The sequence below is a fragment of the Alloalcanivorax marinus genome, from assembly GCF_016906305.1.
Taxonomy (GTDB): Bacteria; Pseudomonadota; Gammaproteobacteria; order Pseudomonadales; family Alcanivoracaceae; genus Alloalcanivorax; species Alloalcanivorax marinus.
The window spans coordinates 1-57,134 of the sequence record NZ_JADDOL010000005.1; the positions used below are offsets into that span (position 1 = coordinate 1).

The window sequence follows — 57,134 nt, forward strand, 5'->3', positions numbered from 1 at the left end:
TTGACTTGTTCAAAGCCGATGTCTATTGAGACATCCAACTCCGAACAGGTCCCACACGTTTGCTTGCCTGATTGTTAAAGAGCCGCGGGGCTGAGCGTTTCGTCGTTGCCCCGTCGAGGAGTGCGCATTCTACGGATCGGGCCGGACCTGTCAAACCTTTTTTCGAGCTTTTCTCGAAATTCTTTGCAAGCGGTCAGAATTCGTCCGACCCGGACCGCCCGCCAGACGCCCGAAAGCCCCTGAAAGCCCCGGTTTACTTGATGGTCACCCGGGCGATCTTCTTTTTGCCCGCCTGGATCACCGCGCTTTCGCCGCGGGCGAAACTGCGCTCCTCAGTGAGCTGGGCGCCATCCACGTACACCGCGCCCCGCCCGAACACATCCTTGGCGGCCTTGCCGTTCTGAGCCAGGCCGGCGAGGCGCAGCAGCGGCACCACGTGAATCTCGTCGCCCTCCTCGAGGACCACTTCCACTTCCGGCACGTTGTCCGGGATTTCGCCCAGAGCGGTCAGGTTACCCGCTGAGCGGGGCGCCACAATTGCCGCCTGCGCGTCATGGAAGCGAGCCACTAATTCCCCAGCCAAAAGCTTCTTCGCATCTTGAACAGAGGATATCAGCCCAGCTTCCTCACTCAACACCTCTTTGATGTCCAAATTTTTGGCGCCTGAATCTCGGCAGTCATACAGCCGAGAACAAAAACGATCGTAATCAAATTCATGCACCCATTCGACCCCATCAACCACCCCTTTCGCACAACGCTCTTTAAGCATCAGCAAGTCCTTAGTGCCTATGAGGCTAAGCAATTCGAAATACCTCCAGGTTAGGACGTCCGGAATCGACAGCAGCTTGCGGTACATGTCGCCGGGGGCATCGTTGACGCCCACATAGTTCTTCAGCGACTTGGACATCTTCTGTACCCCGTCCAAGCCCTCCAGGATCGGCATGGTCAGGCAGATCTGCGGCCGCTGGCCGTGGGCTTTCTGCAGGGTGCGCCCCATCAGCAGGTTGAACTTCTGATCGGTGCCGCCCAGCTCCACGTCCGCTTCCATGGCCACCGAGTCGTAGCCCTGCACCAGCGGGTAGAGGAATTCGTGCACCGCGATCGGCTGGTTGGCCCGGTAGCGCTTGTCGAAGTCGTCGCGCTCCAGCATGCGCGCCACCGTGTACTGGCTGGCCAGCTTGATCATGCCGGCGGCGCCCAGCTTGTTCATCCAGCTGGAGTTGAACACCACCTCGGTCTTGTCCGGATCCAGGATCTTGAACACCTGCTCCTTATAGGTTTCCGCGTTGCGCTCGATTTCCTCCGGCGTGAGCGGCGGCCGGGTGGCGCTCTTGCCGGTGGGGTCACCGATCAGGCCGGTGAAATCGCCGATCAGGAACATGACGTGGTGGCCCAGCTCCTGGAACTGGCGCAGCTTGTTGATCAGCACCGTGTGGCCCAGATGCAGATCCGGGGCGGTGGGATCGAACCCGGCCTTGACCCGCAGCGGCTTGCCACTGGCGATCCGTTCGCGCAGTTCGTCTTCCTGAATGATTTCATCGGCGCCCCGCGACAGCAGCGCCATTTGCTCTTCGACCTTGACCATGAACTACCTCAAATACTTCGGACCACCCCGGCGGCGGGTCCGGACTGACGGGGAACCCGACCGGCCCGCGACGGTCAGAAAGGCCGATCGCCGGGGCTTCCGGACCCGGAAAAGCGGGCTATTGTAGCACTTGAAGGCGCCGGTAGAAGGCGGGTATCTTTGCTGCAATTCAAGGATCCTCCCCCGCGTACCCGAATGGCCGGAGGCTCCGCCATGAATGCCCAAAGGCGGCCTACTCAGAGTGTAGCGACCAGCATGAGAATGAAACTATCCGCCCTCGGCCGCATGGCGCGCCGATTCCCCCGTGCCCATCTTGCCGTTTCCGCCGCCCTCGGCCTCACCGTGGTGATCATGGCCCTGGCGCCGGAGTCCGGAGAAAGCCGCCCCGAGCGAACACGGACCGTGGCGCTGACCGAGTCGGCGTCCCGCCCGGCCCCGGCGCTGAAACCGCAGCCGGCGCCGCCGGCTCCGGGCCGGGCCCAGACCGCCGCCGAACCCGTTCCCCGGGAACCGGAGCCGGACTGGGTGGAACTGACGGTGCAATCCGGCGATACCCTCTCCACCCTGCTGCAATCCCACGGCGTCACCGCCGCCCAGGTACACCGCCTGGTCACCGGCGACAAACAACTGGCGGAACTGGCCAATCTGCGCCCCGGCGACAGCCTCAACATCACCGTGGACGATGAAGGGGAACTGACCGCGCTCAGCTACCACCCGTCCCGCATCGAGACCGTCAAGGCGATCCTCGAGGACGACGGTCGCTGGCGGGTGGAGAATGAAAAACGCCAATACCAGCGCCGTACCCGCTTCGCCGAAGCCACCATCGACAACTCCCTGTTTCTGGCCGGCCACGCCGCCGGCATGAGCGACAACCTGACCATGCAGCTGGCCAACATCTTCGGCTGGGACATCGATTTCGTGCTGGATATTCGCAACGGCGACCGCTTCCGCGTGCTCTACGAAGAGCTGTACCTGGACGGCGAGAAGGTGGGCGAAGGCAATATCCTGGCGGCGGAATTCTGGAACCAGGGCCGCCACCTCACCGCCTACCGATTCCAGACCCGCTCCGGCGACACCGATTACTTCGACAGCCAGGGGCGCTCCATGCGCAAGGCGTTCATCCGCACGCCGGTGGCGTTTTCGCGGATCAGCTCGCGCTTCAACCTGGGCCGCAAGCACCCGATCCTTAACAAGGTCCGCGCCCACCGGGGCATCGACTACGCCGCGCCCAGCGGCACGCCGATCAAGTCCGCCGGCAAGGGCAAGGTGATCTTCGCCGGGGTCAAGGGCGGCTACGGCAACGTGCTGATTCTCCAGCACGGCCAGCGCTACAGCACCCTGTACGCGCACATGCGCGGGTTCGCCAAGGGCATTCACGTGGGCAGCCGCGTCAACCAGGGCCAGACCATCGGTTACGTGGGCATGTCCGGTCTGGCCACCGGCCCGCATCTGCATTACGAGTTCCGCGTGGACGGCGTCCACCGCAACCCGCAAACCGTGGAGTTGCCCAAGGCGGAGAGCGTGACCAACAACGAGAAGCCGCAATTCCTGGTTCAGGCCAAACGCATGGAGGCCCAGATGACGCTGTTCGCGGAGGCCGCCACGCTGGCCAGCAGCAATGTCTTCTGATACCCCCGCGTCCGGGGCACCGCTCTTCGCCGGTCTGATGACCGGCACCAGCCTGGACGGAATCGACGCCGTCCTGGCCCGCTTCGAGAACCAGGGCGTGGACATCCTGGCCACCCACTCCGCCCCCCTGCCCCCGACGTTGCGGGAGCGCTTGCTGGCGCTGACCCGCCCCGGCGACGACGAGATCGACCGGGCCGGCCCCTGCCACCGGGCCCTGGGCCGGGAATACACCGCCGCCATCCTGGCGCTGCTGGCCGGCGCCGACCTGAACGCCGAGGCGGTCACCGCCATCGGCTGCCACGGCCAGACCGTGCGCCACCGCCCCGGCGACGACGGCTTCAGCCTGCAGCTGGGTTGCGCGGACACCCTGGCCACCGGCACCGGCCTGCCCGTCATCAGTGATTTCCGCAACAAGGATATGGTGCTGGGCGGCCAGGGCGCGCCCCTGGCGCCACGCTTTCATGAATACCTGTTCGGCGCGCCCGACGCCCGGGTGGCGGTGCTGAACCTGGGCGGCATCGCCAATGTCAGCCTGCTGGACCACGGCACCCTCACCGGTGGCTTCGACACCGGCCCCGCCAACACGCTGCTGGATCTGTGGTACCAGCGCCACCAGGGCCGCGGCTTCGACGCGGACGGCGCCTGGGCCGCCGGCGGCCGGGTACTGCCGGTGTTGCTGGACGCGCTGCTGGCCGATCCCTATTTCCAACTGGCGCCGCCCAAGAGCACCGGCCGCGAATACTTCCATCTGGACTGGCTGATGAACACCCTGGAGGGGAATGCCGCCCCCCGCGATGTGCAGGCCACCCTGGCGGAGCTCACCGCCCGCAGCGTGGCGGACGCGCTGGCGCCGTTCGCCCCCGACCGCTTGCTGGTGTGCGGCGGCGGCGCCCACAACCGGGATCTGATGGCGCGCTTGGAGCGTTGTCTGGGCGTGCCGGTGGCCGCCAGCTCGGAAGCGGGCCTGGCACCGGACTGGGTGGAAGCGGCGGCCTTCGCCTGGCTGGCCTGGGCCTGGTGGCATCGGGTGCCGGGTAATGCGCCGGCGGTCACCGGCGCCCGCCGACCGGCGGTGCTGGGCCGGCTTACCCTGCCGGACTGAGCGGTAGCCGCCCGGCGATCAGCCGACCAGAACCACCCCGGCCAGGGCACACACCGCGCCGAGCAGCGCGCCGGCGGCGATATCGGAAGGATAGTGCACCCCCAGCAGTACCCGGGACAGACCCACCAGGGTGGCGAACGCCAGCATCAGTGAGGCCCCCACCGGATAGAACACCCCCATCAGGGTGGCCATCACGAAGGCCGCGGCGGTGTGGCCGGAGGGAAAGCTGAACCGGTCCGCCGGCTTCAGGAACACACAGAGGGTGGTGTCCATGTCCGCCGGGCGCGGCCGTTTGATCAGGTGTTTGAGAAGCATGAAGGCGGGCACTTCCAGCCCGTAGGCGATCACCGCCGCCTGGGCGAAGCGGGCGCCGTCGGTGCTGTCCAGCAGCCAGATCACCAGCGCCAGAAAGACGTAGAGCGGGCCGTCGCCCAGCCGCGAGATGCCGCGGGCCAGTTGCGCCCGATGGGCGGCCCGGGGTTGCCGCAGCAGCCAGCACATGGCGCGGGCGTCGGCGGCGGTCATACGTTGCAGTGAAGGTCGCTGTATCATCATGCCCCTCAGCATCCGTGCTGTTGACGACAGTAATCTGATACTTTGATGACTGTTTTGTGACCCTCGAAGTTCCCGGGCTTACACCGAGAACGAGGACCCGCAGCCACAGGTGGTGGCGGCGTTGGGGTTGTGGACGATGAAGCGGGAGCCCATCAGGCCCTGTTCATAGTCCACCTCGGACCCGTCCAGATACTGAATGCTCATGGCGTCCACCAGCAGGGTCACGTCCTCGCGGTTCACCGAGGTGTCGTCCTCGTTGACCTGCTCGTCGAAGGTGAAGCCATAGGAAAACCCCGCACAGCCGCCGCCGGTGATGTACACCCGCAGCTTGAGATCGGGGTTGCCTTCGTCGTCCCGCAGCTCGCGCACCTTGGCGGCGGCGCGCTCGGTCAGAATAATGGGATTGGAATCGCTCATGTCGGCCTGAACTGCTGTTACGGAGGTCATGGTCCAATACCCGAGTGTTACAGTCAAGAATTGTCCGTGGCCGTCGACGCACCGGCGGGGGCCGCCCCCGGCTTCTCCGGCGCCGGCAGGTTGCGGCGCTCCTCGTCCAGGCGCACCAGCTTGCCGTTGACGCGGGCGCCGATCAGCATCTCGATGGTCACATAGAACACATTGCCTTCCACCTGGGCCTTGCTGGCCAGCTCCAGATGCTCGGTGGCGTTCACGTCGCCCTCCACCCGGCCATTGATGGTGATTCTGGGCACGCGGATCTCACCACGCACCACGCCGGTCTCGCCGATCACCAGCTGGCCGCCTTCGCTGCCCACGGTGATATTGCCGTCCACTTCCCCCTGGACGTGCAGACCGCCATTGAATTCGATGTCCCCCACGATGCGGGCACTGGGCGCGATCAGGGTGTGGTCGCGGAAACTCTGCTGGCCACTGTTCTTCTTGTCTCGCCTCATCACCTGCTCTCTCCTGCTAGTCGGTCGGTTGATTCACCAGGGCAGACTGCGCGACACCTCCGCGCGCCGGCCGCCGGTGGAGCGCGCCGTGACTTCCAGCGAGCTCACCTCGAAACCCTCGGGCACCGTCAGAATACCGGAAAGCTCCTGAAAATAACGGAACCTGAAGCCCAAATCAGCGCCGTCTCCAAGCAGCTCACCGCCCTCCAGGGTTTCCGGCTCGCCATCGCGCAGCCCCTTGAGCGCCAGATCCACCCGACCGGACAGGTAACCCCGGTTGTCACCGGCCTGCACCAGGATCAGCCGGTAGCGGAAGCGGCGCTCGCCGTCGGCGGGCGCCACCTCCAGCTTCTGCACCTGCAGCGGCTGGTCGGCGGCACCCGGCGACATGACGTTCTTGTAGAACGCCACCGCCTCTTCCAGTTCCGCCGACTGGTCGCGCAGGGCACGGATTTCCTGGCGCAGTTGTTCGCCGGCCTGGTCGGACACCTCCGAGTCGGCCCGGTAGCGGGCCAGATCCTGGCGCGCCGCGCCCAGATTGTCGCGGGTCTCGCGCAGCTCGGCGCGCAGGTCCTGAATGCGCCGCCCGGTGTCCAGGGCGCCGCCCTGGCCCAGCCAGAAGCCGCCGCCGAACGCCACCAGCACCGCCAGCACCGTGGTCACCAGCAACCCCACCCGCCGACGCCGGCGCCGGGACGGGCTGACCGGCACCAGCACCACATCGTCGACGCCGGCGCGGGGTCGGTCACGGCGCGCCATCAGTGGCCGCGCCCGGTCATGAAACGGCGATTTCGGATCGGCAGGGCCATGGTCCGCACGTCCTCATACTTTTCTCTGAAAGGGCGATGATAGGCACCGCATGCGGGCCGGGCAACTCGCGGCGGCGCTCAGCGCTTCTCGTCGCCGCCGTCGGCGCTGACCACGCGGGCCCGATCCAGCGCCATGCCCTCCCCTTCCTGGAGCCGGTCGGCCAGGGAATCGTAGAGCGGCTTGAGCCAGACGATCTTGGACACCGCCGCCGCCAGAAAGGCCCCGGCCATCAGCGGCAGCAGAATATCGTGGCGGTTGCCGGTCAGCTCCATGACGATCACGAAGGAAGTGATCGGCCGCTGGATCACCGCCGCCAGAAACGCCGCCATGGCCACCAGGGTCAGCCCGACCACGGACACCCCGGGGAACAGCCCGCCAATGACATTGCCGACCCCGGCGCCGGCCGCCAGGCTGGGCGAAAACAACCCGCCCGGCATACCGGTGAAGTAGGACACCAGGGTGGCGCCCATCTTCGCCAGGGGGAAGAACCAGTCGCCCTGGCTTTCACCGGACAACAGGTGACGCGCCTGCTCGTAGCCGCTGCCATAGGTGGCGCCGCCGGTGAGCAAGCCGAGAAACACCACCACCAGGGCGCACATCAGCACCACCCGGTACGGATGATTGCGGGCATAGGGGGAGAGAAAGCGGCTGCCGGCGATCAGCAGGCGGCTGAAGGCGCCGCCGAGCAGCCCGCAGACCAGAGCGGTGACACCCACCGCCAGCCATTCATGGGTGAGGTCCAGAACCCCTTCCGGGTGGCCGAAATAGCTGTAATGACCGGCGATGGACAGCACCACCACCCCGGACAGCAGAATCGCCAGAATCAGGGTACCGCTGGTGCGCTGCTCGAAGGACCCGGCCAGCTCCTCGATGGCGAACACGATCCCCGCCAGCGGCGCGTTGAACGCCGCCGATACGCCGGCGGCGCCGCCGGCCACGATCAGGGAGGTGTCCACGTATTTCTGCTGCAGCCGGCCGATCTTGCCGGCGGAATACATGATCGCCGCGCCGATCTGCACGCTGGGCCCCTCGCGCCCGATGCTGGCGCCGCAAAGCAGCCCCAGACAGGTCAGCCCGAACTTGCTGACGATCACGCGCAGTGACAGGAAGGTGGGACGCAGCCAGTGATAGCGTTGCTTGAGCACCACCAGCACCTGGGGAATGCCGCTGCCCTGGGATTCCGGCCCGGTGCGCCGCATGATCGCGGTCACCAGCAGCATGCCCGCCGGCGTGATCAGGATCGGCCACAGGGACGATTGGCGTTGCAACTGAAAAAACAGGGAGGCGCAGTATTCGGCCACCCAGGCGAAGCTCACGGTGACCAGGCCGACCAGCAGGGCGCCGATCCAGAACACCACCCGCATCTTCCAGTCCTGAAGCGTGCCGAGTTGCCTGCGGGTCAGACGTCGAGTGCGAAACAGGTAGTATCGCATCACACGGCTGGCGCGCATCGGCTTGCTCACGGCACTCCTCTTGTCCGGTTCTGGTCCGGTCCGGGCGGTCCAGGCGACCGCGCTTTGGTGACGGGGAAAGGCCCGGTAGTATAGCCCGTCTGGCGGTCAACACTCCAATGACGTTGACCCGTTCACTTGTAAGCAAGCGCGACCGCCCACCCGTTCGTTTTCGGAGAGATCTCCATGTTGTGGCTGAAAGCCTTCCATATCATCGCCGTGATCTGCTGGTTCGCCGGCATTTTCTACCTGCCCCGTCTGTTCGTGTACCACGCCATGGCCGAGGACCAGCCCAGCCGCGAGCGCTTCAAGATCATGGAGCGCAAGCTGTACCGCGGCATCATGAACCCCTCCATGATCGCCACCCTGGTGCTGGGCATCTGGATGCTGGCGCTGAACTGGGACTACTACAAAACCCAGGGCTGGCTACACGCCAAGCTGGCGCTGGTGGTACTGCTGATCGGCTATCACCATATGTGCCTGGCCTATTTGAAAAAGTTCGCCGCCGACGCCAACACCAAGAGCGACCGGTTCTACCGGATCTTCAACGAAATACCAGTGCTGCTGCTCATCGCCATCGTGATCCTGGTGGTGGTCCGTCCGTTCTGACCTTGACGCGACCCGCCCGGCGCCGGACGCTGGGTGGTCGCGCCCTCCACGGGCCGCAAGCGCCCTTCCCCAGCCAAGCCAACGGAGCGCCATGAAACCCAATATTCTGGTGATCGCCGGCCACGACCCTTCCGGGGGCGCCGGCATCCACGCCGACATCGAGGCGGTGCACAGCCTGGGCGGCTTCGCCAGCACCCTGATCACCGCCCTGACGGTACAGAACAGCCGCAACGTGAGCGGCTTCCAGCTCACTCCCATTGATCTGCTGGAACAGCAGGCCGATGCCCTGCTCGCCGACTATGAATTCCAGGCGGTGAAAATCGGCATGACCGGGTCGGTGGAGATGGTGGAGTGGATCGCCCGCCTGCTGGCGCGCCTGCCCGGCGTGCCGGTGGTGCTGGACCCGGTGCTGGCCGCCGAGGCCGGGGGCAGTCTGGCCCGTGGCAACCTGGCGGAGGTCATGCTGACGCGGTTGGCCCCACTCACCACCGTACTCACCCCCAACCTGCCCGAGGCCGAGCTGCTGGCCGGCACCGGCGGCGTGCAGGCGGCCGGCCCGTGTATCGTGGAGCGCTGCGGGCGCGCGGTGCTGGTCACCGGCACCCACGACGACACCGACCAGGTCAGCAATCATCTGTTCGACGGCGACCGTTGCCGACGCTGGGACTGGCCCCGGCTGCCGCACGTCTACCACGGTTCTGGCTGCTCCCTGGCCTCGGCCATGGCCTGCCGGCTGGCCCTGGGCGACGATCTGGACAGCGCCGCGGAGACCGCGCAGCGCTGGCTGCACCAGGCCCTGCGCGACGCCTGGCGCCCCGGCGGCGGCCAGCACGTTCCCGACCGGAGACCCCTATGAACCGCCCCGATGCCAGCCGCGTGCGCGGCCTGTACGCCATCACCGATCCACGCCTGACACCCGGTGACAGCATGCTGAGCGCCGCCGAGGCCGCCCTGCGCGGCGGCGCCTCCATGCTGCAGTACCGGGACAAGCACGCGGACACCGCCACCCGCCGGCACCGGGCGGCGCGGCTGGCCCTGCTTTGCCAGGACCACGGCGCCCTGTTCATCGTCAACGACGACGCGGCCCTGGCCGCGGAGGTGGAAGCGGACGGCGTGCACCTGGGTCAGAGCGACGGCGCGGTGGACAGCGCCCGCCGCCTGCTGGGCAGCGACAAGCTGATCGGCGTGTCCTGCCACGGCCGGCTGGAACTGGCGCAAAAGGCCGCCGACGAAGGCGCCGACTACCTGGCCCTGGGCCGTTTTTTCGACTCCCGGACCAAACCCGAGGCGCCGCCGGCCACGCTGGAAACCCTGCGCCGGGCCCGGCGCCGCTTTCAACAACCCCTGGTGGCGATCGGTGGGGTGAATGCGCATAATGCCGGCCAGCTGATCGAGGCCGGCGCCGACGCCGTGGCCGTGATCCATGCCCTGTTCGGGCTGGCCGACCCCGCCGACGTCACTCACGCCGGCGTGGAGGCCGCCGCCCGCCAGCTGGCCGGCCTGTTCAACCGCTAACGCCCGTCAAGGAGTCCCCATGAGTCGCACGCAATCCGAACAACTGTTCCGCCGCGCCCAGAAGCACATCCCCGGGGGCGTGAACTCGCCGGTGCGCGCGTTCAAGGGCGTGGGCGGCACGCCGGTGTTTTTCCATCGCGCCGAGGGGCCCTATCTGTACGACGAGGACGACAATCGCTACGTGGATTACGTCGGCTCCTGGGGGCCGATGATCCTCGGCCACAACCACCCGGAAGTGCGCGAGGCGGTGCAGCGGGCGGTGGCCGACGGGCTCAGCTTTGGCGCGCCCACCGCCGCCGAGGTGGAGATGGCGGATCTGGTCTGCGAGATGGTGCCCTCCATGGACATGGTGCGCATGGTCAACTCCGGCACCGAGGCGACCATGACCGCCATCCGCCTGGCCCGGGGCTATACCGGCCGCGACAAGATCATCAAATTCGAAGGCTGCTACCACGGCCACGTGGACAGCCTGCTGGTGAAGGCGGGCTCCGGGGCGCTGACCCTGGGCACGCCCAGTTCACCAGGCGTACCCAAGGCGGTCACCGACGACACCCTGACGCTGAACTACAACGACGCCGGCGGTCTGGAAGAGGTGTTCAAGGCCCGCGGCGGGGAGATCGCCGCGGTGATCGTGGAGCCGGTGGCCGGCAACATGAACTGCGTGCCGCCTACCCAGGGTTTTCTCGAAGCCCTGCGCCAGTACTGCGACGAACACGGGGCGGTGCTGATCTTCGACGAAGTGATGACCGGCTTCCGGGTGGCCCGGGGCGGCGCCCAGGCGCTCTACGGGGTCACGCCGGACCTGACCACCCTGGGCAAGATCATCGGCGGCGGCATGCCGGTGGGCGCCCTGGGTGGCAAGAAAGCGGTCATGGAGCACCTGTCGCCGCTGGGGCCGGTTTACCAGGCCGGCACCCTGTCCGGTAACCCGGTGGCCATGGCCGCCGGCCTGGCCACCCTGCGTCAGCTGCGGCGGGAGGGCTTCTACGAGGAACTGGAAGCGAAGACCGAAACGCTCACCGAGGGGCTCGCCACCATCGCCCGCGAGGCGGGCATCGGTTTCCACACCACCCGTGCCGGCGGCATGTTCGGGCTCTACTTCACCGAGCAGACCCGCATCACCCGCTTCGATGAGGTGATGGCCTGCGACGCGGCGCGCTTCGGCACCTTCTTCAACGCCATGCTCGATCGGGGGGTCTATCTGGCGCCCAGCGCCTTTGAAGCGGGCTTCGTGTCCATCGCCCATGACGACGCGGACATCGAAGCCACCCTGAACGCCGCCCGCGAAGCCTTCGCCGCCCTCTAATACCGGCGCCGGATCGCGGCTGAAGCCGCTCCTGCCAGCGATGATGCGGCACGGGCTTCAGCCACGATCACTGGCGCGCCAGCGGCGCCAGCCGGCCGCCGGTCAGCGCCAGCAGATCCGCCGGCGCCATTTCAATTTCCAGGCCCCGCCGGCCGGCACTCATATAAAGGGTCTCGTGCCGGTCGGCGCTGGCGTCCAGCCATAAAGGCAACCGCTTTTTCTGCCCCAGCGGGCTGATACCACCCAGCACATAACCGGTGAGCCGCTCCGCCAGGGCGCCGTCGGCCATCACCGCCTTCTTGCCACCGGCCGCCCGCGCCAGTGCCTTCAAATCCAGACTGCGATCCACCGGCACCATCGCCACCTGGGTGCGTCCGTCCACGTCCGCCAGCAGCGTCTTGAACACCCGGTCCGCCGGCAGACCCAGCCGCTCGGCGGCCTCCAGCCCGTAGCTCTCAGCCTGGGGATCGTGCTGATACTCGTGCAGTCGGAAGCGGACGCCGCCTTTCTCGGCGGCCTTGACCGCCGGTGTCATGCCCGGCCCCCGCGCAGTTTCTCGGCCTGGTCGCGGGCGGCGTCGGCGCCGTCCGGATCGTTCATTTCCGCGCGGGCGGCGGCCACCAGCTCCCACAGATCGGCCCGGTAAGCGTCATTGTCCGGCGACAGGCGCAGGGCGCGGCGGGCCAGCCCCTCGGCCGCCGCCGGATCGCCCTCTTCCAGACGCAGCAGGGCCAGCTCCCGGTACAGCCAGGAGGAATTCGGCGCCATCGTCAGCGCCCGCTCCAGATAGCGGCCGGCGGCGGCGTTCTGCCCGCTGTCCCGGGCCTGCTCGGCGCGGGCCAGCAGCGAACGGGCCGGCGAGCCCGCCAGTTCGGTGTCGGCGGTCACCGGCGTCTGCGGCGTTTCCGTGGGCGGCACGGCGGCGCAGCCGGACAGCAGCAGCGCCACCAGCACCAGCCAGCGCAGTGGCGCCGTCAGGCTCAGGGTGGGCGGTTTCGGCATCGGCGAGGTCACGGACGGCATGGATCGCGTTCCTTCTGGTTGAGTCGGCAGGTTGCGTCGGTTTGCGGTGCGGATGGCGCCATTCTACAGTTGTGAACCCTTCAGCACACCGGGACTGCCATGGCACTCAGCGCACAGGACCTCGCCGACCTGGAAAAGGCGGTCGACCTGCTCACCTCGCCCGGTCTGGTGGCGCGGCTCTCCCATCTGGTCGGCTCGCCGCTGGAAGGCGCGGTCCGGAAACTGCCCGCCGGCGCCTCCTCACGCATCAACACGGCGGTGGAGACGGCTTTGCGCAAGGCGGTGGACGCCGCCCTGTGGAGTCTGGACAACCAGCCCCGGCCCGCCTCCCGCCGGCTGCACAAACTGTACGCCGCCGCCTCCGGGGCGGTGGGTGGTGCCTTCGGGCTGACCTCCCTGCTGGCGGAGTTGCCGGTGTCCACCACCATCATGATGCGCGCGGTGGCCGACGTGGCCCGGGGCGAGGGCTTCGACCTGGACGACCCGGACACCCAGGCGGCCTGCATCGAGGTGTTCGCCATGGGCGGCCCCGGCGACCAGGATGACGCCGCCGAAACCGGCTATTACATGACCCGCGGCTTCGCCACCCAGGCCATGCACCAGCTTTCCCGGGAGCTGGCCGACATCGCCGCCCGCCAGGGCGCCGGCCAGACCGCCGGGCTGATGACCAGCACCCAGGCGGGCAAGTGGCTGGCGCGGTTGATCGAAAAGGTGGCGGAGCGCTTCGGCGTGGTGATCACCAACAAGGTGGCGGCCCAGGCGGTGCCGATCATCGGCGCGGTCACCGGCGCCACCCTCAATACCCTGTTCACCGACTTCTATCAGGACATGGCGCTGGGCCACTTCACCGTCAAGCGGCTGGAAAACCGCTACGGCGCGGAGGTCATCCGCGCCGAGTTCGAACGGCTGGCCCGGGCCCGCAACCAGCACTGATCAGTCGAACAGGCCCTTGAACCAGTCCACCACGCCCTTGCCGGCCTTGCGTACCGCGCCACCGTCGCCGCAGCCGTCGCTTTGCGTCGGAATCGACGCTTCCATCATCGGGTACTGACGGGCGTCGCGGCAGTTTTCGCCGCTGGTTTTGTCACCGGACGGCGCCATCCAGACGTTCTCGACCCCGGGCGGCGGCGTGTCCGGCAGACTGGTCTGCGGCAGCGCCGCCATCACCTGGCTCCACACCGGCAGCGCGCCGGTGGCGCCGGTGACCTGGGCGGTCTGGTTGTTGTCGCGGCCCACCCAGACCACCGCCAGGTGGTTGCCGGAGAAGCCGGCGAACCAGGCGTCCCGGTACTGGTCACTGGTGCCGGTCTTGCCGGCCACGCGCAGATCCTGCGGCAACACACGGCGGGCGCCCCGGCCGGTGCCGGAGTTGATCACCTGCTGCATGGCCCACTGGGTCAGGTAGGCGGGGCCGGAATCCAGCACCTCGGAGGTCTCCACCGGATAGCGGGCCAGCGGCTCGCCGTCCTTATCCAGCACGTCGGTGATCGAGCGCAGCGGCGTGGCGAAGCCGCCGGTGGCCAGGGGCTGGTACCACATGGCCACCTCGAAGGGGGTCATATTGATGCTGCCCAGCAGAATGCTCGGATAGGCGGGAATCTTGCGGCGCACGCCCAACTGCTCCAGGGTTTTCACCACTTCGCCGGGGCCCAGATCCATGCCCAGGTTGACGGTGCCCTGGTTGTAGGAATGCACCAGCACATCCAGCAGCGGCACCGGCCCGTGGGACTCGCCGCTGAAGTTCTGCGGCGTCCAGGTCTTGCCGTTAGCCAGCGGCACGGTGATCGGCTGATCCGGGACCGGCGTGGCCAGGCTGTAACGCTTGGGCTGCTTGAGCGCGGTGAGCACCACCGCCGGCTTGATCAGCGAGCCGATCTGCCGGCTTGCGTCCAGGGCCCGGTTGTAGCCGTGATCGCGGGGCTTGCGGCTGCTCACCAGGGCCAGCACGTCGCCCTGGGAGGGCGCCACCACCACCACCGAGCCGTTGAGCCGGTCGCCGCTGCCGTCGATGCGGTTCAGGTGATCGCGCAGGGCGCTTTCCGAGGCCAGCTGCGCCAGCACGTCCAGGGTGGAGTGAATACGCAGGCCGTCTTCGCCGAGCACCTCCGGCGGATAATCCCGGGCCAGCTGACGGCGCACCAGATCGATAAAGGCCGGGAAGGCGTACAACGGCGAGGCACCCCGAGGCACCACCTCCAGGCCGCGCTCCTTGTAGCGCTGGAAATCCCGGTCGCTGAGCGCCCCCTCGTCGTTGGCGACACGCAGCACCGTATTGCGGCGCGCCTTGGCGCGTTCCTCGTTGCGACGCGGGTCGTAGTAGCTGGGTCCCTTGAGCAGCGCCACCAGGGTGGCCAGTTGGTGGGGTTCCAGCTCCTCCAGGGGCCGGCCGAAATAGAACTGGGCGCCCAGCCCCATGCCGTGGATGGCGCGGTTGCCGTCCTGGCCCAGATAAACCTCGTTCAGGTAGGCCTCGAGAATCTGCTCCTTGCTGTAGTGCAGCTCCAGCAGCACCGCCATGGGCATTTCCACCAGCTTGCGCGCCAGGGTGCGATCCTGGGTGAGCCAGAAATTCTTCACCAGCTGCTGGGTCAGGGTGCTGCCGCCCTGCACCAGGCCGCCGGCCTTGACGTTGGCCACCATGGCCCGGGCCAGGCCGCGCGGGGAAATACCATGGTGGTCGTAGAAGTCCCGGTCCTCGGTGGCGATCAGCATCTGCACCAGCAGCGGAGGCACCCGGTCCAGGGGCACGAACACCCGGTCCTCGGTGTGGCCGGGGTGGATGCTGCCGATCTGCAGCGGCTCAAGGCGCGCCACCGAATCGTCACCGCCGCCACCGCTGAGGCCGCGGATGCGGTCGCCACTGAGGGTGACACGGATGCGCTCGGCGCGTTCGCCGCCGTCACTGTCGCGGAAGCCCCGGGTATGGATGACCAGCGTGTTGCCGTCGCTGCTGTAGCTGCCCGGCGTGGGCGCGCCGGCGGCGCGCCGATAACGCATCAGCTCCAGCAGCTTGAGCATGTCGTTGCGTGACAGCACCCGCCCGGGATACAGCTCCACCGGCCGGGCATAGACCCGCGCCGGCAACTGCCAGACGTGACTGTCGAAGCGGTCGCGCACCCAGGCGTCCAGGTAAATCAGCCCGGCGGCCGCCAGCAACAGCAGCACCACCGCCAGCTTGCCGATGAAGCGCCAGCTCCACCAGCGCCGGCCCTGCCGGGTGGCCTTACGCTTTTTCGAGGATCTCGATGATTTTGATGTTTTCGCTTTCTTCGCCATGGCGCGAGTATAGAGAGAGTCGAGGGAACCGCCTACGGACCGGGTTCCGGTTTTACACTGTTACATGGCGTCACCATAATAGGCGCCTTCGCCAACCCGTTCGGAGTCTCCATGGAGAAGAAATACGACGTTTACGCCATCGGCAACGCCCTGGTGGATACCGAAATCGAGGTCAGCGACGACTTCCTCGCCCGCATGGACCTGGGCAAGGGCCTGATGACCCTGGTCGACGAGGCCCGCCAGCGCGAGCTGCTGGCCGCCCTGGCCGGCGAGGCCGAGCCGCACAACCACACTTGCGGCGGTTCCGCCTGCAACACCGTGGTGGCCACCCGCTACTTTGGCGGCCGGGGTTACTACGCCTGCAAGGTGGCCGATGACGACACCGGCACCTTCTTCGTGGACGCCCTGCGCGCCGCCGGCGTCGACACCAATATGGGCGGCCAGCGCGAGGCCGGCACCTCCGGCAAATGCCTGGTGATGATCACTCCGGACGCGGAACGGACCATGAACAGCTTTCTGGGCATCTCGCAGACGGTGAGCGAGGCCGAGCTGGACGAAGACGCCATCGCCGCCTCCCGCTACGTGTACCTGGAAGGCTATCTGGTCAGCTCCGACAGCGGTCGCGCCGCCGCCGTGCGCCTGCGCGAACTGGCGGAGCAATATGGCGTGCGCACCTCGCTGACGTTTTCCGACCCGGCCATGGTGCAATTGTTCCGCGACGGGCTGGTGGAAATGCTGGGCACCGGCGTGGACCTGCTGTTCTGCAACGAGGCGGAAGCCCTGGGCTTCACCGGCACCGACTCGCCGGAGGCGGCCCTGGAGGCCCTCAAACCGATCTGCAACGGCCTGGCCATGACGCTGGGCGCCCGGGGCGCGCTGCTGTGGGACGGCGAAACCACTCACCATGTGGAAGCGGAGCCGGTGAAACCGATCGACACCAACGGCGCCGGCGACATGTTCGCGGGGGCCTTTCTCTATGCGCTCACCCAGGGGCACGATTTTCCCACCGCCGGCCGCCTGGCCAGCGCCGCCTGCGCGCGCCTGATTCGCGAATTCGGCCCGCGCCTGCCGGCGGAAGCGCACCTGGAAATCCGCCGCCGGGTGCTCGGCCAATGAGCGGGCAGCACGCGGTGTGCGCCGTGGAGGACGTGCCCCACGAAAGCGCCCGGGAGTTTCAGGTGGGCGATCAGTCGGTGGTGGTGGTGCGCTTCGACGGTCAGTTTCACGCCTACCTGAACTGGTGCCCGCACCTGGGCATCGAGCTCAATTTCATGCCCGACCAGTTCATGGACGACGACGGTCGCTTCCTGGTGTGCGCCAACCACGGCGCCCTGTTCGAACCGGAGAACGGCCATTGCCTGTCCGGGCCCTGCAGCGGCGAGGCGCTCACCGCGGTGCCGCTGGAAGTGCGCGACGACACCGTCTGGGTGGGCCCGGTGGGAGCGCCGGCGTGAATCAGGGCGGCGCCGGGCATCATCCGTTCGACGATCTGACGCCGGACGTGATTCTGGATGCGGTGGACGGCGCCGGCTTTCTCACCGACGGGCGCCTGCTGGCGCTCAACAGTTTCGAGAACCGGGTCTATCAGGTGGGGCTGGAAGAGGCCGACCCGGTGGTGACCAAGTTCTACCGGCCGGCCCGCTGGAGCGACGCGCAGATTCTGGAGGAGCACGCCTTCAGCCGGTTTCTGCGCGACCAGGACCTGCCGGTGGTGGCGCCGCTGGCCAACGCCGCCGGCGACACCCTGTTCGTGCACGCCGGCTTCCGCTTCGCGGTGTTCCCGCGCCAGGGCGGCCATGCTCCGGAACTGGACAACGACGATCATCTCCGTCTGCTCGGGCGCACCCTGGCGCGCTGGCACGCCGCCGGCAACGACCGCCCATTTCAGGCACGTCCGGTGCTGGACATCGTCGGCGACAGCCGCGCCGCGGCGGACTACGTCAACGGCGGCGTGGTGGACCCCAACTTCGCCGGCCGCTACCGGGATCTCAGCGCCGCCCTGCTGGAAGCGATGACGGAACGGCTGCGCGACCAGAGCTGGGTCGCCATCAACGTGCACGGCGACTGCCACACCGGCAATATTCTGTGGCGCGACGACAAGCCGCACTTCGTGGATCTGGACGACAGCCTGCGCGGGCCGGCCATGCAGGACCTGTGGATGCTGCTCTCCGGCGACCATCTGGAAAACCAGCAGCAACTGCGGGTGCTGGCCGAGGGCTACGAAACCTTTCTGCCGTTTCCCTGGGCCCAGCGCCGCCTGATCGAACCGTTGCGCACCCGGCGCATCCTGCGCCACAGCGCCTGGCTGGCCGAGCGCTGGGACGACCCGGCCTTCCCGCCGGCGTTCCCCTGGTTCGAGTCACCGCGCTATTGGCAGGACCATCTCAACGATCTGGAACAGCAGCTGGCCGCGCTGACCCGGGAGGATCGCGGCTGAGACGATCAGTCCAGCGTCACCGGCACCGGGACGTCCAGTTCGAAACCGTCCGGCGCCAGCCGGGTGCGCCAGGCCAGCACTTCCACCCCGGCCGCCGCCGCCTCGCGCAGCAACTGTCCGTAGCGGGCATCGATATGATCCGCGGGGCCGGCCTGGCGGGCACCGCTGTGCTGCACGCAGAAGAACAGCACCGCCCGACCGCCGCCGCGCACCACCGCCATCAGCGAGCGCAGGTGTTTCTGACCCCGCTCGGTGACCGAATCGGGAAAACGGATTTCGCCGTGGTCCGGGTCGTCCGGCCCCGGGCCCAGGGTCACGTTCTTCACTTCGATATAGGTGTGCGGCGCGGTGCGCGCGCCCAGCGCCAGGTCGAAGCGGCTGTCACCGAATACCACCTCCCGCTCGACCCCGTCGCCGGGATCCAGTTCCGGTACCCGTCCCGCCAGCACCGCTTCCGCCACCAGCGCATTGGTGCGGCCGGTGTTGACCCCGGCCCAGTGGCCGTGGGCCACCTGCACCGCCTCCAGGGTGTGACGGTACTTGCGCTTGGGGTTGCCGCTGTCGGAAATCAGCGCCGGCTGCTCCACCCCGGGCAACACGCAATACTTCATGGAGCCGGTGTTGGGGCAGTGCACGGTGATCTCCTCACCGTCCGGCAGCCGCACGTCGGCCAGGAAACGTTTGTAGCGGCGCAACAGCGTAACCGCCCGCAGAGGCGGCTCGAACTTCACCGGCGCTCCAGGTAATCGGCGATGCGGCGCAGCGCCTCGCGCAGGCGGGCCTCGTCGCAGGTGTACGCCAGCCGCAGATAGCGCTCCGGCTGATGGCTGGCGCCGAAGTCCAGCCCCGGCGTCAGGGCCACCCCGGCCTTTTCCAGCAGATCCTGGCAAAAGGCGAAGCTGTCATCGGTATGGGCGCTGACGTCCAGATACAGGTAAAAGGCGCCCTCGGCGCCACCGACCACCGGCAAGCCCAGGGCCGGCAACGATTCCGTCAGCAGGGTGCGGCGCCGCTCCAGCATTTGCCGGCGCTGTTCGGCGATCAGCAGGGTTTCCTCGTCGAACGCCGCCAGCGCCGCGTGCTGGGCCACCGTGGCCGGCGCCAGAAACCAGTTCTGGGCCAGCCGCTCGATGGCCGGTACCAGCGCCCGGGGCGCCACCAGCCAGCCCAACCGCCAGCCGGTCATGCCGAAATACTTGCTGAAGCTGTTGATCACCACCGCCTCGTCGCCGTGGCGCAGCACCGTGTCCGCCGGCGCGTCGTAGCACAGGCCCTGGTAGATCTCGTCCACCACCAGGGTGCCCCGACGGCCCGCGCACCAGCGCGCCATCTCCGCCAGCTCGGCGCCGTCCAGGCGATTGCCGGTGGGATTGTCCGGGCTGGCCACCATCGCCAGCCGGGTGCGCTCGCCCCACTGGGCGGCCAGCCGTTCGCCGCTGAGGCGGAACTGTTCCGCCGGGTCCAGCGTCAGCGGCCGGGGCACGCCGCCGGCCAGGGTCACGAACTGACGGTTGCAGGGGTAACCGGGGTCACAGAGCAGCGCTTCGTCACCGGGATTGAGCAGGGCCGCCATCACCAGCTGCAGCGCCCCGGACGCGCCCGGGGTCACCACCACCTGTTCGGCGGTCACCGGCGCGCCCAGGCGGCGGCGATAATCCAGAGCGATGGCCTCGCGCAGGGCCGGCAGCCCCGCCGCCGGGGTGTAGCGTGTATCACCGCGTTCCAGAGCGGCTCCGGCGGCGGCCATGATCGGCGCCGGACAGGGGAAATCCGGCTCGCCCACCTCCAGGTGAAGGATGTCCCTGCCCTGCGCCTGCAGGGCCTGGGCGCGCTCCAGCAGCGCCATGACATGGAAAGGGGGCGTCTCCCGGGCCAGCTCGGACAGCGGCGCGCCGCCGCCGGCGTCCTCGGGGCGAGTATCGTCTGACCGGCCCTCGCCGGGCGCGGTGGAATGGGTGCCAGTCAAGAAAAACCTCTTTTTCCGCGGGGAAAGCTTTGCTATACCTTCGTCGCTTCGGCCTTGCGCGGGGCTGGTGGTTCCGCGCGGCTCGGCTATAATCGCCGCGCCTCGCGCCAGCGCCGGTCCGCCCGTCAGGGCACCGGCGGCAATGGTGACAAGGGTCGCACTAAAACGGTAAGGTCGAAGCTTACACTATCGTCCGTCCCGAGGCGGCACTCGCCGGGCGCCCCGCCAGGCCGGCCCTCATTCGGGGAAGCCCAGGATAGCGAGTTGCGACTATGTTAAGGGAGTTGATCAAAATGGCCACCGGAAGCAAAAGCAAAAGCAAAAAAAGCACGGCCAGTAAAAAGAGCGCGGCGAAAAGCACTGCATCCAAAAGCACCGTGGCCAAAAGCGGCACCGCCAAGAAGGCAGCCGCAAAAAAAAGCGCGGTAAAGACCCCGGCCCGGACGAAGAGCGCCAGCAAAGCCTCGGCAAAGACCGCATCGGTAAAGAAAGCGCCGGCGAAGAAAGCCGCGTCCAAGAAAGCGGCCGCCAAGAAGGCTGTCGCCAGGAAAGCGGCGCCGAAAAAAGCCGCCTCAAAGGCCGCTCCCAAAAAGGCAGCCCCGAAGAAGGCCACCGCGAAAAAGGTCGCGGCCAAAAAAGCCGCCGCCAGCAAAACCGCTCCCGCCCGCAAGACCGCCGCCCGGAAAGCCACCGCCGGCAAGACCCCGGTGAAGAAAGCGCCGACCAAACCAGCGACGGCGAAGAAAGCCGCGGCCAGCAAAGCCAAGCCGGCGAAGGCCTCCGCGACGAAGACCACCGCGACAAAAGCCACCGCGAAGAGAAGCGCAGCGTCCAAACCGGCGGCCCCCCGCAAGGCGGCGCCGAAGACCACCGCCAGCAAAGCCACGGCCGGAAAAGCCGCGGTGAAAAGCAAGCCCGCCGCCAAGGCCGGCCCGAAGAACACCCGACCGGCGGCCAAGAGCGCGCCGGCAAAATCGATTCCGGCCGCGGCCCCCAAGAAGGCCGCGACCCGACCCGCCGCCCCGGCGGCCCGGACTCCCGAACCTCAGCGTCCCACCCGGGCCGCCAGGACGGCGTCAGGAAGCCTCTCCCGGGCTTCAACCCGTTCTCCATCTTCCAATCAGGTGACATCCAAGGTGAACAAATCCCCCTCCACCGCCAGCAAGGCGGAAACGCTCATTCATGGTTTTATGCCGTACGTGCCCAAGGACGGCGAGGAGTACATGAACGAAGCCCAGCGCGCGCACTTCCGTCAGATTCTTCTGGCCTGGCGCCAGGAACTGATGGAGGAAGCCGACCGCACCATGCACCACCTCCAGGATGAGGTGGCGAACCTGCCCGATCCCGCCGACCGGGCCACCCAGGAAGAGGAATTCGCCCTGGAGCTGCGCACCCGTGATCGGGAGCGCAAGCTGCTCAAGAAGATCGAGAAGGCCCTGGATAAGATCGACAAGGACGACTACGGCTTCTGCGAAGCCTGCGGCGTGGAAATCGGTATCCGCCGTCTCGAGGCCCGTCCCACCGCCGAGCTGTGCATCGACTGCAAGGAGCTGGCGGAAATCAAGGAAAAACAACTGGCGGGGTGAGCCGCCGTTACGTCGGGCGGTTCGCGCCCACGCCGTCGGGGCCGCTGCATTTCGGCTCCCTGGTCACGGCCCTGGCCAGTTGGCTGGACGCCCGCCATCACGGCGGGCGCTGGCTGCTGCGGGTGGACGACCTGGATCCGCCCCGCCAGCAGCCCGGCGCCGTGGACACCATCCTTCATCAACTGGACCGCTTCGGCCTGCACTGGGACGACACACCGCTGTATCAAAGCCGCCGTGGTCCGGCCTATGCCGATGCGGTGGGGCGATTGCTGGCCGCCGGCCTCGCTTTCCACTGCACCCTGTCCCGCAAGCAGCTTCAGGCCCTGGACAATATCCATCCCGGCCCGGCCGTGGCGCAACCGCCCGGCCCCGACCGGGCGGTGCGCCTGACCGTGCCGGACGGCCAGGTCTGTTTCGAGGACCGCATCCAGGGCCGGGTGTGCGCCGATCTGGCCCGGGAAGGCGGGCCGTTCGTGATCCGGCGCCGGGACGGCCTGTTCGCCTATCAGCTGGCCTGCGCGCTGGATGATGCGGACCAGGGCATCACCGATGTGGTACGCGGCAGCGACCTGCTGGCCTCGACGCTGCGGCAACGGCGTGTGCTGCAGTGCCTGGGGGCGCCGGCGCCCGACTACGCCCATTTGCCGGTGATCATGGATCCGGCCGGTGGCAAGATGAGCAAGTCCGCCGGCGCCGCGGCGCTGGACACGGCCCGCCCGTCCGGCGCCCTGTTCGCCGCGCTGAGCTGCGTCGGCCTGCGTCCGGAGAAGGATCTGGCCGGCGCCGGGGTCGACGAGCAATTGGCCTGGGCCCGCGCCCATTGGCGCCCGGAGCAGCTGCCGCGAGGTCGGCGCCAGCCGCCCCCCGCGTTTTTGCGACCGGCGCGGGATTGATATGCTGGTCACCAGGGAGCCGCCATGTACACCGACCGCCTGCTGATTATCTTTATTCTCGGCACCTACCTGCTTTCCCCGGCGCTGATCGACTGGTGGAGCGAGGGTGGGCGTGCCTGGTATCGCCCTTATCTGGTCTGGCTGGGACTGATCGCCCTCAGCTATTGGATCGCCAGGAGCCGGGACGTCGATGGCCTATAGCGTTAGCGAACTGATCCTGATCGCCGGCGGCTACCTGCTGTTCCTGTTCCTGGTCGCCTGGATCACCGAAAAGGGCCGGATTCCGGCACGGCTGGTGCGCCATCCGGCGGTGTTCGTGTTCTCCCTGGGGGTCTATGCCAGCGCCTGGGCGATCTACGGCTCGGTGGGCTACGCCCACGACTACGGCTACAACTTCCTGGCCTATTTCCTGGGCATCTCCGGGGTGTTCCTGCTGGCGCCGATTCTACTGGCGCCGATCCTGCGGCTGACCACCACCTATCAGCTCGGCTCCCTGGCGGACCTGTTCGCGTTCCGCTACCGCAGCCGTCTGGCCGGCGCCCTGACCACCCTGATGATGGTGGTGGGGATGCTGCCGCTGCTGTCCATGCAGATCAAAGCGGTGGCGGAGTCGATCCAGATTCTCACCGGCGAGCCGGATCCGGCCTGGGTGGCGCTGTGGTTCTGTTTGCTGATCACCCTGTTCGCGATCCTGTTCGGCGCCCGCCATGCCACCGCCCGGGAACGCCACGAAGGTCTGGTGGTAGCGATCGCCACGGAATCCCTGATCAAGCTGGTGGCGTTCGTGGCGGTGGCGCTGATCGGCCTGTTCGGCGTGTTCGACGGGCCCGGCGGGCTGGGCCAGTGGCTGGACGCCCACCCGGAAATGCTGGCGCGCCTTTACGGCCCGCTGCAGAACGGCAGCTGGCACAGCCTGATCATGGCCTTCTTCGTGTCCGCCGTGGTGATGCCGCACATGTTCCATATGGCCTTCACCGAAAACCTGAACCCCCGCGCCCTGGTCTCGGCCAGTTGGGGCCTGCCGCTGCTGTTCCTGGTGATGGCGCTGTGCGTGCCGGTGATTCTGTGGGCGGCCCTGGCCAGCAACGCGCCCACCTCGCCGGACTATTTCACCCTGGGCGTGGGGCTGGCCAATGGCGGCGGCGCCGTGCTCGGCTATCTGGCCGGGCTGGCCGGGGCCAGTGGTATGCTGATCGTCGCCACCCTGGCGCTGTCGGGAATGAGCCTCAATCACCTGGTACTGCCCGCCAGCCCGCTCAGTTCCGCCCAGGATCTGTACCGCAACCTGCTGTGGACCCGGCGGGTGCTGATCGCCGCCATCCTGGCCCTGGCCTACGGCTTCTACCGGCTGGCCGGGCCGGGGCACAGCGCCGTGGAACTGGGCGTGCTGTCGTTCGTGGCGGCGTTGCAGTTCGTGCCCGGGCTGATCGGCACCCTGTTCTGGCCGTCGGGCAACCGCAACGGCCTGTTCGCCGGCATCGCGGTGGGCTTCGCGGTCTGGCTGCTGGCGCTGCTGATTCCGATCACCTTTCCCCAGTGGCAGGCCTCCGCCCTGCTGGAATGGATCGGCCTGCACGAACGCCAGGGCATGGCGCATTGGAACCAGGCGGCGATCGCCTCCCTGAGCCTGAACGGGCTGATCTATGCCATCGTGTCGATCATCACGCCCACCTCCCGCGCCGAGCGCACCGCCGCCGAAGCCTGCGCGGTGGACAGCCTGCGCCGGCCCTACCGCTGGGACCTGGGCGCGCGCAGCGTGGACGAGTTCGTGGCCGCCCTGAGCGGCCCCCTGGGCCCGGTGACCGCCGGCCGCGAGGTGGACATGGCCCTGCGCGACCTGCGTCTGGGCCGGGAGGAAACCCGCCCCTATGCGCTGCGCCGGCTGCGCGACCAGCTGGAGACCAACCTGTCCGGCCTGCTCGGCCCCTCGGTGGCCCACCAGCTGATGGACGACAACCTGCCCTACCGGCCCCAGGAGGGCGAGTCCGAGGACATCCGCTTTATCGAAACCCGCCTGGAGCAGTACCGCGACAAGCTGTCCGGGCTGGCGGCGGAGCTGGACAGCCTGCGGCGCTTCCACCGGCAGACGCTGCTGGAACTGCCCATGGGGGTGATTTCCCTGGGCGCCGACGGTGAGATCATCGGCTGGAACCGGGCCGCCGAGGCGCTCACCGGCATCGACGCCGAGGACACCATCGGCTCGCGCCTTGGCCATCTGCCCACGCCCTGGGGCGAACTGCTGGCGGAATTCAGCCACGGGGTCACCGAGCACGATCCGCAGCGGCATGTGGAAGTGGACGGCCAGCCCCGCTGGCTGAGCCTGCACCGCTCACTGATCCACAGCCCGGGCCCCACCGAGCAGGCCGGCGGCCAGGTGCTGGTGATCGAGGACATCACCGATCTGCGGCAAATGGAATCCCATCTGGCCCACAACGAACGGCTGGCGTCCATCGGCCGGCTGGCCGCCGGCGTGGCCCACGAAATCGGCAACCCGGTGACCGCCATCGCCTGCCTGGCACAGAATCTGGACGGTCATTGCGACGAGGACGAGCAGCGCCAGGGCGCCCGCCAGATCGTGGAGCAGACCCGGCGCATCACCCGCATCGTCGAGTCGCTGGTGACGTTCAGCCACTCCGGCGGCGTGCGCGACACCATCCAGGGCCCGGTCAACCTGTCCGCCACCGTGGCCGAGGCCATCGCCCTGCTGCTGCTCGACCCGGACCATCGGCAGCAGCGTTTTGATAACCTGTGTCCGGCGGACCAGGAAGTGACCGGCGACCCGCAGCGGCTGTTGCAGGTGTTCGTCAACCTGCTCGGCAACGCCGCCGACGCCAGCCGGGACGATCTGCCCATCGTGGTGCGCAGCGAGCGCCACGATCAGCGCCTGCGCATCACCGTGGAAGATCAGGGCCACGGGGTGCCGGCGGAATTGCGCGATGCGCTGTTCGAACCGTTCGTGACCAGCAAACCCCCCGGCCGTGGCACGGGGCTGGGTCTGGCACTGGTTTACAGTATCATCGAGGACCATCGCGGCACGGTGCGGGTGGAAAGCCCCATCGACGACGGCCGGGGCACCCGCTTCGTGATCGAGCTGCCCGCCTTCGCCAACGACCGGCCGCCCGCGGAATAAAAAAGAAGGAACGGCACCATGAGCCATATCCTGATCGTCGAGGATGAACCCGTTATCCGGGGCGCCCTGCGCAAGCTGCTGGAGCGCCACGATCATTCGGTGACGGAAGCGGAATCCGTGGAACAGGCCCGGGAGAAGGGTTTGAGCCAGTGCGACCTGATCATCAGCGATCTGCGCCTGCCCGGCGAGCCCGGCACCGCGCTGATCGAGCAGGCCCGGCCGGTGCCGGTGCTGATCATGACCAGTTACGCCAGCCTGCGCTCGGCGGTGGACGCCATGCGCCAGGGGGCGGTGGACTACATTCCCAAACCCTTCGACCACGATGAAATGCTGCTGGCGGTGGAGCGGGTGCTCAAGGAGGGCCGCATCAGCCGCGGCAATCAGGTGCTGCGCCGGGATCTGGAGCGGACCTACCCGGTGCGGTCGATGATCGGCGAGTGCGACGCCATGCGCGAGCTCAAGCACCGCATCAGCCGGGTGGGCCCCACCCACACGCCGGTGTTGATTCTGGGCGAGGCCGGCACCGGCAAGGAGCTCACCGCCCGCGCCCTGCACGAGCACAGCGAACGGGCCGGCGCGCCGCTGGTCACGGTGCACTGCGCGGCGCTGCCCAAGGCCCTGCAGCTGCAGGAGCTGTTCGGCGACGAGGCCCACGCCGGCCGCATCGAGGAAGCGGACGGCGGCACCCTGTTTCTGGACGAGGTGGGAGAACTGACCCCGGAAGCGCAGAGCCGGCTGCTGACCCTGCTTGAACAGGGCGAGATCCACCGCCAGGAATCCCTGGCGACGCGGCGGGTGGACGTGCGCGTGATCGCCAGCAGCCAGACCGAACTGCCGGCCCGGGTCAGCGACGGGCGCTTCCGCGACGACCTGTACTACCGTCTCAATGTGATGGAGCTGGAACTGCCGCCGCTGCGCGAACGGGACGAGGACGTGGAGGAACTGGCCCGGGCGCTGCTGGCCCGCAGCTGCGAGAAGATGCACCGTGGCGAGCTTTACTTCACCGAGGAGGCGCTCTCCGCCATGCGCCGCTATGCCTGGCCGGGCAACGTGCGGGAACTGGAAAACGTGATCGAGCGCGCGGTCATTCTCACCGAGGAAGACGGCATCGGCCCGGCCCAGCTGGGGCTGAACCCGAACCGCACGCCCCAGCGCCAGAGCCGCGCCAGCCTGGATCCGTCCGAGGATCTGTCCCTGGAGGACTACTTCACCCGCTTCGTGATGGAAAACCAGGACAACATGACCGAGACGGAGCTGGCCCAGAAGCTTGGCATCAGCCGCAAGAGCCTCTGGGAACGCCGCCAGCGCCTGGGCATCCAGCGCCCCAAACGCGGCGCCCGCCGCTAGCCGGCCCACCCCGCCGGCCGGGCGTCGCCCCGGCCGGTTTTACAATTCTTCCGACCTTTCCCGTCGCTCTTTCGCCCTCCGGTCCGGCGCCGGCCAACATTTTTTTGCCGTTTTCGCGCTTGCTTCCCGCCGGTCGAGGACAGTCCGCGGCGCGACCCCCACGAAGTGTTACCTTACTACCCAGCGCGGTAACACGTGCGTTACCGAGGCCGCCCACCTTCACGTGCCTATTTTTCAAAATTTCTGTAAGTTGTTGATTTTTAAGGGATCAACAAGCTGTTGCAATGAAAAATCCATCCATGCACTATGAATCCCACGCCACATAACGAAAACAACAACGGCGGCGAGGCTCAGAATAAGAACAAGAAAAGAAGAAGAATAAAGCTTGAGCCGAACAAACATGCCGTAGCGGAAATTGGTTACGGCGCAAGGCAGAAAACAAAACAAAAAATAACAACAACAGAATCAGCGCATAGGGGACCACGACCAAGGTTGTGGTCCCTTTTTACTTTTCGGGCCTGGTGGACCAGAGCGGAAGTGTACCCCACTCCCCCGTCCTTTCTCCATATCGGATGACCGATGACGGCGAAAAAGTGCTACCATGCCGCCTTTCATCTCGTCAGGACGTTTTTTGCTCAATGGCATCCAGATTCGTAGAGCGTTCAGCGGCATTCTTTCCGCTCCTGTGGACTCTCATTTCAAGACCCTTCATCTCCCTCTGGACCCGACTCCTGCGCAAAGGTTCCTTTGACATGCCCCGGCTTCCCGAAGCAAGGGTGATCCCCCGCGACCAGCACCCGATCTCCCGCAAGGACATCTCCCGCGCCGCCCTGAATGTGCTCTACGGACTGCACAAGGCCGGGTTCGAGGCATATCTGGTCGGCGGCTGCCTGCGCGACCTGCTGTGCGGGCGCCAGCCCAAGGACTTCGACGTGGTCACCGACGCCACGCCGGACGAGGTGCACCGCCTGTTCAAGCGCAGCCGCATCATCGGCCGCCGCTTCCAGATCGTGCACGTGCGCTTCGGCCGCGAGGTCATCGAGGTGTCCACCTTCCGGGCCTTCCAGCGGGACGATCTGGACGACGACCAGCACCTGGCCCATGAGGAAACCGGGCTGGTGTTGCGCGACAACGCCTGGGGCAGCATCGAGGAAGACGCCCTGCGCCGGGATTTCACCGTCAACGCCCTTTACTACAACATCGCCGACTTCGCCCTGTACGACTTCGTGCAGAGCCGGCGCGACATCGAGCGCGGCGTGCTGCGCCTGATCGGCGACCCGGAGCAACGCTACCGGGAAGACCCGGTGCGCATGCTGCGCGCCGCCCGTTTCGCCGCCAAGCTGGGGTTCGAGCCGGACCGGGCCACCGCCGAGCCGATTCCGCGTCTGGCGGAACTGCTGCTGCAGGTACCGCCGGCCCGCTTGTTCGATGAGGTGCTCAAGCTGTTTCTCAGCGGTCACGCCCGCGCCTCCTACAACGAGCTCCGCGACCTGGGCCTGTTCCCCTTCCTGTTCCCGGAAACCGACCGGTGCCTGCGCGGCGACCAGGGCGACATGTGGGACGACCTGATTCTGGCGGCCATGGACAACACCGACGCGCGCCTGGCCGAGGACAAGCCGGTGACCCCGGCCTTTATCTTCGCCGTGCTGCTGTGGCCGGTGGTGGTGGCGCGCCTGGACAAGCACCGCGCCGACGGCGTGCCGCCGGCGCCGGCCCTGCACAAGGCGGCCAGCTGGGCGCTGGACCAGCAGATCCGCCACACCGCCGTGCCGCGCCGCTTCTCCACCGTGATGCGCGAAATGTGGGATCTTCAGCAGCGGCTGCCGCGCCGGGGCGGCAAACGCGCCGATACCCTGCTGCAGCATCCGCGCTTCCGCGCCGCCTACGATTTTCTGTTGCTGCGCGAGCAGGCCGGCGAGCTGCGTGCCGGGCTGGGCGCCTGGTGGACCCGCTACCAGCAGGTCGACGAGTCGGAACGCTACGCCATGACCCAGGCCCTGGGCCCCAACCAGGGCGGTGGGGGTGGCGGCAGCGGCGCCAATGGCGGCCGCCGCCGACGGCGCCGGCGCTCCGGGCGCTCCTCGTCCAACCAGGATTGAGCGCCGGGGGAGTGGTGGCATGGTGGTGATCGGCCTGGGCAGCAATCTCAACGACCCGGCGCATCAGGTGACGGCGGCGCTGGGCGCCCTGGCCGCCCTGCCGGAAACGCGCCTGATCGGCCATTCCGATCTGTACAGCACCGCCCCGGTGGGCCCCCAGGATCAGCCCGATTACGTCAACGCGGTGGCGCTGCTGGACACCACGCTGGACCCGCTGGCGCTGCTCGACGCCCTGCAGGCGCTGGAGCGGGCCGCCGGCCGCCGGCGCCTGCGCCACTGGGGCGAACGCACCCTGGATCTGGATATACTGCTGTGGGACCAGGCCAGCGTGCGCCTGCCGCGCCTGCGCATTCCGCACCCGGAAATGACGCACCGCGCCTTCGTGCTGCGGCCGCTGCTCGACCGGCTGCCGGACTGCCGCTTGCCGGACGGCACGCCCCTGGCGGACCATTGGCCGGCGGTGGCCGAACAGCCGCTGCACCGCCTGCACCGTCTGGAGGAGGACCGGTTTGCTGACTGAACGCATCAATGCGCTGCGCGCCAGCGGCGAGCTGCCCCGCTTTATCGCCGTGGAGGGCCCCATCGGCGTCGGCAAGACCACCCTGGCGCGGCGGCTGGCGGACACCTTCGGCTTCGACACCCTGCTGGAGCAGGCCGAGGACAACCCGTTCCTGACCCGCTTCTACCAGGACCCGGCCCGCTTTGCCCTGCAGACCGAGCTGTTCTTTCTGTTCCAGCGCGCCGACCAGCTCCGCCAGCTTCAGCAGCAGGACCTGTTCACCGGTCCCAAGGTGGCGGACTTCCTGGTCGACAAGAACCGTCTGTTCGCCGAGGTGAACCTGGACGAGGATGAGTTCGCCCTCTACGACAATGTGTTCCGGCACATGCTGCTGGACGCCCCGGCGCCGGACCTGGTGATCTATCTGCAGGCGCCCACCGGGGTGTTGCGCCAGCGGGTGCAGAAACGCGGCCACGACTTCGAGCAGCGCGTGGACCCGGGCTATCTGGGCCGTCTCAACGACGCCTACACCCGCTTCTTCCACTTCTACGACGCGGCGCCGCTGCTGATCGTCAATGCCGCCGAGATCGACCTGGTCAGCGGCGAGGCGGACTACCAGCAGCTGGTGGGCGAGTTGCTGGACATCCGCACGGGCCGCCACTATTTTAACCCCCGCCCGCTGGTGTAATACCCGATGCCAGTGTGAACCGGCCCAGGGAGCAGCCCATGCCCGTTACCATCCGCACCCTCAAGAAACGCAAGGACGACGGGGAAAAGTTCTCCGTCCTGACCGCCTACGACGCCACCTTTTCGCGCCTGATCAGCGAAGCCGGCGTGGACGCCATCCTGATCGGCGATTCCCTCGGCAATGTGATCCAGGGCCAGGACAGCACCGTGCCGGTGACCCTGGAGCAGATGGTCTACCACACCGAGTGCGTGGCCCGCGGTAATCAGGGCAGCCTGATCATCGCCGACGTGCCCTTCATGGGCGCCGCCACCCTGGAAAGCACCCTCGACGCGGCCACCGCGCTGATGCAGGCCGGCGCCAACGTGATCAAGCTGGAAGGCGGCGCCTGGCTGGCGGACGCCATCACCGTGCTCAAACGCAATGGCGTGCCGGTGTGCGCGCACATGGGCCTGACCCCGCAATCGGTGAACGCCTTCGGCGGCTACCGGGTGCAGGGCAAGGACGAGGCCGGCGCCCGGGAACTGCTGGACGCCGCCTATACCCTGGACCGGGCCGGCGCCGCCCTGTTCGTGCTGGAATGCGTGCCGCGCACCCTGAGCGCCGAGATCACCGCCGCCGTGGAAGCGCCGGTGATCGGCATCGGCGCCGCCCCGGAGTGCGACGGCCAGGTGCTGGTGATGCACGACATGCTGGGCCTGAATCCGCGGCCGGCCCGGTTCGTGAAGGATTTCATGGCGGAATCCGACGGTGGCGTCGCCGGCGCCTTCCGGGCCTATCATGAAGCGGTCAAAAGCGGCCGCTTTCCCGCCGACGAACACTGTTTCTGACCATGGACATCCTGCATAGCGTCGCCGAGGTGCGGGCGCGCGTGGCGCAATGGCGCCGCGACGGCCGCACCGTCGGCCTGGTGCCCACCATGGGCAATCTCCACGACGGCCACCTGAGCCTGGTACAGGCCGCTCGCCAGGAGTGCGACGCGGTGGTGGTGTCGGTGTTCGTCAACCCCACCCAGTTCGGCCCCGGCGAGGATTTCGACGCCTACCCGCGCACCCTGGACGCGGACGCCGACCGGCTCCGCGACGCCAACGTGGAGGTGCTGTTCGCCCCTTCGGTGGAAGAAATGTATCCGCTGGGCGCCAACCGCTCCTGGGTGGAGGTGGACGAGCTGGGCGATTATCTGTGCGGCGCCGACCGGCCCGGTCATTTCCGGGGCGTGACCACGGTGGTCAGCAAGCTGTTCCATATCGTCCAGCCGGACGTGGCGGTGTTCGGCGAGAAGGATTTTCAGCAGCTGGCGATTCTGCGCCGCATGACCGAGGAACTGCTGTTCCCGATCCGCATCGTCGGCGCCCCCACCGCCCGTGAGGCGGACGGCCTGGCGATGAGCTCGCGCAACGGCTATCTGACCGAGCAGGAACGGGCCCTTGCCCCGCGGCTGCAGCACCATCTGCGCCAGGCCCGCCAGGCGCTGGAAGACGGCGAACGGGACTTCCGGACGCTGGAAGTCAGGACCGCCGAGGCGCTCGGGAAGGACGGTTTCGGGGTGGACTATGTGACCGTGGCCAACGCCCGCACCCTGGTGCCGGCGGCCCCCGGGGACCGGGAGCTGGTGATCGCCGCCGCCGCCCGGCTCGGCAAGCCGAGATTGATCGACAATCTGACGCTGACGCTGCCCGCGTCCTGATAAGCTGCGTCGCAAAATGGCCCGAAACAGCCTGTTTCCCCTTTCTTGTATGTGACCGGGGGTTCATGCATACTGCCGGCCCCTCGCAGAGGCCGGCCCCAAGGGCCGATCCAGGGGTTGTTCAGAGAGGTACCCGACATGCAGTGCACCATGCTGAAAGCCAAGTTGCACCAGGCCCGCGTGACCCACGCGGAACTCGAGTATGAAGGCTCCTGCGCCATCGACGGCGAGTTGATGGACATGGCCGGCATTCTTGAGTATGAGCAAATCCAGATCTACAACCTGGATAACGGCGAGCGCTTCGAAACCTACGCCATTCGTGGCGAGGAGGGTTCCAAGATTATCTCCGTGAATGGCGCCGCCGCCCATAAAGCGCAGCCCGGCCACCGGGTGATCATTTGCGCCTATGCCAACTACTCCAGCTCCGAGCTGATCAATTACAAGCCGCGCCTGATCTACATGGGCGAAGGCAATGCCGTGAAAGGCACCAGCAACGCCATTCCGGTTCAGGTGGCCTGATCGCCACCCGGCTTTTTGCCCTCTCCAAACGCCGGCCTCGCGCCGGCGTTTTTTGTTGTCCCCAGCCTACCGCCTGATCGCGCCGACGCCATTCGCCTTTGGTCTTAGTCCCGCTTTCCCGCCACGGGATGCACCGCCCGCCCTTCCCCTCTAAAGTAGTACGCAACGCCGACCGGCGGACGACCGGCCGGTTATAGACCATGGTGGAATTCAGCCGGCGCCGCGGCGGCGGGATAATGCGTGGCCATGCGCCTGCCGGCGGGATCCGGCCACGTCACGGCGCACCGGACTCCCGCGCCGTGCGGGAAGAACAAGACAACCAGCGGGCAGTACGAAGGAGACAGCCATGTCAGAACAAAAGATTCACCCGGTTCCGGAGGCGTTCAAGCGCCAGACCCTGATGGACCGGGCCACCTACGATCGCTGGTATCAGCAGTCCGTGGACGATCCGGACACCTTCTGGGCGGACCGCGCCGACGAGCTGCTCGACTGGCGGACCCGCTGGGACACGGTCAGCGACTGGGACTTCAAGGAAGGTCGCGCCGCCTGGTTCCAGGGGGCCACCCTCAACGCCTGCTACAACTGCGTGGACCGGCACCTGCCGGCGCGCGCGCAACAGACCGCCATTATCTGGGAGGGCGACGACCCGGGCCAGGACAAGCACATCACCTATCAGGAGCTGTTCGAGCAGGTCTCCCGCCTGGGCAATGTGCTCAAGGATCGCGGCGTGAAGAAAGGCGACCGGGTGGTGATCTACATGCCGATGATCCCGGAGGCGGCCTTCGCCATGCTGGCCTGCGCGCGCATCGGCGCCATCCATTCGGTGGTGTTCGGCGGCTTCTCCCCGGAAGCGCTCAAGGACCGCATCCAGGACGCCCAGGCCAGCGCCGTGATCACCGCCGACGAGGGCGTGCGCGGCGGCAAGCTGATTCCCCTCAAGGCCAACGCCGACAAGGCCATGAACGGCGGTAACGGCGTGCACACCTGCCTGGTGGTGCGGCGCACCGGCAACCAGGTGGACTGGGACGACGCCCGCGACGTCTGGTACCACGAGGCCATGGCCCAGGCGTCCGAGCAGTGCGAACCGGAATGGATGGCCTCCGAGGACCCGCTGTTCACCCTCTATACCTCCGGCTCCACCGGCAAGCCCAAGGGCGTGCTGCACAGCACCGCCGGCTACATGCTGCAGGCGGCGCTGACCCACAAATACGTGTTCGACTACCACGACGGTGACATCTACTGGTGCACCGCCGATGTGGGCTGGATCACCGGCCACAGCTACATCGTTTACGGGCCGCTGGCCAACGGCGCCACCACCCTGATGTTCGAAGGGGTGCCCACCTACCCGGACGCCTCCCGCCACTGGCAGGTGGTGGACAAGCACAAGGTGAACATCTACTACACCGCCCCCACCGCCATCCGCGCCCTGATGGGCCAGGGCGACGGCCCGGTGAAGAAGACCTCCCGCAAGACGCTCAAGCTGCTGGGCACGGTGGGCGAACCGATCAACCCGGAAGCCTGGGAGTGGTACCACCGGGTGGTGGGCGAGGAGCGCTGCCCTATCGTCGACACCTGGTGGCAGACCGAGACCGGCGCCATCATGATCGCGCCCCTGCCCGGCGCCGTGGACCTGAAGCCCGGCTCCGCCACCCTGCCCATGTTCGGCGTGCAGCCGGGGCTGATGGACCCGGACGGCAAGGAGCTGGAAGGCGCCACCTCCGGCAACCTGGTGATCAAGGCCAGCTGGCCGAGCCAGATCCGCACCGTCTACGGCGATCACCAGCGCATGATCGACACCTACTTCAGCGCCTACCCGGGCTACTACTTCACCGGCGACGGCGCCCGCCGGGACGAGGACGGCTATTACTGGATCACCGGCCGGGTGGACGATGTGCTCAATGTCTCCGGCCACCGCCTGGGCACCGCCGAGATCGAATCCGCCCTGGTGCTGCACAAGAGCATCTCCGAGGCCGCCGTGGTGGGCTACCAGCACGAGGTCAAGGGTCAGGGCATCTACGCCTACGTGTCGCTGATGAGCGGCGCCGAAGGCAGCGAGGCACTGATCAAGGAGCTGCGCGAGCTGGTCACCCGGGAAATCGGCCCGATCGCCAAACCGGACCTGATCCACTTCGCCCCGGGCCTGCCCAAGACCCGTTCCGGCAAGATCATGCGTCGTATTCTGCGCAAGATCGCCGCCGATGAACTGGACTCCCTGGGCGATACCTCCACCCTGGCCGATCCGGGCGTGGTGGATGAGCTGATCAAGACCCGCAAGAACAGCGACGACTGACGCCGGCCCCGGACCGGGCCCCGGACCGCAAATGTAGGAGCGACTTCAGTCGCGATGCCAGCGGCACCGCCGTTGATCGCGGCTGAAGCCGCTCCTACACGCCCCCCCTACGCGGGCCGACGTTGTTGGTGACGCAGCAGCAGCACCAGCGGTATCGCCGCCATGTTGATCCACATCAGCAGCCGGAAATCGTTCATGTAGCTGATCTCCGCCGCCTGCGCCATCAGTGTCTGATACACCGCCGCCGGCACCCCGCTCACCATCTCCTTGATGGGCAGCCCCTGGGCGATCCAGGCCCCCGGTTGCAGATGCTCGCCGAGCTGCTGCTGGTTGATCCACATATTCCGCGCCAGCATGGCGGTCATGATCGAGATGCCGACACTGGAGCCCAGGTTGCGCGACAACGAGAACAGGGAGGCCCCCTCGGTGCGCAGTTCCGGTTTGAGGGTGGCGTAGGTCAGCGCGCTGGCGGGCACGAACACCAGCCCCAGGCCCAGGCCCTGCAGTACGCCGGTCCAGATCAAGGTGTCGCGGCTCACTTCCAGGGTGAAGCCGGCCATTTCGTGCAGCGAAGCGGTAATGAACAGCAGCCCGGTGACCACCAGGACACGCGGATCCAGCCGGGTGCGCATCAACCGGCCCACCAGCATCATCGAGAACATGGACCCCAGCCCGCGCGGCGCCAGCACCAGCCCGGTGGTGACCGCCGGATAGTCCTTCCACTGCTGCAGGAACGGCGGCAGCAGCGCCATGGTGGCCAACAGAATGATGCCGACCACGAAGATGAACACCACGCCGGTGGCGAAATTGCGGTCCTTGAACAGACTCAGATTGATAAAGGGGTCTTTCTTGGTGAACGAATGCACCAGGAACAGGTAGAAGCCGAGCACCGCCAGCAAGGCCTCGACCTGAATCTCGAAGCTCTCGAACCACTTTTCCTGCTCGCCCCGGTCCAGCATCAGCTGGAAGGCGCCGATGGCCAGCCCCAGGAAGGCGAAGCCCATCATATCGAAGCGCACCTTGCGGGTGTCCGTCTCCGCCACGCTCAGCCAGATGCCGGCGAAGGCCAGCAGGCCGAACGGCAGGTTGATGTAGAACACCCAGCGCCAGCTGTACCACTCGGTCAGCCAGCCGCCCAGGGTGGGCCCGAGAATCGGCCCCACCATCACGCCCATGCCCCAGATCGCCATGGCCTGGCCGTGTTTCTCCACCGGGTAGGAATCCAGCAGCACCGACTGGGACAGCGGCACCAGGGCGGCCCCGAAGATGCCCTGCAGGATGCGGAACATCACCATCTGATCCAGGTTGGCGGACAGACCGCACAGGCCCGAGGCCACCGTGAAACCGGCCACCGACCACAGGAACAGCCGGCGCCGGCCCAGCCGGCCGGCGAAGAAACCCACCGCCGGGGTCATGATCGCCGCCGACACGATGTAGGAGGTCAGCACCCAGGTGATCTGGTCGGTGCTGGCCGACAGGCTGCCCTGCATGTGCGGCAGGGCCACGTTGGCGATGGTGGTGTCCAGCACCTGCATCACCGTGGCCAGCATGATGCTGACGGTGACCAGGCGCTGGTCGTTAATGCGCGGCATCGGCGGTCCGGGCCGGTTCGCCGGCGTCGCCGAACAGGGAGACGCCGGTGTCGATGGCGATTTCCGCGCTCATGCCGGCGCGCAGGGGCGGCTTGCCGTCCAGGTCCTCCAGACGCAGTTTCACCGGCACCCGTTGCACCACCTTCACCCAGTTGCCGCTGGCGTTCTGCGGCGGGATCAGGGCGTACTCCGAGCCGGTGGCCGGGCTCAGGCTCTGCACCGTGGCCTTCCATACCACGCCCGGGTAACTGTCCACTTCCACTTCCACGCTCTGCCCTTCGCGGACGTTGGTGAGCTGGGTTTCCTTGAGGTTGGCTTCCACCCAGGCGGAGCGGTTCTTGGCCAGGGTGAACACCGGCACACCGGCGTTGACGCGCTCGCCGACCAGCGGCGTGCTGCCACCGATCACGCCGTCCGCCGGCGCCACGATGCGGGTGTGGGCCAGGTCATAGCGGGCCCGGTCCAGCTTGGCGGTGGCCGCCTGATAATCCGGGTGCTCCTCCACGGCCACGTCCGGGCCGCCGCCCAGCTTGGCCTTGAGGCTGGCCAGTTCCTGCTCGGTCACCGACGCCTGGGCGCCGGCCTGATCCCGTTTCTGGCGGGCGCCGTCCAGCTGTGAGCGCGACACCGCCACCCGGTCCAGGCCCTGATAACGCTCCAGCTCCCGCTGATGGTAGGCCAGGTCCCGTTCCGCCTGGGCGTGCTGGGCCTGAAGACGGGCGTAATCGGCCCGCTCGGAGAGAATGCGGTTGCGCACCGCCTGCTGGTCGGCGCGGGCTTCCTCCAGGGCGATGCGATAGGGTTCCGGGTCCACTTCGGCGAGTACCTGGCCCTGTTGCACGGCCTGATTGCGCTCCACCTCCACCCGCGTCAGCGGTCCGCTCACATCGGCGGTGAGCGAGATCATGTCGATTTTCACGTAGGCGTTTTCGGTGCTGACGTAGCGGCGACCGCCGAACGCCAGCCAGAGCACCACCGCCAGGGCGACGATCAAACCCAGGCCCATGGCCAGGCGGCGGTTACGTTGTGTCGTGGTCACGAGGTTATTCCCCTTGTTCGGTGTGATCGGTGCGCTGGCAAAGATTGGCGCGCATGCGCCGCAGTACCCGGGTCAGGGTCTCGATGTCCTCCGCCGCGATGCCGTCCAGCGCCTGACGGCGGGTTTCCATGGCCAGTTCCCGCAGCCGCGCCAGCGCCGGCGCCGCCTGCTCGGTCAGATAGACCCGACGCCGCCGGCGGTCGGTGGCGTCCGCGCGCCGCTCCACCAGCCCTTCCTGCTCCAGCCGCTCCAGCTGGCGGGTCAGGGAGATCGGCGCCACATCCATGATCTCGGCCAGGGCGGCCTGGTGAATGCCTTCCCGGTGGGTCAGGTTCCACAGCACCTGCCAGCGGGCCCGGGTGAGCCCCTGCTCCCGGGCCCGGCGGTCGAATTCGCGGCGCAGCATGCGCGCCACGTCGTGCAACCCCAGGCCCACGGTGGTGTCCTTGTTCATCAACGGCCTCATTCATAAGCCAACTTATGGTAAGGAAGCTTACAACCGGCAGAACAGTAAAGCAACTTGCCTTATATTTCAGGCCCGGGCGAAGAAGGTGGGATTGAGGCGGCTTCCACGCGGGCGGTGGAAGCCGGAGGGCGTAACGTCAGTGGGTGGCGGCGGGGCCCGTCACGGTATTGGCGGAGACCTGATCGCCCAGCGGGGCGGCGGCGCTCTTCTCCTCCGTGGCGGGTGTTTCGGGGGCCGGCGTCACCGGCGCGGCGGGCGCCAGGGGCGGCTCCACGATTGGCGTTTCCTCCAGCCCCACCAGGACCTGGTCGTCCAGCTTCCACATGGCGCCGGTGGCCGGATCCACGATCAGAATACCGAGCAGGCCGCCAAAAATAATATTGCCCCAGTACCAACCGTCCATGGAGGCATTCAGCGGCACCGAGGAACTGTTAAACCCCTCATGCTCGAAGGTGACCTGATATTTCGCCCCCGAGAAAAATCCGTTTTTGGCGGGCAGGCTGATCATGGCCGGCGTAACGCCGGCGGCAATACGTTGCCCGGAACGCTGGTTGGTCACCACATAATTGGCGCGTTCGGGGGAACTTTGCAGGCTGACGGAATAAGAAGAGTCGGAGACGATGGACGCGCAACCCGATAATTGAAGGGCGGCGGCCAGAGCCACCGCACCGGTTATTGCTTTCATTTTATATTCCCTTCCATTAGGCAAAAAAAAGCCCGCCGATACGGGCGGGCTTTTTATTCTAGCCAAATGTAAAAGGAATGTAATACTCCTTTTAAACTTCCTTGGCTTCCTTCATGGACAGCTTGATGCGGCCGCGCTGATCCACGTCCAGGACTTTCACCTTGATGATGTCGCCCTCGTTGACGTAATCGGTGACCTTCTCCACCCGCTCCTCGGCGATCTGGGAGATGTGCAGCAGGCCTTCGGTACCGGGCATGATCTGCACGAAGGCACCGAAGTCCACCACGCGCATCACCTTGCCTTCGTAGATCTTGTCGATCTCGGCCTCGGCGGTGATCTCCTCCACGCGGCGCTGGGCCTCGGCGGCGGCTTCGCGGGTTTCACCGTAGATCTTGACGCTGCCATCGTCCTCGATGTCGATGGTGCACTTGGTTTCCTCGGTGAGCGCACGGATGGTGGCGCCGCCCTTGCCGATCACGTCGCGGATTTTCTCCGGGTTGATCTTCAGGGTGATCAGGGTGGGGGCGTTCTCGGACACCTGGCTGCGCGACTCGCGGATCGCCTTGCTCATTTCGCCGAGAATGTGGAGGCGGCCTTCGCGGGCCTGCTCCAGGGCCTTCTCCATGATCTCTTCGGTGATGCCCTCGATCTTGATGTCCATCTGCAGGGCGGTGACGCCGCGCTCGGTGCCGGCCACCTTGAAGTCCATGTCGCCCAGGTGGTCTTCGTCACCGAGGATATCGGACAGTACCGCGTAGCGGCCGTCGCCTTCCTTCACCAGGCCCATGGCGATACCGGCCACCGGGGCGCTCAGGGGCACGCCGGCGTCCATCAGCGCCATGGAGGTGCCGCACACGGACGCCATGGAGGAGGAGCCGTTGGACTCGGTGATCTCGGAGACCACGCGGATGGTGTAGGGGAAGTCCTGCTCGTTGGGCACCACCGCTTCCACGCCGCGACGGGCGAGACGGCCGTGGCCGATCTCACGACGCTTGGGAGAACCCATCATGCCGGTTTCGCCCACGCAGTACGGGGGGAAGTTGTACTGCAGCATGAAGTGATCCTGGCGGGAGCCTTCCAGGGCGTCGATCAGCTGCGCGTCACGCATGCCGCCCAGGGTGGCGGTGACGATGGCCTGGGTTTCACCGCGGGTGAACAGGGCGGAACCGTGGGTCTTCTTGAGCACGCCCACCTGGCAGTCGATGGCGCGCACCGCGTTCAGGGCACGGCCGTCGATGCGCGGCTTGCCGGACAGCACGCCTTCGCGCACCACGCTCTTCTCCACCTTGCCGAACAGGTCCTTGACCTCGCCGGCTTCCGGGGCGCCTTCCTCACCGGTGGCGAACTCGGCCACGCAGGCGTCACGCAGTTCGCCCACCTTCTGGTAGCGGGCCATTTTCTCGGTGATGGTGTACGCCTCCACCAGGGCCCCTTCGTACTTGGCCTTGATGGCGCTCTTCAGGGTGTCGTTGTCCTGGGGTGCCTGCCAGTCCCAGGCCGGCTTGCCGGCCTCGGCGGCGAATTCCTTGACGCCGGTGATCACCGCCTGCATTTCCTGGTGCCCGAACAGCACCGCGCCCAGCATCTGGTCTTCGCTGAGTTCCTCGGCTTCGGATTCCACCATCAGCACCGCGGCCTCGGTACCGGCCACCACCAGGTTCAGATTGGAGGATTCCAGCTCGGTGTAGCTCGGGTTGAGCAGGTAGAAGCCGTCCTTGAAACCGACCCGGGCGGCGCCGATCGGGCCGTTGAAGGGAATGCCGGAAATCGCCAGGGCGGCGGAGGTGCCGATCATGGCGGCGATATCCGGGTCCTGGTCCTTGTCCGAGGACATGACGGTGGCCACCACCTGCACTTCATTCATGAAGCCGTTCGGGAACAGCGGGCGGATCGGCCGGTCGATCAGCCGGCTGGTCAGGGTTTCCTTCTCGCTGGGACGGCCTTCGCGCTTGAGGAAGCCGCCGGGAATGCGGCCGGTGGAGTAGGTTTTTTCCTGGTAGTTCACGGTCAGCGGGAAGAACGGCTTGCCCGGATCCGCTTCTTTTTTGCCAACCACGGTCACCAGTACCTGGGTGTTACCAATGGTCACCATCACGGCGGCGGTGGCCTGGCGGGCAATGCGGCCCGTCTCCAGCACCACGGTGTGGTCGCCGTATTGAATTTCCTTGCGTACTGTATTGAACATATCGCGTCTCTTCTCTCGTTCGTCGCTTACTCTGCGTCTCTATCCTTTCCGCCGGGGCATGATAACCCGCCACCGGCCGGCACCACAGCCTTTTACGGCGGCGGTAAATACGGTGTCCCAAAACAACGGAAGCCCGGCACCGGGGCCGAGCTTCCGAGGTATCGCGGTCGGGGGGCTGCTTAGCGGCGCAGGCCCAGACGCTCGATCAGCTTCAGGTAGCGGTCGCGGTTCTTGCCGGCCAGGTAGTCCAGCAGCTTACGGCGCTGGTTGACCATGCGGATCAGGCCGCGGCGGCTGTGGTGATCCTTGTTGTGGTCCTTGAAGTGACCCTGCAGCTGATTGATGTTCTCGGTCAGCAGGGCAACCTGGACTTCCGGGGAACCGGTGTCGCCTTCCTTCACGCCGAAGTCCTTCAGGATCTGTGCTTTCTGTTCGGTGCTCAAAGCCATTGTCATTGCTCCAATATGCAATTGTGTCACGGCCGGCCGTGCATATTTACAGCCGCCGTCCTCAGGAAACCAGACGACGCGGCGCGATGCGCCCGTCCTCCAGCACTTCACCGACCCCCATGAAGGTGTCGGTGGAAGCTTCATAAATACTGACCCAGCCCTCGAGAGGCCGGTCTCCGGCCATCACCGGCTGCCCCTGGCGCAGGTAATAGGCCGCATTGTCGCCCAGGGCGACGCGCGGCCAGTCTGCCACGCTGGTGGATAAAGGCAAGAGGTAATCGTCCAGGGCCTCGAAGCCCCCCTCCGCCTTGATCTCCCCCAGTTGCTCCAGGGTCATCATGCGCTCCGCCGGGTAGGGCCCGGCGGACAACCGCCGCAGCCCGATCACGTGGGCGCCGCAGCCCAGCACCTCACCCACGTCCTCCACCAGGGAGCGCACGTAGGTGCCCTTGGAGCAGGCCACTTCGAATTCCAGCCGGTCGCCGTCCAGCAGCCGCGCGTCACGGATCTCGTGGATGGTCACCGCCCGCGGCTTGCGCTCCACGGTGATGCCCTCGCGGGCCAGCTTATAAAGCGGCGTGCCGTTGTGCTTGATCGCCGAGTACATGCTCGGCACCTGCTCGATGTCGCCCAGAAAGCGGTCCAGGGCTTCCAGCGCCCGGGCCTCGCTGACGTCCACCGGCCGGGTGTCGCGCACCTCGCCGTCGGCGTCGCCGGTTTCCGTGGTCACGCCCAACCGCGCGGTGACCTGGTAACGCTTGTCCGCGTCCAGCAGGAACTGACTGAACTTGGTGGCCTCGCCAAAGCAGATCGGCAGCATGCCGGTGGCCAGCGGATCCAGGCTGCCGGTATGGCCGGCCTTGGCGGCGGCGAACATTTTCTTGGCCATCTGCAGGGCGCCGTTACTGGTCACGCCCTGGCTCTTGTCGAGCAACAGAATGCCATTGAGAGTACGACCTCCACGGCGCCGTTTTCCCACAGTCTTTGCTCCGTGATCAATCGTTATCGGTGTCGTCTTCCGGGCGCAATTCCCGGTCCTCGGCACGGGCTTCGTCGATCAGCTTGGACAGCTCCGACGCCCGCTCCGGGGTCTTGTCGTAGTGAAACCGCAGGCGCGGCGTGGTGCGGGTGTTCAGCGACTGGGCCAGGGACGAGCGCAGGAAACCGGCGGCGCCGGTGAGCACCTGCTCGGCTTCGCGGCCGGCGTCCTCGCCCTCACCCAGCAGGGTGAAGTAGACGTCCGCGTAGGCCAGGTCCCGGGCCACGGTCACGTCCTGCACCGTCACCAGCCCGATGCGCGGGTCCTTCAGTTCAAACTGAAGCACCCGCGACAGCTCGCGCTGGATCTGGTCGGCGATGCGGTCGGTACGCTGGAACCCGCTGGGGCGACGGTGACGGCTCATGGCTTGGCGCGCTTACAAGCTGCGCGCCACCTCCTTCACTTCGAACACTTCGATCTTGTCGCCTTCCTTGACGTCGTTGTAGCTCTTCACGGCGATACCGCACTCCATGCCATTGCGCACTTCCGCCACGTCGTCCTTGAAGCGACGCAGGGATTCCAGCTCGCCTTCGAACACCACCACGTCGTCACGCAGCACGCGGATCGGCCGGTTGCGGTAGAGGGTCCCCTCCACCACCATGCAGCCGGCCACGGCACCGAACTTGGAGGAACGGAACACGTCGCGGACTTCCGCGGTGCCGAGGATTTCCTCGCGTTTCTCCGGCGCCAGCAGACCGCTCATGGCCTGTTTCACGTCGTCGATCAGCTCGTAGATCACGCTGTAGTAGCGCAGATCAATGCCTTCCTGCTCGCACAGGCGCTTGGCCTTGGAGTCGGCGCGCACGTTGAAGCCCAGCAGCACCGCCTCGCTGGTCATCGCCAGGTTGACGTCGGACTCGTTGATCGCGCCCACGCCGGCGGACACCAGGCTCACCTTCACTTCGTCGGTGGACAGGTCGTTGAGCGCGCCGATCAGCGCTTCCAGGGAACCGCGCACGTCGGTCTTCAGCACGATATTGACCTGGCTGGCCTCGGCGCTGCCCATGTTCTCGAACAGGTTCTCCAGCTTGGAGGCCTGCTGGCGCTTGAGTTTGACGTCGCGGTCCCGCTCCTGACGGAATTCCGCCACTTCCCGGGCTTTCTTCTCGTCGGGCAGCACCTGCACCTGCTCGCCGGCTTCCGGCGCGCCGTCCAGACCCAGCACTTCCACCGGAATGGAGGGGCCGGCTTTCTTCACCTGCTGACCGTTCTCGTCCACCAGGGCGCGCACGCGGCCGTAGTGGGCACCGGCCAGCAGCATGTCGCCGACATTCAGTTCGCCGGACTGCACCAGAATCGATGCCACGGTACCGCGGCCTTTCTCGACGCGGGATTCGATCACCACGCCGCTGGCCGGGCCGGTGGCCGGCGCTTTCAGTTCCAGCAGCTCCGCCTGCAGCAGCACCGCGTCGAGCAGATCATCGATGCCCTGCCCGGAATGGGCGGACACATTGATGAACTGGTACTCGCCGCCCCACTCCTCGGGGATCACGTCCTTGGTGGCCAGCTCGTTCTTGACCCGGTCCGGATCGGCGTTTTCCTTGTCGATCTTGTTGACCGCGATGATCAGCGGCACGCCGGCGGCCTTGGCGTGGTTGATCGCTTCCTCGGTCTGCGGCATCACGCCGTCGTCCGCCGCCACCACGATGATGACGATGTCGGTGGCCTTGGCGCCACGGGCGCGCATGGCGGTGAACGCCGCGTGGCCCGGGGTATCCAGGAAGGTGATCATGCCCTTCTCATGCGGCACGTGGTAGGCGCCGATGTGCTGGGTAATGCCGCCGGCTTCGCCGGCCGCCACCTTGGCCTTGCGGATATAGTCGAGCAGCGAGGTCTTGCCGTGGTCCACGTGACCCATGATGGTCACCACCGGAGCGCGGGACTCGCTGTCGATGCCGCTGTAGTCGGCCAGGGTCGCCAGATCGTCTTCCAGCGCCTCTTCCTCGCCCTTCACCAGCTTCGGCGTGTGGCCCATTTCCTCGGTAAGCAGTACCGCCGTTTCCTGGTCGATGTACTGGTTCACGGTGGCCATTTCGCCCATCTTCATCATCGCCTTGATCAGTTCCTTGGCTTTGATGTTCATGCGCTGGGCCAGCTCGGCCACGGTGATGGTTTCGGGAATTTCGACGTCGTAGACCATTTTCTCCGTGGGGCTCTTGAACCCGTGCTGTTTGTTCATGGAGCTCTTCATCTGGCCGTGGGCCACGCCGGCACTCTTCGGCTTGCGGCGGCGACGGCGGGACTGACGCTCCTCGGTGCGGTAGCCGGCTTCAACGGCGTCGCGGACGATGGAGGAACTCTTGTCGTCCTCCTCCTCACGCGGCTGTTCCTGCCCTTCGCCACCGCGCTTCTCCAGCTCCTCGGCGATGCGCTTGGCTTCCTCGGCGGTACGCCGGGCGGCCTCTTCCTCGGCTTTCTTGCGCTGTTCGGCTTCCTGCTTGCGGCGCGCCTCCTCGGCTTCGCGCTGCTTGCGCTCCTCGGCCTCGCGCTGGGCGCGCTCTTCCTCGGTTTCTTCCTTCTGCGCTTTCTTGGCGGTTTTCGGCACGCTGGCGCGTTTGGATTTCTCCTGGGAGGCTTTCTCTTCCTCGGCGGCGCGCTCCTTCTCGGCGCGGGCCTTGGCTTCCTGCTCGCGACGCAGGGCCTCTTCCTCTTCCGCCTTGCGCTTGGCCTCTTCTTCCTCGGCCTTGCGCTTGGCTTCTTCCTCGGCCAGACGCGCCGCTTCTTCCTCGGCCGCCTTGCGCTCGGCTTCCAGCCGCTCTTCTTCCTCGATCGCCGCGCGCTTCACGTAGGTACGCTTCTTGCGCACTTCCACGTTCACGGTCTTCGCCTTGCCCGCCGCGCCGGTGGTCTTGATGGTGCTCGTGGAGCGGCGTTTCAGGGTGATCTTGCTGGGCTCCGACGCCTGGGCACCATGGGACTTGCGCAGGTGCGCGAGCAGCTGCTGCTTCTGTTCATCGGAGACCCCTTCACCGGCATCGGTGTGGGGCAGTCCGGCTTCCTTCATCTGCGTGAGCAGCGTGTCCACCGGAATACCTACCACATCGGCCAGTTTCTTTACGGTCGTTTCTGCCATGTCAGCAACACTCTCCTGTCCGCGTCTGGGTGGCGCCCTGCTAATCCGGCCAGCGTTACTCGCCGGCTTCCTCGCCTGCAAACCAGGGGGCGCGAGCGGTCATGATCAATTGGGCCGCGCGCTCTTCGTCCATCCCCTCGATGTCGAGCAGGTCGTCCACCGCTTGTTCGGCAAGGTCCTCCATGGAGACGATGCCTTTTGAGGCCAGCTCCACCGCCAGATCACGATCCATGCCCTCCATGTTGAGCAGATCATCGGCGGGTTCGGCCTGTTCGAATTTCTCTTCGGACACCAGGGCCCGGGTCAGCAGCGCGTCCTTGGCGCGCTGGCGCAGGGCTTCCACGATCTCCTCGTCGAAGCCCTCGATGGCGAGCATCTCCTCGGTGGGCACGTAGGCCACTTCCTCGAGGGTGGAGAAACCTTCCTCCACCAGCACCGCGGCCACGTCCTCGTCCACGTCCAGATACTCGATAAAGCTCTGCAGCGCCTGTTCCGCTTCCTGCTGCTGCTTGTTCTCCGCCTCGTCGATGGTCATCACGTTCAGCTCCCAGCCGGTCAGCTCGGAGGCGAGGCGGATGTTCTGGCCGCTGCGACCGATGGCCTGGGCCAGGGCGGATTCGTCTTCCACCGCGATGTCCATGGTGTGGCTTTCCTCGTCCACCACGATGGACGCCACTTCCGCCGGCTGCATGGCGTTGATCACCAGCTGCGCCGGGTTGTCGTCCCACAGCACGATGTCGATGCGCTCGCCGGCCAGTTCGTTGGACACCGCCTGCACACGCGCGCCGCGCATGCCCACGCAGGCGCCCACCGGGTCGATGCGCTGATCGTTGGTTTTCACCGCGATCTTGGCGCGGGAACCGGGATCGCGGGCGGCGCCCTTGATCTCGATCAGCTCCTCGCCGATCTCCGGCACCTCGATCTTGAACAGCTCGATGAGCATTTCCGGGCAGGCACGGCTGGCGAACAGCTGCGGGCCACGGTTCTCTTCGTTGACGCCCAGCAGGTAGGCGCGCAGACGGTCGTTCTGGCGCACGCTTTCGCGGGTGATCATGTGCTCGCGGGTGATCAGCGCCTCGGCGTTGCCGCCCAGGTCGAGCACGATGGCGTCGCGGCTGGATTTCTTCACCACGCCGCTGATCAGCTCGCCGATGCGGTCCCGGTATTCCTCGATGATCTGCCGGCGTTCCGCTTCGCGGACCTTCTGCACGATCACCTGCTTGGCGGTCTGGGCGGCAATGCGGCCGAACGCCTCGGATTCGATTTCCTCTTCGTGGATATCGCCGATCTGCAGGCTTTCGTCCTGTTCGTGGGCTTCGTCCAGCGTCAGCTGACGGCCGAATTCGAACAGGTCTTCGTCGGGCACCACGTGCCAGACGCGGAAGGTGCGGTAATCGCCGCTGACGCGGTCGATCTGCACGCGGATTTCCACGTCTTCTTCCTTGAAGCGTTTCTTGGTCGCCGCCGCCAGGGCCGATTCGATGGCCTCGAAAATCACATCGCGGCTGACGCCTTTCTCGTTGGAAACGGTTTCCGCTACCAGCAGGATCTCTTTGTTCATGGCCAGGCCTTTACCTATGTCTCCGGGGCGTGCTCAGTCGAAGCGGGGCTTCAATCGGGCACGGTCCACCTGACTGTAGGGAATACGCAGCGTGTCGCCGTCGAGCGTCACCACCAGCGTATCGCCATCCACGGCGACCAGGGTCGCCGTCAGTTTACGCTTGCCCGCCACCGGAGCCAGCAGCGTCAACTGCACGTCCTCGCCCTGGTAGCGGTCAAATTGGGAAAGTTCGAAGAGTGGGCGATCCAGCCCCGGAGAGGAAACTTCCAGGTTGTATTCGCCGGGGATCGGGTCTTCCACGTCGAGCAGGCCGCTGACTTCGTTGCTTACGCGGGCACAATCGTCAACGGTGATGCCGTCTTCATGATCAATGAAAAGGCGCAATACCGCACCACGCCCCTGGAGGTACTGGATACCCCAAAGCGTGTAACCCAGGTCTTCCACCAACGGAGCCAGAAGCTCCTTGAGTTGTTCGGTGCGTTTCGACATCTAACCTCTGCGTCGTGGTCTTTTGCCGGCATCCTTTACCGGCGTCACAAACAAAAAATGGGCCTGACGCCCATTTCCCACTATCGACCCGGTTGTATAGCAAAAAGCCCCTATAGAGGGGCTTTTTGTTGTTCAGAACCGGATCGGTTCCGACAAGTGGTAGCGGGGGCAGGATTTGAACCTACGACCTTCGGGTTATGAGCCCGACGAGCTACCAGACTGCTCCACCCCGCACTTGAAATCGAGCGCAAATACTAAGGATTCGCGCGGGCTTTGTCAATCCGATTCGAGAAAAAAGTATTTATTTTTCCGAATCTTAAGGAGCGGGTTCCGCCACGAACCCATCCTTATTTTGGTGCCGAAGGCTGGGCGGAAAGCCCCGCTTTCCGCGCCAACGCAGCGGCGGGATATCGCCCGCCGCGTCTCGGCGTTGGCCGGCAGGCCGGCCGAGAAACATAAGAAGGTTCCGAACGGAACCTGTCCTTATTTTGGTGCCGAAGGCCGGACTTGAACCGGCACGACCGTAAGGTCACTACCCCCTCAAGATAGCGTGTCTACCAATTCCACCACTTCGGCGAAGAACACGTTTACTGCGCCGGCTGAGACGGTGCCTCATCCGGGGCCGGGGATTCTAACTCAGCCGCCGGCACATCTAAAGCCTCATTTTGAGAATTCGCCGCGGCGGGCGCGTCACCGGATTCCATGGCCGGCACGTCGCCGCTGGATTCCCCGGCCCCGGGCACGTCGCTGGACGGCGCGCCGTTGGCGGGCACATCACCGCCCTGCGGGTCCATGGCCGGCACGTCCTGCTCATCCACCGATTCCAGCGCCGGCAGGATGCTGCCACCGCCGGAAATCTCCTGGCGCGCCATCCAGGCCAGGCCCAGGCTGGTGATGAAGAACACCACCGCCAGAATGGCCGTGGAACGGGTCAGGAAATTGGCGGAGCCGGCACTGCCGAACACGGTCTGCGAACCGCCACCACCAAAGGAGGCGCCGGCGTCGGCACCCTTGCCGTGCTGAATCAGGATCAGGCCGATAAGACCCAACGCCGCCAGCACGTGCACCACATGAAGCACAATATCCATAATCAACCTGCCGCCCGACAAATGGCGATAAATTCTTCTGCCTTCAGGGATGCCCCGCCAATCAGACCACCGTCGATGTCCGGCTGGGCAAACAGAGGGGCGGCATTATCCGCCTTTACACTGCCGCCGTAAAGGATACGCAGCCGCCCGGCGATGTCCGCGTCGCGATCCGCCACCGCCGCGCGCAGGCCGGCGTGCACCGCCTGGGCCTGTTCCGGCGTGGCGGTGAGGCCGGTACCAATGGCCCAGACCGGCTCATAGGCCAGCACCGCCCGCTCCAGGGCCTCCACGCCGGCAGCTTCCACCACCGCCATCAATTGCCGCACCACCACCTGGTCGGTCTCTTCCGCTTCGCGCTGGCGCAGTGTCTCGCCCACGCACAGGATCGGCGTGAGCCCCGCTTCCCGGGCACGCAGAAACTTGCTCGCCACCTGATCGTCATCCTCGCCATACAGCTCGCGGCGCTCGGAATGGCCGACGATGGCGAAGCGGCAGCCGAACTCCAGCAGCATCTCCGCGGACACTTCGCCGGTGAGGGCGCCGTCCGCACGGTCCGCCAGATTCTGGGCCCCCAGGGCCAGGCCGGAGCCGGACAGGGCCTCCGCCAGCGCCGGCAGATAGGGATAGGGCGGGCACAACGCCACCTCCACGCCCTCCGGTTTCGCGTCCCGCAGCGCCCCGGCCAGTTCCCGCACCAGGGCCAGGCTGCCGTTCATTTTCCAGTTACCCGCCACCAGCGGTGTTCTTGTCATTCCCGGTTTCCCCTTGATCCGCATCCGTGTCTTTCGCGGCGACGACCTCTTCAGGCGATCGCCGCCTCGACGGCCTTGGCCAGCCGCCGGCAAAGCCGCTCTACCTGCTCGCCGTCCTTACCTTCCACCATTACCCGCACCAGCGGCTCGGTGCCGGACGGGCGCAACAATACGCGGCCGTTCTTGCCCAGCTCCCGCTCCACCGCGGCCAGCTCGTCGCGTAGATGAGCGTCATCCTGATAACCGTCGCGGCGGGCGCCGCGCACATTGATCAGCGTCTGCGGCAGCAACGGCGCCTCCGCCGCCACCTCGCGCAGGGTGCGCTGTTCGCGGCGCAGCGCGTCCAGCACCTGCAGGGCGGCCACGGTGCCGTCGCCGGTGGAGGTGCGGTCCAGGCACACCAGGTGGCCGGAGTTTTCGCCGCCCAGCAGCCAGCCCCGGTCGTCGAGCTGCTCCATGACATAGCGGTCGCCGACCTTGGCGCGGGCGAACGGAATGTCCAGGGCGCCCAGCGCCAGCTCCAGGCCCAGGTTGGACATCAGCGTGCCGACCACGCCGCCGTCCAGGCGCCCCCGGCGGTGCCGGTCGCGGGCGATGATATAAAGCAGCTGGTCACCGTCCACCACCTGCCCCCGGTCGTCCACCATGATCAGCCGGTCGGCGTCGCCGTCCAGGGCCAGGCCCAGGTCCGCCTTTTCCTCCAGCACCCGCCGGCAAAGCGCGTCGGGCTTGGTGGAGCCGCATTCCCGGTTGATATTGAAACCGTCCGGCCGGTTGGCCATGGGCACCACGTCGGCGCCCAATTCCTCCAGCACATCCGGCGTGATGTGGTAGGCGGCGCCGTTGGCGGTGTCCACCACGATCTTGAGCCCGTGCAGGGCCAGGCCCGGCGCCGTGCTCTTGCAGAATTCGATATAGCGACCCCGGGCATCGTCGATGCGCCGCACCTTGCCGAGCCGGTCGGTGGCCACCACCGAGATCGGCTCGTCGAGCATGCGCTCGATCTCCAGCTCGATCTGGTCGTTGAGTTTACGACCGTCGCCGCCAAAGAACTTGATGCCGTTGTCGGTGTAGGCGTTGTGGGAGGCGGAAATAACGATGCCCGCCTGGGCGTGCAGGGTACGGGTCAGGTAGGCGATGGCCGGCGTCGGCATCGGCCCCAGCAGACGCACGTCCACACCGGCGGCGGAGATGCCGGCCTCCAGGGCGGACTCGAACATATAGCCGGAAATGCGCGTGTCCTTGCCGATCAGAATCTTGCTGCCGCCCCGGGCGGCCAGCACCCGGCCGGCGGCCCAGCCCAGCTTGAGCACGAAATCCGGGGTGATCGGCGGCTCGCCGACGGTACCGCGAATGCCATCGGTACCAAAATACTTGCGACTCATCCATTGTCTCCTTTATGGGACGCCTCTATCGGGCCGTCCCGCGCCGCCAGGCCCGACCGGAGCCGGTCAGGGGCGGCGATTTTTGTGATTGAGGACCGCGTGGGCGAAACGCACGCCATCCACCGTGGCCTTGACGTCGTGGGCGCGCACGATGCGCGCGCCGCGCTCCACGCACATCACCGCCGCCGCCAGGGAGCCGGGCAGGCGCTGGTCCACCGGACGGTCCAGCACCTTGCCGATCATGCCCTTGCGCGACAGGCCCACCAGAATCGGCAGATCCAGCGCCTTCAACTGTTCCAGTTCCGCCAGCAGCCGCAGGTTGTGGTCCACGGTCTTGGCGAACCCGAAGCCCGGGTCCACCAGCAGCCGCTCCCGGGGGATGCCGGCGGCCAGGCAGGCCGCCACCCGCTCGCGCAGAAAGGCCACCACCTCGACGGTGACATTCTCATAATGGGGATTATCCTGCATGTTGCCGGGCTCGCCGACCATATGCATCACGCACACCGGCAGGCCGGTTCGCGCCGCCGCCTCCAGAGCGCCGGGGCGGCGCAGGGAACGCACGTCATTGATCAGCCCGGCGCCGACGGCGGCGGTCTCGCGAATCACCGCCGGCGTGCTGGTGTCCACCGACACCACCGCGCCCAGCTCCCGGGCCAGGGCCTCGACCACCGGCACCACCCGGTCCAGCTCCTCCTGCTCGGCCACCGGCTCGGCGCCCGGGCGGGTGGACTCGCCGCCCACGTCGATGATCGCCGCGCCCTCGTCCAGCAGCCGTCGCGCCTGACGCAGGGCGGCGTCCCGCGTGGTGTAGCGGCCGCCGTCGGAGAAGGAATCCGGGGTCACGTTCAGGACCCCCATAACGAGGGGCGCGGACAGGTTCAGTGTCCGCGCCCCACAGCTCAGGCTGGTTGTTTCGCTCATCGACCCGGAATCAGTGCGTGTTCGCCGGTCCGCCGATGGCGTCGTCGCCGGGCTTGGCATCGCCGGCGGTGTCCTCGTCACGGGACGAGGAGGCACCGCTGCCCGGGCCCTGGTCGCGCCAGTCACGGGGCGGGCGCGGCTTGTGGCCGGCCATGATGTCGTTGATCTGCTCGGCGTCGATGGTCTCGTACTGCATCAGCGCTTCCGCCATCAAGTCCAGTTTGTCCCGGTTTTCCTCCAGGATGGTCTTGGCCCGTGAGTAGCAGCTGTCGATGATGGCGCGCACTTCCCGATCGATCTCCTCGGAGGTCTGCTCGGACACGTGCTTGCGCTGGGACATCTGTTTGCCCAGGAACACCTCGCCCTCGTCTTCCTCGTAGGCGAGCGGCCCCATTTTTTCGCTCAGGCCCCACTTGGTGACCATGGCCCGGGCCATCTTGGTGGCCCGCTCGATGTCGTTGGAGGCACCGGTGGTCACGCCGTCGAAGCCCAGGGTCATTTCTTCCGCCAGGCGGCCGCCGTACAGCGAGCAGATCGCCGATTCGATGGCGCGCTTGGACTGGGAATACTTGTCCTCCTCGGGGAGGTACATGGTCACGCCCAGGGCACGGCCACGGGGAATGATGCTGACCTTGTAGACCGGGTCGTGATCCGGCACCAGCCGGCCGACAATGGCGTGGCCGGATTCGTGGTAGGCGGTGTTGAGCTTCTCTTTCTCGCTCATCACCATGGAGCGGCGTTCCGCACCCATCAGGATCTTGTCCTTGGCCTTCTCGAACTCCTCCATGCCCACCATGCGCTTGTTGGCGCGGGCGGCGAACAGGGCGGCCTCGTTGACCAGGTTGGCCAGATCGGCGCCGGAGAAACCCGGAGTACCACGGGCGATCACGCTGGGATCCACGTCCTCGGCCACCGGCACCGGACGCATGTGCACCTTGAGCACCTGCTCGCGGCCACGGATGTCCGGCAGCGGCACCGTCACCTGACGGTCGAAGCGGCCCGGGCGCAGCAGCGCCGGGTCGAGCACGTCCGGACGGTTGGTGGCGGCGATCACGATGATGCCGTCGTTGGCGTCGAAGCCGTCCATTTCCACCAGCAGCTGGTTCAGGGTCTGCTCGCGCTCGTCGTGCCCGCCGCCGAGACCGGCGCCCCGGGAACGGCCCACCGCGTCGATCTCGTCGATAAAGATGATGCAGGGCGCGTGCTTCTTGGCCTGATCGAACATATCGCGCACGCGGGACGCGCCCACGCCGACGAACATTTCCACGAAGTCGGAACCGGAAATGCTGAAGAACGGCACCTTGGCTTCGCCGGCGATGGCCTTGGCGAGCAGGGTTTTACCGGTACCCGGCGAGCCCACCATCAGCACGCCGCGGGGAATCTTGCCGCCCAGACGCTGGAATTTGGCCGGATCGCGCAGGAACTCCACCAGCTCCTGCACTTCTTCCTTGGCCTCTTCCACGCCGGCCACATCGGCGAAGGTGGTCTTGATCTGATCCTCGCCCATGAGACGGGCCTTGGACTTGCCAAAGGTCATCGGGCCACCGCCGCCCTTGCCGCCGCCCTGCATCTGCCGCATGAAGAAGATGAAGATCGCCAGGATCAGCAGAATCGGCAGCACCGACAGGAACAGCTGGGTCAGGAAACCCTGGCGCTCCGGCTCCTTGCCGGTGACCTGCACGTCGTTCTGGATCAGCGTGGGGATCAGGTTGGTGTCCATGGCCGGCGGCTTGACCGTTTCAAAGCGGCTGCCGTCCTTCATCTCCCCGGAAATGCGGGTGTCGCCGATGGTGACCTGGTCCACATTGCCACTCTCCACGTTATGGATGAACGAGGAGTAGTTCAGCATCTGCTGGGAAGGCTGCGGGTTGATGCTGGAGGCCACTACATAGAGCACCCCGGCAATCACCAGCCACAGCACGATATTCTTGGTCATGTCGTTCAAGGGAGACCTCGACTTACTGAGCGCGATAGCGCGTACTGACAGACTTGCAACTCTACACTACTTCAGGTGTGACCCCAATTGGTACACCTCGGTGGAGCGCGGCCGGCTGGCCGCCGGTTTACGGCTGACCACCTTCTTGAAGGCGCCCTGCAGGGAACGTCGATACTCGTCGAACCCCTCGCCCTGAAACACCTTGACCAGAAACTGGCCGCGCGGCTGCAACACATTGACCGCCATATCCAGCGCCAGTTCGGCCAGATACATGGCCCGCGGCAGATCCACGGCCCGGTTACCACTCATATTGGGGGCCATGTCCGACATTACAAGGTCGACCTTCTGCTCACCGAGCAATGCAATGATTTGCTCATACACCGCCTCCTCCCGGAAATCCCCCTGCACGAAGGTCACGTCCGGGACGGCGTCCATGGCCAGAATGTCACTGGCCACGATAGTGCCCCGTGAACCCACCAGCCGGGCGGCCACCTGGGACCAGCCGCCGGGGGCGGCGCCCAGGTCCAGCACCCGCATGCCGGGCCGGAACAGCTTGTCCTTTTCGTGGATTTCCAGCAGCTTGAAACTGGCCCGGGAGCGGTACCCCTCCGCCTGCGCCTTCGCCACCCAGTGGTCGTCGAAGTGCTCGCGGAGCCAGCGCTGGCTGCTTTTTGATCGCGCCATCGGTCAGCGCCCCTCGCATCGGTGCGTTTCGGGGTCTAGAATAGCGCCCCCGTTTTTGGAGAAGATCATGCCCCTGAGCCCGTTGGACAAGAAACGCCTGCGCCGTATCGGCCACCACCTCAAGCCGGTGCTGCTGTCCGGCGACAAGGGCCTCAGCGACACCTTCGTGGAAGAGCTTCAGGCGCGGCTGGAAGATCATGAACTGATCAAGGTGAAGATCAGCGCGCCCACCCGGGACGAGCGCGCCCGCATGATCGACGAACTGTGCGAGCGCAGCGGCGCCGAGCTGGTGCAGCGCATCGGCAATATCGCCCTGCTCTACCGCGCCGCCGCCAAACCCAATCCCAAGCTGTCCAATATCCTGCGCGCCCAGGATCAGTGATTCACGGGGAGCGCCTCAGAGGTGCTCCACCTTGTCCACTTCGTATTCCTTGACGCCACCCGGCGTTTCGATCTGCACCACGTCGCCTTCCTCGCGGCCGATCAGGCCCCGGGCGATGGGTGAGTTGACGCTCAGTTTGCCGTTTTTGATGTCCGACTCGTCGTCACCGACGATCTGGTAGACCTTCTCTTCGTCGGTGTCCACGTCCAGGATGGTCACGGTGACCCCGAAAATCACCTTGCCGGTATTCTCCAGGCTGGTGATGTCGATGATCTGGGCGTTGGAAAGCTTGCCCTCGATTTCCTGGATGCGCCCCTCACAGAACCCCTGCTGCTCACGGGCGGCATGGTATTCGGCGTTTTCCTTCAGATCGCCGTGCTCACGGGCTTCGGCGATGGCGGCGGAAATGCGTGGCCGCTCCACTTTCTTGAGCTGGTCGAGCTCCTTGCGCAGGGCATCGGCGCCGGCGACCGTCATGGGAACGCGTTGCATATGATGTAACCTCTTTCGTCATCCTTGGGGCCGCCCCGGAAGGGACGGCCCTCCGGGACAGCGACGGTTAGTGCATTTCGGCGTGCAGGTCCTGCAGACGACGGACCTGCGGCTCACCGCTGATGGCCATGGCCTGGCAGACCGCGTAGGCCGCGGTGATGGTAGTGGTGTAGAACACCTTGTGCTGCAGGGCGGAACGGCGGATGGCGAAGGAATCGCGAATCGCCTGCTTGCCCTCGGTGGTGTTCACGATCAGCTTCACCTCGTCGTTCTTGATCATATCGACGATGTGCGGCCGGCCTTCCAGCACCTTGTTCACCGGCTTCACCGCCAGCCCGGCCTCGGTCAGGTGGGCGGCGGTACCGCGGGTGGCCACCAGCTCGAAGCCCAGCTCGATCAGCGAGCGCGCCACTTCCACCGCCACCGCCTTGTCGGCGTCGCGCACGGAAATAAAGGCGGTGCCGCCCTCCGGCAGGCGCTCGCCGGCGCCCAGGGAGGCCTTGCCGAAGGCTTCGGCGAAGGTCGCGCCGACGCCCATCACCTCACCGGTGGATTTCATTTCCGGGCCGAGGATCGGGTCCACCTTCGGGAACTTGGCGAACGGGAACACCGCTTCCTTGACGAAGTAATGGCGCGGCGCCACTTCCTCGGTGAAGCCCTGCTCGGCCAGCGAGGTGCCGGCCATGCAGCGGGCCGCCACCTTGGCCAGGGACACGCCGATGCATTTGGACACATAGGGGACCGTGCGCGAGGCGCGCGGGTTCACTTCCAGCACATAGACTTCGTCGCCCTTGACCGCGAACTGCACGTTCATCAGGCCGATCACGCCCAGCTCCAGGGCCATGGCGGCGGCCTGCTCGCGCATCACGTCCTGCACCGCCGCGTCCAGGGAATAGGGCGGCAGGGAACAGGCCGAGTCGCCGGAATGCACGCCGGCCTGCTCGATGTGCTGCATAATGCCGCCGATCACCACCTGCTTGCCGTCGCAGATGGCGTCCACGTCCACCTCGATGGCGTCATCCAGGAAGCGGTCCAGCAGCACCGGCGAGTCGTTGGACACGCTCACCGCGTTGTTCATGTAGCTGCGCAGTTCCGCCTCGTTGTAGACGATCTCCATGGCGCGGCCACCGAGCACGTAGGAAGGCCGCACCACCAGCGGGTAGCCGATTTCCTCGGCCAGCTTGATGCCCTCGTCCATGGAGCGCGCGGTACGGTTGGGCGGCTGCTTGAGGCCGAGCTTGTTGACCATCTGCTGGAAGCGCTCGCGGTCCTCGGCCTCGTCGATGGCGTCCGGGCTGGTACCGATGATCGGCACGCCGAACGCCTGCAGGTCGCGAGCCAGTTTCAGCGGCGTCTGGCCGCCATACTGGACAATCACGCCCTTGGGCTTTTCCTTATCGACGATGGCCAGCACGTCTTCCAGGGTGATCGGCTCGAAGTAGAGCCGGTCGGAAGTGTCGTAGTCGGTGGACACGGTTTCCGGGTTGCAGTTGACCATGATGGTCTCGTAGCCGTCGTCCTTCATGGCGAAGGCGGCGTGGACACAACAATAATCGAACTCGATGCCCTGGCCGATACGGTTCGGCCCGCCGCCGATCACCATGATCTTGTCACGGTCGGAGGGGTTCGACTCGCACTCTTCGTCGTAGCTGGAGTACATGTAAGCGGTGCTGGTGCCGAATTCCGCCGCGCAGGTGTCGACCCGCTTGAACACCGGCATCACGTCCAGTTCGCGGCGCTTGAGGCGCACGTCCACTTCCTTGACGCCCAGCAGCTGTGCCAGACGCGCGTCGGAAAAGCCCTTGCGCTTGAGCTGATAGAGCCGCGTTTTGCCGAGATCGCTGAAGGTCCCGGCGGCCACCGCCTTCTCTTCGTTGATCAGGTCGGCGATCTGCACCAGGAACCAGCGATCTATCTGGGTGATGTTGAACACGTCGTCGACGCTCATCCCGCTGCGGAAGGCGTCGCCGACGATCCAGATCCGCTCCGGCCCGGGCGTGGACAGC

General features: G+C 66.5%; 54 protein-coding genes and 2 tRNA genes (1 of these 56 running past the window's edge). 23 read left to right on the plus strand and 33 right to left on the minus strand.

Features of this window, described 5'->3' with window-relative positions:
- Positions 1-253: 253 nt before the first annotated feature.
- Positions 254-1,585 (minus strand): tyrosine--tRNA ligase, encoded by a 1,332-nt coding sequence (gene tyrS / locus IM760_RS18830; RefSeq protein WP_239549645.1) that lies wholly within the window; start codon positions 1,583-1,585, stop codon positions 254-256.
- Between the two features lie 261 nt (positions 1,586-1,846).
- On the opposite strand from tyrS, the gene IM760_RS05720 reads away from it, so the two are divergent.
- Both IM760_RS05720 and IM760_RS05725 read left to right on the plus strand, forming a co-directional pair.
- Positions 1,847-3,214, plus strand: a complete 1,368-nt coding sequence (locus IM760_RS05720) for an OapA family protein (protein WP_239549646.1) — start codon at positions 1,847-1,849, stop codon at positions 3,212-3,214.
- Positions 3,204-4,316: an anhydro-N-acetylmuramic acid kinase gene (locus tag IM760_RS05725; RefSeq protein ID WP_204427586.1), complete on the plus strand. Its 1,113-nt coding sequence runs from the start codon at positions 3,204-3,206 to the stop codon at positions 4,314-4,316. The genes IM760_RS05720 and IM760_RS05725 overlap by 11 nt, the downstream gene beginning before the upstream one ends.
- Before the next feature lie 18 nt (positions 4,317-4,334).
- Here IM760_RS05725 and IM760_RS05730 read toward each other — a convergent pair whose 3' ends face one another.
- The 5 genes from IM760_RS05730 to IM760_RS05750 all read right to left on the minus strand — a co-directional run bounded on the left by IM760_RS05730 (position 4,335) and on the right by IM760_RS05750 (position 8,055).
- Positions 4,335-4,871 (minus strand): phosphatase PAP2 family protein, encoded by a 537-nt coding sequence (locus tag IM760_RS05730; RefSeq protein WP_228234902.1) that lies wholly within the window; start codon positions 4,869-4,871, stop codon positions 4,335-4,337.
- Positions 4,872-4,949: 78 nt separating this feature from the next.
- Positions 4,950-5,288, minus strand: coding sequence for an iron-sulfur cluster insertion protein ErpA (erpA, locus tag IM760_RS05735; protein WP_204427587.1), 339 nt, complete (start codon positions 5,286-5,288; stop codon positions 4,950-4,952).
- 53 nt (positions 5,289-5,341) lie between these two features.
- Entirely contained in the window at positions 5,342-5,782 is a 441-nt protein-coding gene (locus IM760_RS05740) for a bactofilin family protein (RefSeq protein ID WP_204427588.1), read from the minus strand.
- A gap of 33 nt (positions 5,783-5,815) precedes the next feature.
- Positions 5,816-6,541, minus strand: a complete 726-nt coding sequence (locus IM760_RS05745) for a DUF6776 family protein (protein WP_204427589.1) — start codon at positions 6,539-6,541, stop codon at positions 5,816-5,818.
- Between the two features lie 128 nt (positions 6,542-6,669).
- Positions 6,670-8,055, minus strand: coding sequence for a chloride channel protein (locus IM760_RS05750; protein ID WP_228234894.1), 1,386 nt, complete (start codon positions 8,053-8,055; stop codon positions 6,670-6,672).
- Positions 8,056-8,229: 174 nt separating this feature from the next.
- Here IM760_RS05750 and hemJ point away from each other — a divergent pair, with 174 nt between their 5' ends.
- From hemJ to hemL, 4 genes are all read left to right on the plus strand, one after another.
- A complete protein-coding gene (gene hemJ / locus IM760_RS05755; protein WP_228234892.1) occupies positions 8,230-8,652 on the plus strand; it encodes a protoporphyrinogen oxidase HemJ in 423 nt (140 codons plus the stop codon).
- Positions 8,653-8,743: 91 nt separating this feature from the next.
- Positions 8,744-9,508 carry a bifunctional hydroxymethylpyrimidine kinase/phosphomethylpyrimidine kinase gene (gene thiD / locus IM760_RS05760; protein ID WP_204427590.1) on the plus strand — a complete coding sequence of 255 codons (765 nt, stop codon included), beginning with the start codon at positions 8,744-8,746 and terminating at the stop codon, positions 9,506-9,508.
- Positions 9,505-10,167: a thiamine phosphate synthase gene (thiE, locus tag IM760_RS05765; protein ID WP_204427591.1), complete on the plus strand. Its 663-nt coding sequence runs from the start codon at positions 9,505-9,507 to the stop codon at positions 10,165-10,167. Before thiD ends, thiE begins: the two co-directional genes overlap by 4 nt.
- Before the next feature lie 19 nt (positions 10,168-10,186).
- Positions 10,187-11,473, plus strand: a complete 1,287-nt coding sequence (gene hemL / locus IM760_RS05770; protein ID WP_204427592.1) for a glutamate-1-semialdehyde 2,1-aminomutase — start codon at positions 10,187-10,189, stop codon at positions 11,471-11,473.
- A gap of 67 nt (positions 11,474-11,540) precedes the next feature.
- Here hemL and ybaK read toward each other — a convergent pair whose 3' ends face one another.
- Together ybaK and IM760_RS05780 are read right to left on the minus strand one after the other, a co-directional pair.
- Positions 11,541-12,008 carry a Cys-tRNA(Pro) deacylase gene (ybaK, locus tag IM760_RS05775; protein ID WP_204427593.1) on the minus strand — a complete coding sequence of 156 codons (468 nt, stop codon included), beginning with the start codon at positions 12,006-12,008 and terminating at the stop codon, positions 11,541-11,543.
- On the minus strand, positions 12,005-12,496 hold the full coding sequence (locus tag IM760_RS05780; protein WP_228234882.1) for a tetratricopeptide repeat protein: 492 nt from the start codon (positions 12,494-12,496) through the stop codon (positions 12,005-12,007). The genes ybaK and IM760_RS05780 overlap by 4 nt, the downstream gene beginning before the upstream one ends.
- Positions 12,497-12,595: 99 nt before the next feature.
- Between IM760_RS05780 and IM760_RS05785 the strand changes: the two genes are divergently transcribed.
- Positions 12,596-13,429, plus strand: a complete 834-nt coding sequence (locus IM760_RS05785; protein WP_204427594.1) for an EcsC family protein — start codon at positions 12,596-12,598, stop codon at positions 13,427-13,429.
- Here IM760_RS05785 and mrcB read toward each other — a convergent pair whose 3' ends face one another.
- Positions 13,430-15,772 (minus strand): penicillin-binding protein 1B, encoded by a 2,343-nt coding sequence (mrcB, locus tag IM760_RS05790; RefSeq protein WP_204427595.1) that lies wholly within the window; start codon positions 15,770-15,772, stop codon positions 13,430-13,432.
- A gap of 111 nt (positions 15,773-15,883) precedes the next feature.
- Here mrcB and IM760_RS05795 point away from each other — a divergent pair, with 111 nt between their 5' ends.
- The 3 genes from IM760_RS05795 to IM760_RS05805 are packed head-to-tail and all read left to right on the plus strand — an operon-like array spanning position 15,884 to position 18,209.
- A complete protein-coding gene (locus IM760_RS05795) occupies positions 15,884-16,888 on the plus strand; it encodes an adenosine kinase (protein ID WP_204427596.1) in 1,005 nt (334 codons plus the stop codon).
- Positions 16,885-17,226, plus strand: coding sequence for a Rieske (2Fe-2S) protein (locus IM760_RS05800; RefSeq protein WP_204427597.1), 342 nt, complete (start codon positions 16,885-16,887; stop codon positions 17,224-17,226). The genes IM760_RS05795 and IM760_RS05800 overlap by 4 nt, the downstream gene beginning before the upstream one ends.
- Positions 17,223-18,209 carry a serine/threonine protein kinase gene (locus IM760_RS05805; protein WP_204427598.1) on the plus strand — a complete coding sequence of 329 codons (987 nt, stop codon included), beginning with the start codon at positions 17,223-17,225 and terminating at the stop codon, positions 18,207-18,209. The genes IM760_RS05800 and IM760_RS05805 overlap by 4 nt, the downstream gene beginning before the upstream one ends.
- A 5-nt stretch (positions 18,210-18,214) precedes the next feature.
- Here IM760_RS05805 and sfsA read toward each other — a convergent pair whose 3' ends face one another.
- From sfsA to IM760_RS05820, 3 genes are all read right to left on the minus strand, one after another.
- Positions 18,215-18,940, minus strand: a complete 726-nt coding sequence (gene sfsA, locus IM760_RS05810; RefSeq protein ID WP_204427599.1) for a DNA/RNA nuclease SfsA — start codon at positions 18,938-18,940, stop codon at positions 18,215-18,217.
- Positions 18,937-20,055, minus strand: coding sequence for an aminotransferase class I/II-fold pyridoxal phosphate-dependent enzyme (locus IM760_RS05815; protein ID WP_204427825.1), 1,119 nt, complete (start codon positions 20,053-20,055; stop codon positions 18,937-18,939). Before IM760_RS05815 ends, sfsA begins: the two co-directional genes overlap by 4 nt.
- A gap of 301 nt (positions 20,056-20,356) precedes the next feature.
- Complete coding sequence (locus IM760_RS05820) at positions 20,357-21,172, minus strand: hypothetical protein (RefSeq protein WP_204427600.1); 816 nt, start codon at positions 21,170-21,172, stop codon at positions 20,357-20,359.
- A gap of 193 nt (positions 21,173-21,365) precedes the next feature.
- Here IM760_RS05820 and dksA point away from each other — a divergent pair, with 193 nt between their 5' ends.
- The 12 genes from dksA to acs all read left to right on the plus strand — a co-directional run bounded on the left by dksA (position 21,366) and on the right by acs (position 34,910).
- Positions 21,366-21,761 (plus strand): RNA polymerase-binding protein DksA, encoded by a 396-nt coding sequence (gene dksA / locus IM760_RS05825; RefSeq protein ID WP_138770752.1) that lies wholly within the window; start codon positions 21,366-21,368, stop codon positions 21,759-21,761.
- Positions 21,758-22,654, plus strand: coding sequence for a tRNA glutamyl-Q(34) synthetase GluQRS (gene gluQRS / locus IM760_RS05830; protein WP_204427601.1), 897 nt, complete (start codon positions 21,758-21,760; stop codon positions 22,652-22,654). The genes dksA and gluQRS overlap by 4 nt, the downstream gene beginning before the upstream one ends.
- 24 nt (positions 22,655-22,678) lie before the next feature.
- On the plus strand, positions 22,679-22,855 hold the full coding sequence (locus IM760_RS05835; protein ID WP_204427602.1) for a hypothetical protein: 177 nt from the start codon (positions 22,679-22,681) through the stop codon (positions 22,853-22,855).
- Positions 22,845-25,784, plus strand: a complete 2,940-nt coding sequence (locus IM760_RS05840) for a sensor histidine kinase (RefSeq protein ID WP_204427603.1) — start codon at positions 22,845-22,847, stop codon at positions 25,782-25,784. Before IM760_RS05835 ends, IM760_RS05840 begins: the two co-directional genes overlap by 11 nt.
- Positions 25,785-25,802: 18 nt before the next feature.
- Positions 25,803-27,131, plus strand: a complete 1,329-nt coding sequence (locus IM760_RS05845; protein ID WP_204427604.1) for a sigma-54-dependent transcriptional regulator — start codon at positions 25,803-25,805, stop codon at positions 27,129-27,131.
- Positions 27,132-27,883: 752 nt separating this feature from the next.
- On the plus strand, positions 27,884-29,230 hold the full coding sequence (gene pcnB, locus IM760_RS05850) for a polynucleotide adenylyltransferase PcnB (RefSeq protein WP_204427605.1): 1,347 nt from the start codon (positions 27,884-27,886) through the stop codon (positions 29,228-29,230).
- Between the two features lie 19 nt (positions 29,231-29,249).
- Positions 29,250-29,750 (plus strand): 2-amino-4-hydroxy-6-hydroxymethyldihydropteridine diphosphokinase, encoded by a 501-nt coding sequence (gene folK / locus IM760_RS05855; protein WP_204427606.1) that lies wholly within the window; start codon positions 29,250-29,252, stop codon positions 29,748-29,750.
- Positions 29,740-30,417, plus strand: coding sequence for a deoxynucleoside kinase (locus IM760_RS05860; protein WP_394373769.1), 678 nt, complete (start codon positions 29,740-29,742; stop codon positions 30,415-30,417). Before folK ends, IM760_RS05860 begins: the two co-directional genes overlap by 11 nt.
- Positions 30,418-30,455: 38 nt before the next feature.
- Entirely contained in the window at positions 30,456-31,244 is a 789-nt protein-coding gene (gene panB / locus IM760_RS05865; protein WP_204427607.1) for a 3-methyl-2-oxobutanoate hydroxymethyltransferase, read from the plus strand.
- A gap of 2 nt (positions 31,245-31,246) precedes the next feature.
- Positions 31,247-32,101, plus strand: coding sequence for a pantoate--beta-alanine ligase (panC, locus tag IM760_RS05870; RefSeq protein ID WP_204427608.1), 855 nt, complete (start codon positions 31,247-31,249; stop codon positions 32,099-32,101).
- Positions 32,102-32,239: 138 nt separating this feature from the next.
- A complete protein-coding gene (gene panD, locus IM760_RS05875; protein WP_138770717.1) occupies positions 32,240-32,620 on the plus strand; it encodes an aspartate 1-decarboxylase in 381 nt (126 codons plus the stop codon).
- A 346-nt stretch (positions 32,621-32,966) separates the two neighbouring features.
- A complete protein-coding gene (gene acs / locus IM760_RS05880; RefSeq protein ID WP_204427609.1) occupies positions 32,967-34,910 on the plus strand; it encodes an acetate--CoA ligase in 1,944 nt (647 codons plus the stop codon).
- A 107-nt stretch (positions 34,911-35,017) separates the two neighbouring features.
- Here the strand turns inward: acs and IM760_RS05885 are convergent, their stop codons facing one another.
- From IM760_RS05885 to rlmE, 19 genes are all read right to left on the minus strand, one after another.
- A complete protein-coding gene (locus IM760_RS05885; RefSeq protein WP_204427610.1) occupies positions 35,018-36,502 on the minus strand; it encodes a DHA2 family efflux MFS transporter permease subunit in 1,485 nt (494 codons plus the stop codon).
- Positions 36,489-37,541: an HlyD family secretion protein gene (locus IM760_RS05890; RefSeq protein ID WP_228234870.1), complete on the minus strand. Its 1,053-nt coding sequence runs from the start codon at positions 37,539-37,541 to the stop codon at positions 36,489-36,491. The genes IM760_RS05885 and IM760_RS05890 overlap by 14 nt, the downstream gene beginning before the upstream one ends.
- Positions 37,542-37,545: 4 nt before the next feature.
- A complete protein-coding gene (locus tag IM760_RS05895; protein WP_204427611.1) occupies positions 37,546-37,995 on the minus strand; it encodes a MarR family winged helix-turn-helix transcriptional regulator in 450 nt (149 codons plus the stop codon).
- Between the two features lie 148 nt (positions 37,996-38,143).
- Complete coding sequence (locus IM760_RS05900) at positions 38,144-38,692, minus strand: hypothetical protein (protein WP_204427612.1); 549 nt, start codon at positions 38,690-38,692, stop codon at positions 38,144-38,146.
- A gap of 91 nt (positions 38,693-38,783) precedes the next feature.
- The gene (gene pnp / locus IM760_RS05905; protein ID WP_204427613.1) at positions 38,784-40,877 is read right to left on the minus strand and encodes a polyribonucleotide nucleotidyltransferase; all 2,094 of its coding nucleotides are present in this window, start codon (positions 40,875-40,877) and stop codon (positions 38,784-38,786) included.
- Between the two features lie 179 nt (positions 40,878-41,056).
- Complete coding sequence (gene rpsO, locus IM760_RS05910) at positions 41,057-41,326, minus strand: 30S ribosomal protein S15 (protein ID WP_204427614.1); 270 nt, start codon at positions 41,324-41,326, stop codon at positions 41,057-41,059.
- 61 nt (positions 41,327-41,387) lie between these two features.
- Complete coding sequence (truB, locus tag IM760_RS05915; protein ID WP_204427615.1) at positions 41,388-42,305, minus strand: tRNA pseudouridine(55) synthase TruB; 918 nt, start codon at positions 42,303-42,305, stop codon at positions 41,388-41,390.
- Positions 42,306-42,321: 16 nt separating this feature from the next.
- The gene (rbfA, locus tag IM760_RS05920; RefSeq protein WP_138770709.1) at positions 42,322-42,729 is read right to left on the minus strand and encodes a 30S ribosome-binding factor RbfA; all 408 of its coding nucleotides are present in this window, start codon (positions 42,727-42,729) and stop codon (positions 42,322-42,324) included.
- Between the two features lie 12 nt (positions 42,730-42,741).
- Positions 42,742-45,438 carry a translation initiation factor IF-2 gene (infB, locus tag IM760_RS05925; RefSeq protein WP_204427616.1) on the minus strand — a complete coding sequence of 899 codons (2,697 nt, stop codon included), beginning with the start codon at positions 45,436-45,438 and terminating at the stop codon, positions 42,742-42,744.
- A 55-nt stretch (positions 45,439-45,493) separates the two neighbouring features.
- Entirely contained in the window at positions 45,494-46,999 is a 1,506-nt protein-coding gene (nusA, locus tag IM760_RS05930; RefSeq protein ID WP_204427617.1) for a transcription termination factor NusA, read from the minus strand.
- Between the two features lie 33 nt (positions 47,000-47,032).
- On the minus strand, positions 47,033-47,488 hold the full coding sequence (gene rimP / locus IM760_RS05935) for a ribosome maturation factor RimP (protein WP_204427618.1): 456 nt from the start codon (positions 47,486-47,488) through the stop codon (positions 47,033-47,035).
- Positions 47,489-47,645: 157 nt separating this feature from the next.
- Positions 47,646-47,722 (minus strand) — tRNA-Met (locus IM760_RS05940).
- A 255-nt stretch (positions 47,723-47,977) separates the two neighbouring features.
- Positions 47,978-48,064: transfer RNA gene (locus IM760_RS05945), tRNA-Leu, on the minus strand.
- 11 nt (positions 48,065-48,075) lie between these two features.
- Positions 48,076-48,576: a preprotein translocase subunit SecG gene (gene secG / locus IM760_RS05950; protein ID WP_204427619.1), complete on the minus strand. Its 501-nt coding sequence runs from the start codon at positions 48,574-48,576 to the stop codon at positions 48,076-48,078.
- A gap of 2 nt (positions 48,577-48,578) precedes the next feature.
- Positions 48,579-49,328 carry a triose-phosphate isomerase gene (gene tpiA / locus IM760_RS05955; protein ID WP_204427620.1) on the minus strand — a complete coding sequence of 250 codons (750 nt, stop codon included), beginning with the start codon at positions 49,326-49,328 and terminating at the stop codon, positions 48,579-48,581.
- A gap of 50 nt (positions 49,329-49,378) precedes the next feature.
- Entirely contained in the window at positions 49,379-50,713 is a 1,335-nt protein-coding gene (gene glmM / locus IM760_RS05960) for a phosphoglucosamine mutase (protein ID WP_204427621.1), read from the minus strand.
- 66 nt (positions 50,714-50,779) lie between these two features.
- Entirely contained in the window at positions 50,780-51,634 is an 855-nt protein-coding gene (gene folP, locus IM760_RS05965) for a dihydropteroate synthase (protein ID WP_239549647.1), read from the minus strand.
- A gap of 10 nt (positions 51,635-51,644) precedes the next feature.
- Positions 51,645-53,570 (minus strand): ATP-dependent zinc metalloprotease FtsH, encoded by a 1,926-nt coding sequence (gene ftsH, locus IM760_RS05970; RefSeq protein ID WP_204427622.1) that lies wholly within the window; start codon positions 53,568-53,570, stop codon positions 51,645-51,647.
- A gap of 66 nt (positions 53,571-53,636) precedes the next feature.
- Positions 53,637-54,254: a 23S rRNA (uridine(2552)-2'-O)-methyltransferase RlmE gene (gene rlmE / locus IM760_RS05975; RefSeq protein ID WP_204427623.1), complete on the minus strand. Its 618-nt coding sequence runs from the start codon at positions 54,252-54,254 to the stop codon at positions 53,637-53,639.
- 67 nt (positions 54,255-54,321) lie between these two features.
- Here rlmE and IM760_RS05980 point away from each other — a divergent pair, with 67 nt between their 5' ends.
- Complete coding sequence (locus IM760_RS05980) at positions 54,322-54,636, plus strand: YhbY family RNA-binding protein (RefSeq protein ID WP_138770699.1); 315 nt, start codon at positions 54,322-54,324, stop codon at positions 54,634-54,636.
- Positions 54,637-54,651: 15 nt separating this feature from the next.
- On the opposite strand, the gene greA is transcribed toward IM760_RS05980, so the two are convergent.
- The gene (greA, locus tag IM760_RS05985; RefSeq protein WP_204427624.1) at positions 54,652-55,128 is read right to left on the minus strand and encodes a transcription elongation factor GreA; all 477 of its coding nucleotides are present in this window, start codon (positions 55,126-55,128) and stop codon (positions 54,652-54,654) included.
- A 67-nt stretch (positions 55,129-55,195) separates the two neighbouring features.
- A protein-coding gene (carB, locus tag IM760_RS05990) for a carbamoyl-phosphate synthase large subunit (protein WP_204427625.1) crosses the window boundary here: on the minus strand, positions 55,196-57,134 show its 3' portion. Its footprint extends 1,280 nt past the window's final position; 1,939 of the gene's 3,219 nt are visible here — the last part of the coding sequence; its start codon lies beyond the right edge, outside the window; the stop codon is at positions 55,196-55,198.

Coding starts and splice junctions, on each gene's coding strand:
- tyrS (WP_239549645.1), bottom strand. CDS start 1,585: ATGGTCAAGGTCGAAGAGCAAATGGCGCTGCTGTCGCGGGGCGCCGAT.
- IM760_RS05720 (WP_239549646.1), top strand. CDS start 1,847: ATGAAACTATCCGCCCTCGGCCGCATGGCGCGCCGATTCCCCCGTGCC.
- IM760_RS05725 (WP_204427586.1), top strand. CDS start 3,204: ATGTCTTCTGATACCCCCGCGTCCGGGGCACCGCTCTTCGCCGGTCTG.
- IM760_RS05730 (WP_228234902.1), bottom strand. CDS start 4,871: ATGATGATACAGCGACCTTCACTGCAACGTATGACCGCCGCCGACGCC.
- erpA (WP_204427587.1), bottom strand. CDS start 5,288: ATGAGCGATTCCAATCCCATTATTCTGACCGAGCGCGCCGCCGCCAAG.
- IM760_RS05740 (WP_204427588.1), bottom strand. CDS start 5,782: ATGAGGCGAGACAAGAAGAACAGTGGCCAGCAGAGTTTCCGCGACCAC.
- IM760_RS05745 (WP_204427589.1), bottom strand. CDS start 6,541: ATGGCGCGCCGTGACCGACCCCGCGCCGGCGTCGACGATGTGGTGCTG.
- hemJ (WP_228234892.1), top strand. CDS start 8,230: ATGTTGTGGCTGAAAGCCTTCCATATCATCGCCGTGATCTGCTGGTTC.
- thiD (WP_204427590.1), top strand. CDS start 8,744: ATGAAACCCAATATTCTGGTGATCGCCGGCCACGACCCTTCCGGGGGC.
- thiE (WP_204427591.1), top strand. CDS start 9,505: ATGAACCGCCCCGATGCCAGCCGCGTGCGCGGCCTGTACGCCATCACC.
- hemL (WP_204427592.1), top strand. CDS start 10,187: ATGAGTCGCACGCAATCCGAACAACTGTTCCGCCGCGCCCAGAAGCAC.
- ybaK (WP_204427593.1), bottom strand. CDS start 12,008: ATGACACCGGCGGTCAAGGCCGCCGAGAAAGGCGGCGTCCGCTTCCGA.
- IM760_RS05780 (WP_228234882.1), bottom strand. CDS start 12,496: ATGCCGTCCGTGACCTCGCCGATGCCGAAACCGCCCACCCTGAGCCTG.
- IM760_RS05785 (WP_204427594.1), top strand. CDS start 12,596: ATGGCACTCAGCGCACAGGACCTCGCCGACCTGGAAAAGGCGGTCGAC.
- mrcB (WP_204427595.1), bottom strand. CDS start 15,772: ATGGCGAAGAAAGCGAAAACATCAAAATCATCGAGATCCTCGAAAAAG.
- IM760_RS05795 (WP_204427596.1), top strand. CDS start 15,884: ATGGAGAAGAAATACGACGTTTACGCCATCGGCAACGCCCTGGTGGAT.
- IM760_RS05800 (WP_204427597.1), top strand. CDS start 16,885: ATGAGCGGGCAGCACGCGGTGTGCGCCGTGGAGGACGTGCCCCACGAA.
- IM760_RS05815 (WP_204427825.1), bottom strand. CDS start 20,055: ATGGCGCTGCTGGAGCGCGCCCAGGCCCTGCAGGCGCAGGGCAGGGAC.
- dksA (WP_138770752.1), top strand. CDS start 21,366: ATGCCGTACGTGCCCAAGGACGGCGAGGAGTACATGAACGAAGCCCAG.
- IM760_RS05835 (WP_204427602.1), top strand. CDS start 22,679: ATGTACACCGACCGCCTGCTGATTATCTTTATTCTCGGCACCTACCTG.
- IM760_RS05840 (WP_204427603.1), top strand. CDS start 22,845: ATGGCCTATAGCGTTAGCGAACTGATCCTGATCGCCGGCGGCTACCTG.
- IM760_RS05845 (WP_204427604.1), top strand. CDS start 25,803: ATGAGCCATATCCTGATCGTCGAGGATGAACCCGTTATCCGGGGCGCC.
- pcnB (WP_204427605.1), top strand. CDS start 27,884: ATGCCCCGGCTTCCCGAAGCAAGGGTGATCCCCCGCGACCAGCACCCG.
- folK (WP_204427606.1), top strand. CDS start 29,250: ATGGTGGTGATCGGCCTGGGCAGCAATCTCAACGACCCGGCGCATCAG.
- panB (WP_204427607.1), top strand. CDS start 30,456: ATGCCCGTTACCATCCGCACCCTCAAGAAACGCAAGGACGACGGGGAA.
- panC (WP_204427608.1), top strand. CDS start 31,247: ATGGACATCCTGCATAGCGTCGCCGAGGTGCGGGCGCGCGTGGCGCAA.
- panD (WP_138770717.1), top strand. CDS start 32,240: ATGCAGTGCACCATGCTGAAAGCCAAGTTGCACCAGGCCCGCGTGACC.
- acs (WP_204427609.1), top strand. CDS start 32,967: ATGTCAGAACAAAAGATTCACCCGGTTCCGGAGGCGTTCAAGCGCCAG.
- IM760_RS05885 (WP_204427610.1), bottom strand. CDS start 36,502: ATGCCGCGCATTAACGACCAGCGCCTGGTCACCGTCAGCATCATGCTG.
- IM760_RS05895 (WP_204427611.1), bottom strand. CDS start 37,995: ATGAACAAGGACACCACCGTGGGCCTGGGGTTGCACGACGTGGCGCGC.
- IM760_RS05900 (WP_204427612.1), bottom strand. CDS start 38,692: ATGAAAGCAATAACCGGTGCGGTGGCTCTGGCCGCCGCCCTTCAATTA.
- pnp (WP_204427613.1), bottom strand. CDS start 40,877: ATGTTCAATACAGTACGCAAGGAAATTCAATACGGCGACCACACCGTG.
- rpsO (WP_204427614.1), bottom strand. CDS start 41,326: ATGGCTTTGAGCACCGAACAGAAAGCACAGATCCTGAAGGACTTCGGC.
- rbfA (WP_138770709.1), bottom strand. CDS start 42,729: ATGAGCCGTCACCGTCGCCCCAGCGGGTTCCAGCGTACCGACCGCATC.
- infB (WP_204427616.1), bottom strand. CDS start 45,438: ATGGCAGAAACGACCGTAAAGAAACTGGCCGATGTGGTAGGTATTCCG.
- nusA (WP_204427617.1), bottom strand. CDS start 46,999: ATGAACAAAGAGATCCTGCTGGTAGCGGAAACCGTTTCCAACGAGAAA.
- rimP (WP_204427618.1), bottom strand. CDS start 47,488: ATGTCGAAACGCACCGAACAACTCAAGGAGCTTCTGGCTCCGTTGGTG.
- secG (WP_204427619.1), bottom strand. CDS start 48,576: ATGGATATTGTGCTTCATGTGGTGCACGTGCTGGCGGCGTTGGGTCTT.
- tpiA (WP_204427620.1), bottom strand. CDS start 49,328: ATGACAAGAACACCGCTGGTGGCGGGTAACTGGAAAATGAACGGCAGC.
- glmM (WP_204427621.1), bottom strand. CDS start 50,713: ATGAGTCGCAAGTATTTTGGTACCGATGGCATTCGCGGTACCGTCGGC.
- folP (WP_239549647.1), bottom strand. CDS start 51,634: ATGAGCGAAACAACCAGCCTGAGCTGTGGGGCGCGGACACTGAACCTG.
- ftsH (WP_204427622.1), bottom strand. CDS start 53,570: ATGACCAAGAATATCGTGCTGTGGCTGGTGATTGCCGGGGTGCTCTAT.
- rlmE (WP_204427623.1), bottom strand. CDS start 54,254: ATGGCGCGATCAAAAAGCAGCCAGCGCTGGCTCCGCGAGCACTTCGAC.
- IM760_RS05980 (WP_138770699.1), top strand. CDS start 54,322: ATGCCCCTGAGCCCGTTGGACAAGAAACGCCTGCGCCGTATCGGCCAC.
- greA (WP_204427624.1), bottom strand. CDS start 55,128: ATGCAACGCGTTCCCATGACGGTCGCCGGCGCCGATGCCCTGCGCAAG.